Below are 56361 nucleotides of genomic sequence, written 5' to 3'. Positions count from 1 at the left end.
GTGCGATTGCAATGACGGCGTGGCCAGCAGGTGTTCCCATCGAGGGCAATGCCTGCATTGTCGAGCTGCGACTGGCGCCCCCGGGGCGAGTGCTGGAGGCCAATGTTCTGGAGCCCTGCACGTTGAGCGAGGAGCAGCGCGAGATGATGCTGGGCGAGATCAGGCGCACGGACTTCACGATCGAGGGGAAGATGCGGTTCTTCAACAGGCATACCCTCATCGGCTTGCGCAGGTAATGAGCATTTCGCTGTTTCTCGAAGTCGAAGCCGGTGCAGATCTGGCTGCCGTGCTGCACGCTCTGGATTCGATCCAGGCCGAGTACTCCGACGGTACTGACGGTCTGCGTGGATATCTTCCAGCATCCAACACCGGCTTCGGGATCGTCGACCCGCCGGAAGCTGTCGTAGCGGAAGGGATTAGGCCTCGTGGCAGGTGGGCCTGCTGGGTTCGTTCCATTTCCGCGCGTGCAGGTTTGAAAGCGCCTGGGAGGAAATCTGCCACTTCATCAAGCGTTACGCCGCGGCGTGCGGGTTCCGGTTTGTGCTCTCTTTCCAGTTCGAGAGCATCTATGCGGCAAGGCTCGGGAAGGATCTGATCTTCCCGGGGCCAGCTGCCCCGTAATGCGGCGCAACGGGATGGCAGGTCCCTGTCTGATCCCATTCTCGATACCCGTGGCGATATACCTTATGGATACAGCGCCTTCGTGGGTTGTCTGATTTCACACCTGTCTGCACAGTTCCAGAGTTTTAGATCGATATAATAATATCGACCCATAAAGTTTCCCCTGCCTGCGCCGCCATCGATCGTACGGCCATGATCAAGGGAATTGAGATGCTCGCCTTACGCAACCTCCGTGTGGGATCCCGGCTGGGGGCCGGGTTCGGTTTGCTGCTGCTGTTCATCGTGGCCATCGTCGGCCTGGCGCTGTACGGAAACCATCTGAAGTCTGCCCAGTTCTCGAAAGTGGTGGACGTAAATATGGTGAAGATGCGGCTGTTGAACGAGATGCTGGATACCAACAACGCGGTGCTGATGCATCGCCGGCTGATGGTGATCAAGCGCGGTGAGGATTTCGACAAGGATTATCAGAAGGCGCAGGAGCTGTCGCAGACCTACGACGGCATCTGGGCCAAGTACATCAAGATTCCACGCGATGCCACCGGTGATGCCCTGGTGGCGAAGATCGACGCGGCACGCAAGGCCACCGACGCCTCCACCCAGCATCTGCACGAGCGCATGAAGGCCGGTGATTTCGACGGTGCGGCCAAGGAACTGCTCGCCGAGCACGGACTGGCTACCGCATGGAATGAGGCGATCTCGGCCCTGCTGCGGCACCAGGAGACACTGACCGCGCGCAGCCGCGAGGAATATCGTTCAACGGAATCCTGGACCGGCACGTTGTCGATCGTGTTCGGGGTGCTGAGCCTGATACTGGGCTCGCTGGCCGCGTGGGCCATCACCCGCAGCCTGACCCGCCCGCTGGAAGGTGCGGTGAAGCTGGCCGACGGCATCGCCAACGGGCGGCTGGACAACAGCATCGACGCGTCCGGCAACGATGAGGTGACGCAGCTGCTCAGGTCGATGCAGCGCATGCAGGCGCAGTTGCAGTCGGTGATGGCGGCGCAGGGCGAGCTGGCCCGCCAGCACGATGCCGGCAGCCTCAGCTATCGCATGGACGAGGCTGCCTTCCCCGGCGACTACGGGCGCATGGTGCACGAGACGAATGCGCTGGTCGGCTCGCACGTGCAGGTGCAGAACCGGCTGATCGAAGTGATGAAGCATTACGCCCAGGGCGACCTGTCGGTGGACATGGATCCGCTGCCGGGCGAGAAGGCGGCGATCACCCAGGCAATGGACGAGACCAAGACCAGCCTGTCGGCGATCAACGGCGAGATCCGCCGGCTGGCGACGGCCGCGGCGGCGGGCGACTTCAGCCTGCGCGGCGATGAAGATCGCTTCGCCTATGATTTCCGCGACATGGTGGCAGGGCTCAATCGCCTGATGCAGACCACCGACGAGAACCTGGTGCAGGTGTCGACGCTGCTGCAGGCGATCTCGCGCGGGGACCTGACCGTGCGCATGCAGGGTGACTTCCACGGCGTGTTCGCCCGCATGCGCGATGACTGCAATGCCACCGTCGATCAGCTCAAGCAGATTGTCGGCCGCATCCAGTCCAGCGCGTCCAGCATCAACCTGGCGGCAGGCGAGATTGCCTCGGGCAACACCGATCTGTCGCGGCGTACCGAACAGCAGGCGGCAAATCTGGAAGAGACCGCAGCATCGATGGAGGAACTGACCTCCACCGTGAAGCAGAACGCCGAGCATGCACGCCAGGCGAACCAGCTCGCCATCGGCGCGCACGGTGTCGCGTCGCAGGGCGGCGAGGTGGTCGGCCAGGTGGTCACCACGATGTCGGCCATCGAAGCCTCGTCGAAGAAGATCGCCGAGATCATCAGTGTCATCGACGGCATCGCCTTCCAGACCAACATCCTGGCCTTGAACGCGGCGGTGGAAGCCGCGCGTGCCGGCGAGCAGGGCAGGGGCTTTGCGGTGGTGGCCAGTGAGGTGCGCACGCTGGCACAGCGCTCGGCCGGTGCGGCCAAGGAGATCAAGAGCCTGATCGAGGATTCGGTCGGCAAGGTCGCCGATGGATCGGCGCTGGTCCGCCAGGCAGGTACCACGATGGGCGAGATCGTGGCGTCGGTGCAGCGCGTGACCGACATCATGGCTGATATCTCCGCCGCATCGCAGGAGCAGAGCTCGGGCATCGAGCAGGTGAACCAGGCGGTGGTGCAGATGGATGAGACCACGCAGCAGAATGCGGCGCTGGTGGAAGAGGCCAGTGCAGCGGCACGCTCGATGGAAGAGCAGGCCAACCTGCTGGCTGAGGCGGTTTCGGTGTTCCGCACGGGTGCGGCGACGGCAGCGGCGGTGGTACGCCCCGCATTGGCAGCGGTAGCTGCGACGGTCACCCCGGTACGCCGGCCCGCTGCGCTTTCACCCCGCATCGAACCGACACTGGCGGCCAATGCCGGTGGTTGGGAAGAGTTCTAGAACGTGGCACGCCGGTAGGGAGACGGCGCCCATCACGATGGCTGATCGTGATGGGCGCGGATTTTCTTCCTGAACGCGCGATGGCCGATGAGGTGGCGGACACGCCCATTTCACTTCCGGTTGCCAACTGCGGGTGGACACTGGCGCCATTCCGGAACTCAGGAGATGGCCATGAAGACCTCGACCCGACTGCTTGTGCTCGGCACCCTGCTGGCGGCTTCGTCCGTTGCAGGGGCGCAGACCTACGGGCCGCGCGACGAAGGGCGGAAGTTCAATGACGGCAGCCGTGTGGTCTGCAAGAACGTGGAAGTGCAGCGCAACTCGCGCGATCCGAACCGCATCGCCGGTACGGCCACCGGCGCGGTGATCGGTGGCCTGCTGGGCAACCAGGTGGGCGGCGGCAATGGCAAGAAGCTCGCTACCGTGGCCGGTGCTGTGGCCGGTGGTGCGGCCGGTCGCCAGATCCAGGGCAACAGCCAGCAGAAGAATGGCGACCGCGTGGTCGAGCGCCGCTGCGAACGCGTCTATCGCTGATCGATCGCCGACAGCCCCAGTTTTCCCCTTCCACATCGCAGTACTCGAACGCCGGCCCCGCGCCGGCGTTCTTCGTTGCAGGAAAAGGGGACGGAGGGGATTAAGTCGCAATCTCCCAAACCGGCCGGTTACGACTTAATCCCCTCCGTCCCCTTTTTTGCGAGGAGGCGCCAGGTGGCGAGGCTGCCGTAGAGCAGCAGCAGGACGGTGAGGGTGATCAGTTCGTGGCCGATGTCGGCCAGGCGGGCGTCCATCTGGTTCAGGCGCACCATCAGGTTGATGCCCGAGGTGGTCGGCAGCAGCTGTGCCAGCCAGACCAGCGGTTGCGGCGTCATCACCGCCGGCCACGACAGGTTGGCCAGGAAAAACAGCGGGATCGAGGTGGCGATGATGTACTGGAACGCGCGTTCGCGGGTACGGAAGAAGCTGCCGATGAACAGGCCGAACGCCACCGTCGCGGCGATGAACAAGATGCCGCCCAGCAGCTGGCCCAGCGGGTTGCCTCCCCGTGGATAGTCCTGCACCCAGGCGGTGAACCCGGCATACCAGAACAAACCGAACAGGCCGATCAGGCCGAAGCCCATCGCCATGCCGGCCAGGGTCGGGAGGTCGAAGCGCAGGCGCCGGCCGAGCGCAAGGCGGCGGCCGCCGAGCAGGACGCCAATGCCCATCAGCAGTGTCTGGTGCACGATCAGCTCCGCCACGCCCGGCACGATGGCGCTGCCATAGCCTTCCTGGGTGTTGTACAGCGGGCGCTGTACCAGGGTGACCGGCGGTGCCTGTGGCGCGCCCATGAAGGCGGCCTGGCCGACCACGGCGTCGCGCCCGAATGCGCCCAGTGCATCGGCCACGCTGCCCAGCACCCAGCTGGCACGGCCCAGGTAGGCGCCGTTGCCAAGCAATACCAGCTTGGCCGGATGGCCGCGCAGGATGTCGCGTTCCAGGTTGGCCGGGATCACGACGATGCCTTCGGCGTGGCCGGCTTCGAGCTGCTGGCGTGCGCTGTCGACGTCCGCCGGTTGCCCGACCACGCGCGCAACGCGCAGTGCGTCGATCTTGCGCAGCAGCTCGCGGCTGGTCGCGCTATGGTCTTCGTCCACCACCAGCACCGGCAGGTTGCCGGCCACCTGGTGCCGGTAGGCGGCTGGATAGAAGAACGAATACAGGATCACCGCACCGACCATCACCACGATCGCGTAGCGGTCGCACAGCACCGCCATCAGGGTCTGCCGCAGGCTGCGCCAGAGCATGCTCATGCGTCAGCCCCTGCGGATTGTGCGGCGGCAGGCGTGCGTGCAAAGGCGATCAGGCGCAGGCCGCCGATGCCACCGGCCACCACCGTCATCAACAGCAGCGTAGCCAGCGGCCATGCCGAAACCTGCAGCGGCGAGCCGATGAACTGCTGCTGGGTCTGCAGCTTGATGTAGGCGCTCAATGGCAGCAGCTGGTGCCAGACGCGGGTAAACAACGGCCCGTCCAGCACCGGGAAGGTGGCACTGGAAAACGCCAGTGCGGTGCCGATGCTCAGACCCACCGCGGACAGCGCGGTACCCATGTCGCGGGTGACGCCGACGAAAAACAACGCGTAGGCGGCCGTGGCCAGGTAGAACAGGGGCTGTGCGAGCAGCAGCAGGAGCACGCTGCCGGCCACACCATCGCCGCGCAGCCAGGCCAGGTAGCCGATGCCGAGCGCGCCATACAGCGAGAACAGCAGGAGGTACGGCGCGACCTTGCCGGCAATCGCCGACCACGGCGTGCGAGCCAGCCAGGCGGGCAGGGTGCCATCGCGGATCTCGCGGCCGAGGCTGCCGGCCACCGCAAGTGCCAGCACCAGCGACAGCACTGCGGGGAAGATCAGTGGCAGCAGGAACAGCTCGTAGCTGCGCGCCGGGTTGTACAGGATGTCCGACTGCACCGCGATCGGTGCCGCGCGCAGCTTGCCCGGGCCGACCTGCAGGCCGATGCGCTCGCGCAGCAGGCGTGCGTTCCAGGCCGAGACCGCGTCGCCGATGTCGCGCGACGCCGATTGGCCGGTGGTCATGTAGGTGGCGTTGTAATAGGCGAACACTGTGCCCTGGCGCCCACGCAGCGCCTGCCGGGTGACATCGCGCGGCACCAGCACGATGGCGAACACGTCCAGGCTGCGCAGCTGCGAACGTGCCTCCTCCAGGTCCGCTGGCTGGCTGGCGACGCGTACGCCGGGACTTGCGTCGAGCATGCGCAGCAGCAGGCGGCTGTCACTGCTGTGGTCAAGGTCGACCACAGCAATCGGGATATCGCGCATCACCGACGGCGTGAACATCCATGCCATCACTACCAGCATCAGTAGTGGCAGCAGGGTGACCAGCAGCAGGTCGGCACGGTTGCTGCGCAGCGACTGCAGCTCGCGCCGCCACGAAGCGGCGAAGCCGTTGCGGTCCGGGCTCAGTGCTGGGGCCATGCGAACAGCACGCTCATGCCGGGGCGGAAGCCCTCGATGCGGCGTACCGGGCGCACCCGCACCTCGAAGCTGCGGACGTCATAGCCGGACGACTGGCGGGTGGTACGCCAGGTTGCGTAGTCGCCGGCCGGATTGATGAAGTAGACCTCGAACTCACCATCTAGGCCCAGCGCCGGCACGCTGCCCTGCAGTTTGCTGCCGACCTTCAGGCCCTGCATCTGCGATTCGCGCAGGTTCATCGCCACCCACATGCGGTCGATGTCGACCAGGGTGAACACCGGATAGCCGGCCGGCACCAGCTCGCCCGGATCGGCCATGCGCTTGTTGATCTCGCCCGCCACCGGCGCGCGTCCTTCCACTTCTGCTCGCGCGGCGTTGACCTCGGCCACCGCGCCCTGCGCCTGTTGTACCTGGCCCTGGGCTGCGCGCTTGTCCTGCTCGCGGGCGCCGGCCAATGCCATGTCGTACTGCGCGCGGGCGGCGCGGGCCAGTTCGCGCGAACTGGTGGCCTGGGCATGCGCTTCATCGCGCTTCTGCCGGGTCATCACCCCTTCGTTGAACAGGTTCTGCACGCGCTGGTAGGTCGCTTCGGCCAGCGTCGCGCCGGCTTCGGCCCGCTTCCAGTTCGCTTCGGCGGCACGGATGTCTTCGCTGCGCGCGCCTTCATCGGCCTTGTCGGCCACCGCCTGCGCAGCGGCCAATGCGCCGTGCGCCTGCTGTTCCTTGGCGGCCACTTCGGGACTGTCGAGCAGGAACAGCACCTGCCCGGGCTGCACGCGATCGCCCTCGCGCACCTTCAGCTCGGCCACGCGCGCGGTGATCTTGGCGGCCACGTTGATCGTGTCCGCATCGGCCATGCCCTGGATCTGGTCGGCCGGGCTGCGCCAGGCCAGCCACAGGCCGAGCACCACCGCGACCAGCAGGACCACCAGCAGGATCGGTCCCAGCCGTCGCTTGCCGGGGGGCGTCGTCGCATCGTCGTGCAGCACATCACTCATGGTCGATCACCTCGTCCGCACGCCGCCGGAATTCTTCGAAACGGTCCATCTGTCCACTGATCTCCAGCAACTGTGCCAGCGCAATGTCGTATTGGTAGGCGGCCTGTGCGCGCTCGACACGGGCGCCGCCCAGGCCGAGCCGCGCATCGATCACATCCAGCGAGGTGGCCTGGCCTTCGCGGAATGCCAGCTCCTGCAGGCGCAGGTTTTCCTGTGCCTGGGCGATGCTGCTGTCGAGCAGCACGAACTGCTGGCGCGCGGTCTCAAGTTCGTTCCAGGCCTTGCGCACGCCCAGTGCGACCTGGTTCTCGGCCTCGCGCAGGCCCGCTTCGGCCTGGTCCTGCTGCGCACGCGCGGCGCTGATCTGCGCCGGCCGCGAGTTCGGCGACAGGAAGGTGTACTTCAGGCCGATGCCGAACGCCCAGTCCGGGTCGGTCAGCATCTCGTCGCGGCGACGGAAGTCGTACTGGCCGAAGGCGAAGATCTGCGGCTTCAGCTTGGCCTGCTGCACGCGCACGCCCTGTTCGGCCTGCGCCACCATCGCGCGCAAGCGCGCGATCTGCGGCTGGCGCGCCTGCGCCGTGCGCTCGAAGCTGGCCACCGGTTCCATCGGCACGCGCTGCACGAACAGCGGCGACACCGGCTGCACCTCGCCACCGCTGCGCAGCAGCGTGGCCAGCGCGGCCTTCAGCGTAGCCAGATCGTTCACCGTCTTCTGGTATTCGCGCTCGGCCTTGTCGCGGGCCACGGTGGCCTGCAGGCGCTGGGCGCGGGTGGCGAAGCCCTCGCGCTCCAGCTTTTCTGCATCGGACAGGTGGCGGTTGAGGCCGTCGCGTACGTCGCGGCGCACGTCCACCGCCTGCTCGGCCAGGCGCTGGCCGAAGTAGGCCTGGGCCAGCTGCACGGTCAATGATTGGCGCTGTGCCTCGCGCTCGGCGTTGGCCTGCTCATGGGCGGCGCTGGCCGCACGTTGCGCGGCCGGGATCACGCCGCCGGTGTACAGCGGCAGCACCGCGGTCACTACCGGGCGGGTACGCCAGTCGCGCTCGGTGAACGACAACGGCGAATCGATTCCGAAGGCTTCAGCCACGGGCGCCAGCGAACCCAGTGGCAGGGTCAGGGTCTTCTGGAACTGCAGGCGGCGCACTTCGCCGGTGATCTCCGGCAGGCGCAGCAGGCGCGTGGCGTCCTGCAGGTCCTGCTTGTTGCGCGCCGCTGCATCTGCGGCGGCTAGTGCATCGGAGACCTGCTCCAGGCGTTGGCGTGCCTGTTCCCAGTCCAATGCGGGGGCGTCGTTGCTGTTCTGCGCGGACGCAGCGGTTGGCAGGCAGGTCGCCAGCACCAGCGCCAGCGCGGCCTTCGCGCGGTGCATCCTTGTACGTCGGCCGATCACGCCCATGCCGTCCCAGTGGTAAAGAAGTGCGCAAACGGTAGTGCGCGCGGCGTGAAGCCCGAGTCTGCGGTCATCGGATTGTCCTCAACGAAGGGTGCCGCTGGCCGCAGTGCGCAGCGCCTGGGTGATGTGCTGCAGCGTGCTTGAGCGCACGGCGGCATGTTGCCAGTACAGCGGCACATCCAGCCAGCGGCGGGGTTCCAGTACCACCACGCGGCCGGCGCGCACGGCGGGCGCGACCAGGGTTTCCGGGGCCATGCCCCAACCGAGTCCGCACGCGGCAGCTTCGACGAAACCGGTGGAAGAGGGCAGGTAGTGTAGCGGCGGCTGCAGTCGCGCGCGGGTCAGGCGCCGCACGAAGCGCCATTGCAGTTCATCCTTGCGGTTGAACACCAGCATCGGTGCGCGCGCCAGGGCCGCGGCCTGCATGCCATCGTTGAAGTACTGGCGGGCGAAGCCGGGCGAAGCGATCGCGTGGTAGCGCATGGCGCCGAGCGGGTGCACGTTGCAGCCCTTCACCGGCTGGCTTTCGGCGGTGACTGCGCCGAGCACGCTGCCATCGCGCAGCAGCTGCAGGGTGTGGTCCTGGTCGTCCATGCGCAGGTCGAACAGGTAGCCATGGCGCTGGTGCAGGTCGGCGATGGCGGGCACGAACCAGGTATCAAGCGAGTCGTCGTTGACCGCCAGGGGGATGGGCGTACGCGCAGCGTCGTTGCCACGCTCGGGTAGCAGCTCGGCCAGCGCCTCGGCTTCCAGCGCCTGCATCGGGCGTACCCGGCGCAGCAGCGCTTCACCGGCGGCGGTCGGTCGGCAGGGGGCCTGGCGCACCACCAGGACCTGCCCGAGCCTGTCCTCCAGGGCCTTGATCCGTTGCGACAGTGCCGACGGGCTGATCGACAGGCGGCGTGCCGCAGCCTCGAAGCTGCCTTCCTCCAGTACGGCAGCGAACGCGGCCAGTTGCGGGTGTACCAGGTCCATGTCGGCGCCCCTTCAGTTTTTCTGCACAGGATAAAGAAAAACCAGATTGTCTTAACCGACCGTTGGCCGCACCCTGCGCATCCCTTCGCTGCCTGGCTTGTCCTGATGTGGATCGCCGCTGCCGCCGCCGGCCTGTTCGCAGGTGCCGGCCTGATCATCGCCATCGGTGCGCAGAACGCCTTCGTGCTGCGCCAGGGCCTGCAGCAGCGCCATGTGGGGAAGGTGGTGCTGGCCTGCGCCGGCGCGGACATCGTGCTGATCCTGGCGGGCGTGGGCGGCATGGGCGCGCTGGTGCTGCAGTGGCCGCTGCTGCTGCAGGGGCTGCGCTTCGGTGGCGCGGCCTTCCTGCTCTGGTATGGCCTGCAGGCGGGGCTGCGCGCATGGCGCGGTGGCAGTGCGCTGGCCGCCGCCGAGGCGCAGGGCGGCAGCGGACGGCAGGTGCTGCTGACCTGCCTGGCCTTCACCCTGCTCAACCCGCACGTCTATCTGGATACGGTGGTGTTGCTGGGCAGCCTGTCCACGCGCTACCCCGGTGACCTGCGCTGGGCGTTCGCCGCCGGTGCGTGCGCCGCCAGCGTGGCCTGGTTCTGCACGCTGGGCTATGGCGCGCGCCTGGTGCAGCCGGTGTTCCGCAGGCCGGACGCCTGGCGGGTGCTGGATGGGGGCGTCGCGATCTTCATGTTCTGCCTGGCAACGCTGCTTCTGTTGCGTCCGCTCTAGGCCGCATCCACCGCGCACAATGGCGTTTCGCCGGGGCGCAGGGTCAATACGCGCACGCCGCTGCGGGTAACCGCCACGGTGTGCTCGAACTGGGCAGACAGCTTGCCGTCGCGGGTGTAGACCGGCCATTGGTCCGGCCGCTGGCGGATGGCCGGCCTGCCCTGGTTGAGCATCGGCTCGATGGTGAACACCATGCCTTCTTCCAGCACCAGGCCGGTGTTTGGATGGCCGTAGTGCAGGATCTGCGGTTCCTCGTGCATTTCCTGGCCGATGCCATGGCCGCAGTATTCCTTCACCACGCTGTAGCCGTGGCTGCGCGCGTAGCGGGCGATGGCGTGGCCGATGTCGCCCAGGCGCGCGCCGGGGCGCACCGCGGCGATGCCTTCCCACATCGCCTGGCAGGCGGCCTGCACCAGCCTGCGCGCGGCGTAGTCGACCTCGCCCACCAGGTAGGTGGTGCTGGAGTCGGCGATGTAGCCGTTCTTCTCCAGGGTGATGTCGAGGTTGACGATCTGGCCGTTGCGCAGCACGTCGGTGGTGCTGGGTACGCCGTGGCAGATCACGTTGTCGATCGAGGCGTTGAGCACGTACGGGAAGCCGTACTGGCCCTTGCTGGCCGGCCGCGCCTGCAGCTCGTCAACGATCATGCGTTCGACGAAATCGTTGATCTCCATCGTGCTGCGGCCCTGCAGCGGCAGCCGGTCGAGCGCGGCGAACACCTGCGCCAGCAGGCGGCCCGATTCGGCCATCAGCGCGATCTCGTCGGGGCGCTTGATGATCGCCATCTGCTCAGACCTGTCCCGGTGCCAGCAGCGGCGGCTGCACGCCGGCTGCGCGCAGTTCGCTGGCGACGATGTCCTGGAAGCTCAGCGTGGGGTTCATCTCGCATAGCATGCCGACCCGGATCCAGAAGTTGGCCTGGGCGTTGATCGAACGGCTGGAGACAGTGCAGGCACGGCGCAGCTGGTCGTGCAGGGTGTCATCGATGTTGACGATGCCCATCGGCGGTCCTGGAGTGGGAATATACGAAGCGTATATGTTTCGTATATCCGCCTCAAGCCCGCGTTGTTCAGTCCAGGTGGGTGGCAAAGCGCAGGCGGTTGCCGTCGGGGTCGCGCAGCAGCATTTCGCGGCTGCCCCAGTCGGTGTCATGCGGTGGCTGCTCGATCGGCACGTTGGCGGCGCTGAAGGCGCGGTACAGGCTGTCGACGTCGTCGACGATGAAGTACACCGCGCCGCCGACCTCGCAGTCACCGCTGTGCTCGGTGAGGAAGATCGTCTGGCCATCGCGGGTGAGCTGGGCGAACAGCGGCAAACCGGCTTCGAAGCGGTGTTCCCAGTCGACCACGAAACCCAGCCCCTGCACGTAGAACGGCAGGGTGGTATCGGCATGGCGCATGCGCAGTTGCGGGATGACGGTCTGGGGCATGGCGAGGGCTCCGGGGCGGGAACCCAGTGTAGTGCCGGCCGCTGGCCGGCATTCCCGTGAGCCCGGGAACAATGAGGTTGCCGGCCAGCGGCCGGCACTACCGAAGCCATGCCGGCCAGCGCCGGCACGACCGACGCGGTCAGCAGGCCGTCGGTAGGGCGGCCATCGCGGCCAGCAGCTCGCGGTTGACCTGTTGGTGCCGTGCCTGCCAGACCGGCAGGTCCTCGGCGCTGATGTCGGGCTGGCCATCCAGCGACGACAGCCAGCGCTTGAAGCGGCTCTGGTAGTTGGCCAGCGAAACTTCGCCGGTGATGTCACTGCCGACCAGGCCACCGGCGCGCAGTGCTTCGATCACCACCAGTGCGTGTTCCAGCTGGAAGCGGCCCTGGTCCCAGTTGCTTCGCGCAACGTCCTCGGCGAATACATCCTTGTCGATCGACAGGTAGGTCGGCTGTGGGGATGCGGCCTGCTCGGCGGCGAACGCGGCGACCAGTGCTTCCGGGTGCTCGAAGCGTCGGAACGCACGGCCCATGCCGAGGCGGTGGCCCCAGCCCACGTCCACGTCCATGCACCAGTACGTCAGGCGTCCACCCATCAGCGGTCGCCAGTGGTTCTCCCAGGCATGACCGAGGCCGATATCGCTGGAAGTGATGCCGAGCACATGGATGTGCGAGATCTGCGGCAGCTTGCTGGCGGCGTTCACCCACGAGCCGCAGTGCATGCCGAGCGGGAACCGCATGTTGTCCGGATGGTTGTCCAGCACCACCAGCTGGAACGGGGCCTGCCCGCGCATGCGGCGCAGCAGTGGCAGGCTGAGGTGGTGGAAGTCGCCACTGCCGAGCATGACGGTTCCGAGCTGGGCCGGCAGTGGTGCCAGCACGTCAGCGGCGAAACGGTCCAGGGTGGCATTGCTGCAGGCAAAGCGCAGCGGGTCATGCCACTGCGGCAGGGCCAGGGTCTGTGCCTGTGGCAGCGGCAGCACGCCACCGTCCAGGTCCAGGATCAGCGGGGAACGCAACGGCATCGTTCAACCGCCTCCATCAGGTTCGCCCTGCAGGTGCGGGGCCAGCTTGCGCAGGGCGGCGCGCAGCAGCGGGGAGCGTGCGTGGATCGCGTGCCGGGTGGAGGTGAAGCGCGCACCCAGTTCGGCCTTGATGCGCGAGTCGGTCCAGCCGGCCACGTAGTGGCTCAGGCCGTGCTGCAGCGCGTACTCGAGGTTGTGCATCCAGCTGACCGCGTACAGGTTGTGCTCGCGCGACTGCGGATAGGCCAGGCCGATGTACTTGTCCACCAGCTTGCCGGCATGCACGTAGCACAGGTTCCAGCCGATCAACCGGCCCTGGTGGCGGTACAGGAACATCCGTCCCTGGCCCTGGCTGTCGGCCAGCAGGTACTGGAAATAGGGCAGGTCGAGCTGGTCGAAATGCACCGCGCTCTGCGCGTATACGCCCAGGTACAGCGCGTACAGTTCGGCCTGCAGTTGCGGGTCGGCCAGGGCCGGGTTGCCGGTGGCGATGCAGTCGATCTGCAGGTCATCGCGCGAACGCAACTTGCGACGGATGTTCTTGCGGCGCGAGGATGACAGGCGGCCGAGATAGTCGTCGAGCGAATCGAAATCGATCGCCACCCAGGCCAGCGGCATGCCTTCCAGTTCGACGAAGCCGCGTGCCAGCAGCGCCTGCAGGAAGGCGCCGCTGTGTGCGTTGGCCGCGTCGTCCAGCAGCGGTGAATCGACTGCCAGGTCCTTCACCACCAGCAGCCGGGTATCGCGGATCGCGTGACGCGTCACGTCCTCGGCCAGCGCCTCCGGGGCAACGTGTGCCGGCAGCGGGGTGTACTCGGTGCTGGTGGCACCGACGAAGCGCGTCTTCCAGGTGATCCACGGCCGCCACAGGCGCGACAGCGGCAGGCCGAGCAGCCTGCCGCGCAGTTCGTCATCCATCGTGGTGGTCAGGTCCAGCGGCGCACGGAAGGTCGGCAGGCCGCTGGGAAGGCGGCCTGCCTCGAATCCGAGCGGGGGGTGGGCGAGGAAGCCCTCCAGCAGCGCGGTCGGTTCCAGCGCGGTGCTGGATGCGCGTGACGTCATCTCCATCGGCACGGGAACCGGCAGCGCATCGACCTCAGCCCTTGGCCTTGGTCAGCGCCTGGTCGAGCAGGGTGATCGCCAGGTCGATTTCTTCGTAGCTGATGTCCAGCGACGGCGCGAAGGTGATCACGTTCTTGTACCAGCCACCCACGTCGAGCACGAGGCCCATGCGCTTGCCGTCGTGCAGCAGGTCACCGGCCAGGCCGATGTCGACCATGCGGTCCAGCAGCTCCTTGTTCGGGGTATAGCCGTCGGCCTGGCAGATTTCCGCACGCAGCGCCAGGCCCAGGCCGTCGACGTCGCCGATTTCCGGGTGGCGCTTCTGCAGGCCGCGCAGGCCGTCGAGGAAGTACGCGCCCTTTTCCGGCACGGTGCGCTCGTAATCCATTTCCTTGCCCAGCTTCAGCACTTCCAGGCCCAGGCGGGTGCCCAGTGGGTTGGAGTTGAAGGTGGAGTGGGTGGAGCCCGGCGGGAACACGGTCGGGTTGATCAGCTCTTCGCGCGCCCACAGGCCCGACAGCGGGTTCAGGCCGTTGGTCAGCGCCTTGCCGAACACCAGCACGTCCGGGGTCACGCCGAAGTGCTCGATCGACCACAGCTTGCCGGTGCGCCAGAAGCCCATCTGGATTTCATCGACGACCATCAGGATGCCGTACTTGTCCAGCACGCGCTTGAGGCCGGTGAAGAAGTTGCGCGGCGGGATGACGTAGCCACCGGTGCCCTGGATCGGCTCGACGTAGAACGCGGCGTACTCGGCCTGGCCGACCTTGGGATCCCACACGCCGTTGTACTCGCTTTCGAACAGGCGCTCGAACTGCCACACGCAGTGGTCGGAGTACTCGTCCGGAGTCATGCCCTTCGGGCGACGGAAGGGGTACGGGAACGGGATGAACATCGCGCGCTCGCCGAAGTGGCCGTAGCGGCGGCGGTAGCGGTAGCTGGAGGTGATCGAAGACGCACCCAGGGTGCGGCCGTGGTAGCCGCCTTCGAAGGCGAACATCAGGCTCTTGCCGCCGCGCGCGTTGCGCACGATCTTCAGCGAGTCTTCAATGGCCTGCGCACCGCCGACGTTGAAGTGCACGCGGCCGTCGAGGCCGAACTTCTCGTGCATGTCCACGGCAATGGTCTTGGCCAGCTGCACGCGGGTCGGGTGCAGGTACTGGCTGGCGACCTGAGGCAGGGTGTCGATCTGGTCCTTCAGTGCATCGTTCAGGCGCTTGTTGCTGTAGCCGAAGTTGCACGCCGAGTACCACATCTGCAGGTCGAGGTAGGGCACGCCCGCGCCGTCGAACATGTAGCTGCCTTCGCCGCGCTGGAAGATCTTCGGCGGATCGACGTAGTGGACGGTGTCGCCGAAGGAGCTGTAGCGGGCTTCGTCGGCCAGCAGCTGCGCATCGGAGGCAGCGGCGTCGGCGTTCTTGTCAAAAATATTCATGCAGTTCGGTTCCGTGAAGGACGTTCGAAAGGGGTAACAGGGGAGCGCGCCTGGAAGGGAGTGCTCAGGCGGTGGCAAGCAGCAGGGGCAGTGCGGCGGGCTGCGGGCTGGCGTCGAGGCGACGTGGCTGCAGCAGGCTGCCATCGAGCAAGCGCGGCAGCAGTGCGATTGCATCGTGGAAGGTGTCGATGGCGGCATGCTCGATGCCGGCATTCGTGCAATGGGTAATCAGGCGGCGCTTGGCGAACACGAAGTCGGCGTCTTCGGACACGCAGAAATCCGAGCTGCCGTCGCCGATCATCAGCACGCGCGGTGCTTCCTTGGCGCGCGCCTGCGCGGCGCAGGCGCATTTGCAGGTGCCACTGCGGCAGCCTTGGGCCTGGTAGGGCGATTCCAGTTCCCAGTGGTCATCGCACCAGCGCAGGTGGTTGGCCACCACCGGCAGCTGCGCCAGGCCGTGGTTGGCGAGGATGCGATGGATCGCATAGTCCAGGCCGTCGCTGACGATGCGCAGTGGCAGGCCCAGCTGCTCGGTGCGAGCGACGAAGGCGACGAAACCTGGATCGATCTGCACCTGGTCCAGATGGGCATCAAGCGTGGCCGGATCCAGTTCCAGCAGCCGCACCTGGCCCTGCATGCATTCACGCGAGCCGATCTTTCCCGCCTTCCACTGGTCTTCCAGTTCCTGCCAGCCCGGCTGGCCGTACTTTTCCAGCAGCGAGTCGATGACATCTTCGAGGCTGATGGTGCCGTCGAAGTCACACAGGATGCTCCAGTGCATGGGCAGGTCCGTCGATGAGAAAGGCGTCCGGCACATTGCCGGGGCAGGCTCAATGTAGGCAGGCCGCCTTTCTCGTTCCTTTCCTGTTGAAAGGCGCTTTTGACGGGCTGGGAAAGCGTTCAGGAAAGTACACGGATGAATGCGCGGAGCGCAGGCCACGCATGCACGTGCGGGTCAGGCGCGGGCCAGGACCTGCAGTATTTCGCCCGTTTCCTCACGGGTCTGCCAGGCGCTGTTGCCAAGGGTGAGCATGCGTGCGGCGAAGTCACGTGCATTGGGCACGTCCTCATGCGGCACGATGCCACGCAGGTAGGCGTAGTCGGGCAGGGCATGGATGAACATGCGGCTGGCACCGAGGCCGCGCGGCCACAGGTCGTCCAGCGCGGCATCGCGCGCGCGCTGGCTGGGCAGCAGCAGCATCAGCATCGGCCAGGTGCCGCCGGTGCCGGCCAGGCCATCGACCACCTCCACCGCTGGCAGTTGTGCCAGCTGCACGCGCAACTGCAGTGCGCGCAGGCGCCCGGCCTGCAGGAACGCCGGCAATCGCCGCGCGGCATGGGCACCGATGTTCTGTCGCCATCGACTGACCCGGTGCTGCGGTATGTCCAGCGGGAAAATGTCACCGACCGCGTCTTCCAGATCGCCACGCTGCAGTGCGCTGCGCAGCGGATTGCCGTACACCAGCGACAGCAGCGAGGGGCGATAGCAGGCGGCAAGGCCAAGCAGCTGCACACTGCGAAGCAGCTCCCAGCGCAGGTTGAAGCGCACCTGTTCGGCGGCATGCTCGGCCAGTTCGGCGCGCAGTTCGTCATCGCGGCTGACCAGCAGGCCGCCTTCGTGCAGGCTCAGCCCCTTGCCGGCGGCCAGGCTGAAGAATCCGATGTCGCCACGCAGGCCGACACTGCTGTTGCCCACCCGTGCGCCCAGCGCCTGTGCGGCATCTTCGATGACCCAGGCGCCGGCGCTGCTGGCGATGTCGCAGGCCCGTTCGACATCGGCGATGCGACCGCCGAGGTGGGTTGGCAGGATGGCCAACGTACGCGCATCGGCCAACCGTTCGAGCTGGCCGGGATCGAAGTCGAAGTGGCCGCGCCGGGTATCGCACAGCTGCACGCGCAGGCCGAGGCTGTGCACCGCGATCGGCACCAGCGGGCAGGTGTAGGCCGGCATGATCACCGTGTCGCGCCTGGGTGCGCGCTTGCGCAAGGTGCGCAGGGCGATCAGCAGCGCGTGCGTGCCGGAACAGGTCAGCTGCAGCGGCGGCGTGCCCAGCTGGTTGGCCAGGATCCCGCGCAGGTCACCACCACCGGGAAGGAAGTCGCTGGCCTGCATCGGCAGGCCGGCGGTCGGTGGCAGTTCGCGCGCGAACAGGCTCATCGCAGCCCGCTCACGAGGTGCTTTCGGCGGGGCTGTGCGGGTCGTCCGCTTCCGCGCGGCCGAGGCAGACGATGCCGGCCACGATCAGGACCGCACCTACCAGGTGGTGCAGGGTCAGTGGCTCGTTCAACAGCCACGCCGACAGCAGCAGCACGCTGATCACTTCCAGGTGCGAGGCAGCGAATGCGGGGCCGATCGGCGCATGCCGCAGCAGGCTCATCCAGGTGAAGAACGCACCCACGTAGCCCAGGATGGCGCCGTACACCCATGGTTGCGACAGCACGCGCAGCAGCCAGGCGGTGTTGGCCTCGACCGGCAGAGCCGCCTCACCGGCGTACTTGAAGCACAGCTGGGCCAGGGTGTCGAAGGCCATCAGCAGCGGAAAACCGATCACATACAGGCGCCTCATGAGCCGGCCCCCACCACCGCCACGCCGGCTGTGACCAGCAGCATCCCGGTCACCCGCAATGGCGTGAGCTTCTCGCGGAACAGGATGCGGCCGGCGATCATCAGCGCCACGATGTTGATCGAGCCCAGCAGCACGCCCTTGGACAGCGGAACCAGTGACAGGAAGGCGATCCAGGCGACGAACTCAAGCACGTAACAGGCGATGCCGATCCACAGCCAGGGGCGGCTGAGCATGTGCTTCCAGCGCTGCAGTCCCTCGCCCTCCTGCGGGTCGCTGGCGGCGGCCTTGAAGGCGAGCTGGCCACCGGTATCGAGCACGACATTGGCCAGCCACAGCAGCGTGGCAAGTGCCCCCATCTCAGGCCACCGCCTTGAGGACGCCGCTGCGTTCACCGATCCCGGTGAAGAAGCGCGCGCTGCGGCGGATCACCTCGCGGCGTTCGCGGTCGATCGTGATCATGTGGTAGCTGTCCTCCAGCACCACCAGTTCCTTCGGGCCACTGACCCGCGACATCACCAGTTCGGCATTGCCCATGCTGGCCACGTCGTCTTCGCGGGCGTGCATCACCAGGCACGGGGCGGTGACCTGGTGCAGGTGGCGGCGGGTCCAGTTGCTCAGCGCACGCATCTCGGCCAGCGCGTGCCAGGGATTGCCCGGAAGGCCTGCCGCCGCGCTGTCGCCGGACAGCATGGCGGCGCTGACCTGCGCACGCAGGCGCTCGTCGCGCAGGCCGTACGGCGGTTCTTCCATGAACATGCGGTCGCGGCCGATGTTGAAGCGCTTGAACCACGGCAGCAGGAACGAGAGGCGGGCGACAGCGGGTATGTTCCAGCCGTCGTAGCGGAACGTGGCGCCATACACGCCGACGCCGGACACCCAGTCCGGTCGTCGAGCAGCAAGTGCCAGCGACAGCACCGCGCCCATCGACAGGCCACCGACGAACAGCTGGTCGACCTTGCCGCGCAGGCTTGCCGCCGCATCTTCCACGCCCTGGTACCACTGTTCCCAGGTGGTCGCCAGCAGGTCATCCACGGTGCCACAATGGCCGGGCAGCTGCACGCCGTGTACGGTGAAGCCGGCGTTGTTCAGCCCTTTGCCCAGCATGCGCATTTCCGCCGGGGTACCGGTCAGGCCGTGAACCAGCAGCACGCCCTGCGGGCCACCGGGGAGGAAGAAGTCGTGCGAGTCGGTCACCTGGCGGCTCCGGGACGGCAGTGGGGAGGGTCAGGATCGCAACCGCGATTTTCGCCAGCCTTTCAGCGCCCCGGTCCGGGTCAGGGGGCCTTCAGCAGCGGCAGTGTGATGGCGACCTTGAGTCCGCCGCCGGGGCGGTTGAGGAAGGTCAGGCGCCCGCCGAAGTGCTCCACCGCCTCGTGGGCGATGGCCAGGCCCAGGCCGGTGCCGCTGGCGGTGGTGCCGGGGGCGCGGAAGAAGCGCTCACCCAGCCGCGGCATCACGTCCTCGGGTACGCCGGGCCCGTTGTCCTCCACGTACAGTTCGACGTCATTGTCATCCAGCGCGTGCACGCCGACGGTAACGGTCGCATCGCGGCCGGCATAGCGCAGCGCATTGTCGATCAGGTTATCCAGTGCTTCCTGCAGCTGGGCACCGTTGCCGAGCACGCGCAGCGGCTGGGGGCTGCCGCGGTAACCCAGATCGATGCCGTCGCGGATCGCTTCAGGCACGCGTGTACCGACCCACTGCGGCACCCGTTCGCACAGGTCCAGTGCCTCCACCGTCTCCGGCACGGTCTGGGCCCGGCTCAGCGCCAGCAGCTGGGTGCTGACCCGCGCGGTGCGCTGGTTGAGCCGGCGGATGTGCTGCAGTGCCTCGCGCACCGTGTCCGGGTCGCCATGCGCCAGTGCCTGGTCCACGTGCAGGGCCATGCCGGCCAACGGCGAGCGCAGCTGGTGCGCGGCGTCGGCGATGAAACGGTTCTGCAGGGTGATCATTTCCGCCTGGCGCGCGAACAGATCGTCGATGGTGCTGATCAGCGGCTGGATCTCTTCGGGCACGTCGGCATCGGAGATCGGTGCCAGTTCGCCGCGGCGCTGCGCCAGGCGGGTCCTCAGCGGGGTCAGGATGCGCAGGCCATGGGTCACGCCGAACCAGACCAGCGCGGCGGTGCCCAGCGCCAGCATGGTCATCAGCGGGATGATGATCATCAGGATTTCGCGCGCGCGCTGGCGTCGTTCGGCCATGCTTTCGGCCACCGTCACCGCCAGCTGGTCCTGCGGATCGTTCATCGCCCGCGTGCAGACGGTGGCCATGCGCACCGGCTGGCCGTTGAGAATGCCATCGTACAGGGTGGGGTCCACGCCGGTGCATTCCTGCGAAGGCGCGTAGGCACTGAAATCCGCATTGCCGCTGAGTGTCCCCTGGCGGCTGCTGTCCACGTTGAAATAGCGATGGCCGTCGGGCTCGTACTCGATCAGGAAGCGCGCCTGCGGAGACAGGTCGCTGGTCACCGGCATGGTGCTCAGCATCTGTGCGAACGAGTGCGTGTCGTCGATCAGGTTGCGGTCGTGGATGCGGTTGGAATAGTCCAGCGCAACGTAATAGGCCAGGATCGTATTGAAGGTGAGCAGGCCAAGCATCGGCAACGCCAGGAAGGCGAGCAGGCGCCGTCGCAGGCTGGGGGGGCCGCTGATCACGGGGCGCTGCCGTCCTGCGCGTCTTCCAGCATGTAGCCCAGCCCGCGCACGGTGCGGATGCCCATGCCGCCCGGCTGCAGCTTGCGGCGCAGGCGGTGCAGGGCGATGTCCAGGCCGTTGTCGGTCAGGTCCTGGCCCCAGTCGCACAGCGCTTCCACCAGCTGCGCGCGTGACACGATGCGCTCTGCACGCACCGCCAGCGCCGACAGCAGGCCGAACTCGCGTGCGGTCAGTTCAAGTGATTGGTCGTCGATCCATACGCGGTGCCCGGCCAGGTCCAGGCGCAAGCGGCCGATGCGCAGGTCCGGATTGCCGTTGCTGGTGACCCGCCGCAGCTGTGCACGCACGCGGGCTTCGAATTCGTCCAGTGCGAACGGCTTGACCAGGTAGTCGTCGGCACCGAGGTCGAGCACGCGCACCCGCTCGGCCAGGCCGTCACGCGCGGTCACCACCAGCACCGCCAGGCCATCGCCACGCTGGCGCAGTCGTTGCAGCACGTCGCGGCCATCCAGTTGCGGCAGCCCCAGGTCCAGCACCAGCAGCGCGTACTGGGTCGAGCCCAGTGCTGCATCGGCGTGCGCACCGTTGTCGACGTGGTCGACCACGTGCCCCTGCCGGCGCAGCGAGGCGCACAGGCCGGAGGCGATGTCCGGGTCGTCTTCAGCAATCAGAACGCGCATGCGCGGGGGCTCCTGTAACGGTCAGGCCCACCGGCTGGGCGGGGTGGGCCTCTCGGCTGCCGAAGGGTAGCCGCAAACCGGGTGAAGGTGGAGCGCGCCGGCACCTCCCGGCGCCGTCACGCTTTCCCTCCATTCAGTCCTGCAGCCCCGGCTCACCCCGCGCCAGCGGCAACCGGGAGCCATCCAGCAGGCCACGGCTGAGCTTGCCCTCCTCGATGAACAGCAGTTCGCCGTTCTCGCCGTTCTTGATGCTGCTGTCGATGGCGATCACGCGGTCGCCGTGGAAGCTGCTGACGTGTGGCATCGAGGTATGGCCGACCACGATGCGCTTGAGCTGCAGGCGGTCGAGCACGGCCTGCACACCCGCGGTGTCGAGGCGGCCATCGAAATAGCCGCGGTACCAGATCGGGCTGGTCTTGCCGTCATACAGCGGTGCGGTGGCCGGGTCGGCCTTCACTTCGGCCCTGGGCAGGCCCAGCGAGGCCTGATAGGCCGCGTTGGTGCGTGCCGGGTCCAGCGCCAGCTGCACCGCCTCGGGCGAGATGCCGCCGTGCAGGAACAGGGTATCGCCGATCTTCAGCAGCACCGGTCGGGTGCGCAGCCACTGCCCGATCACCGAGTCGGCGCCATACAGCTGCGGGTAGCTGCGGCCCAGCAGCTGGGCGCTGCGCAGGTACTTCGGGCTGACGTAGCGCAGGTCGTCATACAGCACCATGGTTTCGTGGTTGCCGAGCACGAAGTGCACGGCGCCACCGGCGGCGGCCGCCTGCTGCTGCAGGCCGTAGAGCAGCCAGAACGCCTCGGTCACCTGCGGGCCGCGGTCGAACACGTCGCCGGCGATGACCAGCGTGTCCTTGCCCAGCGCCCAGCGATCCTGCGCGTCGATCACGTGATGGGCACGCAGCAGGCGCACCAGCAGCCCATACTGGCCGTGGATGTCGGACAGCGCGACGATGCGCGGTGTGGCCGGCAGCACCGAGACCGAGGCTGCATTCGGCGCAGCCACATGCACGGTGTGTTCGTAGCCGCAGCGCGGTGCGATATCGGTCCCTGTTGCCCCGGAGGCAAGCGTGCGCGATTCGACCTTGTCGGCACAGATCCACTTGGCCTGCACCCGGTCGCCCTGGCGGAACACATAGGGGCCATCGGCCTGCACGTGGTCGGCGGGCGCGGCCACCTCGCGCGCCTGCGTGGTTCCGGCGCTGCAGGCCAGCAACGGCAGCAGCAGGGCGGTCATCAGGGAAGGGCGAAAGCGCGACATCGTCGGTGTCCGGCGGCGGAAACATCCGATGCTAACCGGCGCGGCCGGATCGTGGTGTGCGCGAATGGGCGGATCAGGCGTCGCGCCGGTCGTCCTTGAGCTTGCGCACACGGGTGGCGGCGGCCTGCAGCGGCTGACCGTCGCGACCGCGCGGCTGCATGTACGGCAGCGGGCGCCGCGTGCTGGACTCGATCAACTGCGAATGGGCTTCACCGGCGTTGAAGCGATGGCGTTCTCCCCACTGGCGCAGCGCGACCAGCAGCGGGAACAGTTCCTGGCCGGCGTGGGTGAGCACGTATTCCTGGTAGGCCGAGCCGTCGGAGGCCGGTTGCAGTTGCAGGATGCCGGCCTCGACCAGCCTGCGCAGGCGGTCGCTGAGGATGTTGCGCGCCGCGCCGAGGCTGCGCTGGAAATCACCGAAGCGGGTGATGCCGTCGAACGCGTCGCGGATCACCAGCAATGCCCAGCGGTCACCGAGCAGGTCGGCACTGCGGGCTACAGGACAGGGACTGTCGGCGTGCATGCTGGATACCTCCGAATGTGGTTGCAGTTTAAAACCAATGGCGATAGCCTGCATCTGGTTTCAAATTGCAACTACAAGATGAGTGCCGCATCTCTTCCCCGCCCGCTGCTGGTCCTGCTTGCGGTTGCCGCCGGCGCCAGCGTTGCCAATGTTTACTACGCGCAACCGCTGCTGGATCAGCTTGCACGCGCCTTTGCACTGGACCGGGCCGTGGCCGGCGCGGTGCTGGCTGCCACCCAGGCCGGCAGCGTGCTGGCGTTGCTTGGCCTGCTGCCGCTGGCGGACCGCGGTGACCGGCGACGCCTGCTGCGGCTGCAGCTGATCGCACTGGTGCTGGCCCTGTTGTGGCTGGCGGCGTCGCGCACGGCGAGCTGGCTGTTGTCTGGCATGCTGCTGGCCGGATTGCTGGGCACGGCGCTGACCCAGGGCCTGATCGCCTACACCGCCACGCTGGCACCGCCCGAGCAGCGCGGTCGCATGGTTGGCGTGGTGCAGGGCGGAGTGTTCATCGGCCTGCTGCTGGCGCGCGTGGTGTCGGGTACGGTGGCGGCGGCCTTTGGCTGGCAGATGGTCTACCTGCTGTCCGCGGTGGTGATGGCGGCATTGGCGGCGCTGCTGTGGCAGCGCTTGCCCGCAGTACCGGTGCCGTCGGTCCCGCCGCAGTGGCGCGACCTGCTGGGCTCGATGCTGGGCATGCTGCGCCGGGATCGAACGCTGCGCGAGCGTGGTCCGCTGGCATTGCTGCTGTTTGCCGGACTCAACGTGTTCTGGGCGGCGGCTCCCTTGCCGCTGTCGGCCCCGCCGCTGCAGTGGTCCACTGCGGCCATCGGTGCGCTCGGCCTGGCCGGGGTGGCAGGTGCATTGATGGCGTCGCGGGTCGGGCACTGGATGGACCGCGGTTTTGCCGATCGGGTCAGTCTTGGCGCGCTGCTGTTGATGCTGGTCGCGTGGTGGCCGCTGCTGGGCCTGCCGCAGTCGCTGTCGTTGCTGCTGCTGGGCGTGATCGTGCTCGATCTGGGTGGGCAGGCGCTGCATGTCTCGAACCAGGCGCTGCTGCTGCGCGCGCCGGGCGAGCAGCATGGACGCCTGGTGGCGCTTTACATGCTCTTCTATGCGGTGGGTAGTGGTGCCGGTGCGGCTGCCGGGCCCTGGATGCAGGCCCGGCACGGCTGGCCTGCCGTGTGCCTGCTGGGTGCAGGCATCGCGTTGCTGGCGCTGCTGTGGTGGGCGGGGTGGCGAGTGGTGGCGTTCAATGCATCGGCTGGCGCGCGGACCGGTAAAGTCGACTGTCGGTAGAGTCGCCTGTCAGTCGACTGCTCTTCGCCCCGCGTGCGAAAAATCCCGCGCTGCGCGCGATAGTCGACCAGCGGTCGACTCTACCTGTCCTGTCGTCATCGCTGCAGTGCGCGCCGCCCCGGGGCTTCCTCAAGGTCCCCGCTGGCCACCACCACGCGGTTGCGGCCGCTGCGCTTGGCCTCGTACATCGCCGCGTCGGCACGTGCCATCAACCGTTCGTAGTCCGGGTGGCCATCATGGCCGGCCACGCCGATGCTGGCAGTCAGCGACAGAACCTGGCCGTTGGCCAGTGCCACTGGCGACTGCGCGATCTGCCGGCGCAGGCTCTCGGCGATCACCGAGGCCTGTGACTCACTGGCGGCAACCAGCACCACCACGAACTCCTCGCCGCCGTAGCGGAACAGGTAGTCGCTGCCGCGGGTCAGCTGGCCGAGCAGGCCGGCGACGTGCTGCAACGCGCGGTCGCCGGCATCGTGGCCGTGGCCGTCGTTGATCGCCTTGAAGTGATCCAGGTCGAGCAGCAGCAGCGAGAACGGCGTGCGGTTGCGCGTGGCCAGCTCGATCTCCCTGCGCAGCACGGTAGGCAGGAAGCGGCGGTTGAGCAGGTTGGTCAGGGCATCGCTGCCGGCATCCAGTTCACCGATGCGTTCGAACAACAGCGTCATCAGGGTACGGATGGCGGCCAGGTCCTCGCGAATGGCCGGCAGCACCGCCAGTCGTTGCGCCGGGGTGTCATGGTTTGCCCGCTGCAGGTTGCCGTCGATGCGGGCCATCAGCTGGCCGACCTGCTGGGTTTCGCTGCTCTCGCCGAAGCTGGGGATGCCCTTGTGGGTGAACCACAGGCCGAATTCCGAGGTCGCCAGGCTGGCGCTTTCGCCGGCCTGCACGTGGCCGGCGAGTGCGTAGAGCAGGGCGTTCTCCCAGTCCAGCAGCAGTGCACGCTGGCGCTCGCGTTCGGTACCGACATTCTGCACCAGCGAGAACAGCCGGTAGGCAGCATCGGCACGGGTGGAGCGCTCACGTGCATGGGTGTAGGCCAAGGTCATGCCTTCCATGGCGATGTCCATGATCGCGCTGAGGCAGTCGATGGCGGCGAACGCGGTGGCGCTGTCGGGCGCGTCGTCGCGCAGGCGCACGAACAGTTCGTGCTTGAGCACGCGCGCGCCGCGGGTGACCAGATCGACCGGAATGCCGACCCGGGCATGCACATCGCCGATCACCCGCTGCGAGGCTACGGTGCCGGCAATACCGTCGGCATCGGTGGTCAGCAGCTGCACCAGCCAGCGCTGCATGGCCGGCTGCAGGCGCTGCTTGACCTGGTCATGGGACAGGAAGCGGCGTGCACGCGCGTCCTGCAGCAGTACTTCGTAGAAGCGTTGGGCCAGCGCCGGCGGGGCATCGGCGGCGGCATCGCGCAGCAGCGCGGTGGCGGCCGGCCCGGCCTGCTGCAGGCAGTGCTGCCAGGCCTCGGCCAGCGGCTGGCTGGCATCGTCCAGTTGAGGTGGTTCCACGTCGATCTCTGACTGCGCACGCCAAACCACGGGTATCGGCCGTGGTGGCGTGCGGTTGATGGCGGGTAAGCCGGCCAGTTTAAGCGCGATGCAGGGTTGCACGGTGCGCAAAGCACATCGGCGCCACTGCGGCAATGAGTGAACGCATTTGAGAATCACTCGCATTGATGGGAGAATGCGCGCACGGATCGGGCCGCAGGCGACTGCAGCGACGCTCCGCCTCCCCCTCGTCGTTGCCTCAAGCCCTTTGCCAGAGGCCCCGTTGCCCTGCCAGAAGGTCCAGATCATGTCTCCTGCCGTTGTCCTTTCGCCGCGCCCGCTGGCGCTTGCCGTTGCCGCCCTGCTGGCGGGCAGCGCCCTGACCGCCCAGGCTGAAACCGACGCCACCGATATCGACACGGTGCATGTCACCGCCTCGCAGATTGCCCGCCAGGCGTTGGGTACCTCGACCATCACCGCCGAGGACATCGCCCGGCGCCCGCCGGCCAACGACATCGCCGAACTGCTGCGGACCATGCCGGGCGTCAACCTCACCGGCAACAGCGCCTCGGGCCAGTACGGCAACAACCGCCAGATCGACCTGCGCGGCATGGGCCCGGAAAACACCCTGATCCTGGTCGACGGCAAGCGCATCGGTGCGCGTGATGCCGTGCGCATGGGCCGCAGCGGTGAGCGCAATACCCGCGGTGACACCAACTGGGTGCCAGCGGAAATGATCGAGCGCATCGAAGTGCTGCGCGGACCGGCGGCGGCACGCTATGGCTCCGGTGCTTCCGGTGGCGTGGTCAACATCATCACCAAGCGCCCGACCGGCGACCTTGCCGGTGCGGTCGACCTGTACGGGCTGGTGCCTGAACACAGCGCCGAAGGTGGCAGCGAGCGCGTCGGCCTGCAGCTGAGTGGGCCGATGACCGACACGCTGTCGTTCCGCCTGTACGGCAACCTCAACAAGACCGACGCCGATTCACTCGATCTCAACCGTCAGTACGCCACCCAGCCGAACGCAGTGCCACCGGCTGGCCGCGAGGGCGTCAAGAACCGCGACGTCAACGCGCTGCTGCGCTGGGACGTGACCGCCAACCAGGTGGTCGAGTTCGAGGCGGGCACCAGCCGCCAGGGCAACATCTACGCCGGCGACCGTGCGGTCAGCACCACCGGCACCTCGACCGGCGTTGATCTGGCGGCGCTGGCCGACGGCAAGGCGGAGACCAACCGCATGTACCGCAACACCGGCGCGATCAGCCATCGTGGTCGCTGGGGCGATGTCACCTCGCGGGTGACGGCCGCGGTGGAAGCGGTGAACAACTCGCGCATCAACGAAGGCCTGGCCGGTGGCCCGGAAGGCAGCTTCAACGGCACCGACTGGTCGACCTCGCGCCTGCGCAACTACCAGCTGGACGGTGAAGTCAGCTTCCCGACCACGCTGGGTGGTGCCGAGAACATCTGGACGCTGGGCTTTGAACACCTGGACAGCCGCCTGACCGACCCGTACTCGATGAGCCAGTCCAGCAGCAGCGGCGGTGGCATCCCGGGGCTGTCGGCTGATCGTGCGCGCGGCAAGGCCGATGCGCAGACCACGGCGGTGTTCGTGGAAGACAACATCTACCTGGGCGAGCGCTGGATCGTTACCCCGGGCCTGCGCTTCGACCACCACAGCCAGTTCGGCAACAACACCAGCCCCAGCCTCAACGCGCAGTTCCGTATCAGCAGCGACTGGGTGGTGAAGGGCGGCATTGCCCGCGCGTTCAAGGCGCCGAACCTGTACCAGTCGAATCCGGACTATCTCTACTACACCCGCGGCAACGGCTGCCCGAATGCGCTGCCGAGCCTGGGCGCCGGTTGCTACATGCGCGGCAACGCAGACCTGAAGGCGGAAACCAGCCTGAACAAGGAACTGGGCATCGAGTGGGCACCGCAGAGCGGCTTGCAGGCGTCGTTGACCTACTTCCACAACGATTACAAGGACAAGATCCAGGCCGGCTACACCCAGATCGGGCTGACCGCCGACACCAAGGGCCGCATCTTCCGCTGGGAGAACGCGCCGAAGGCGATCGTGCAGGGGCTGGAAGGCAACCTGGTCATTCCGCTGCTGGGCGAGCAGGGCAACCGCCTGAAGTGGAGCAACAACTTCACCTACATGGTGGAAAACGAGAACAAGACCACGCACCAGCCGTTGTCGGTGATCCCGAAGTACACGATCAACACCATGCTGGACTGGCAGGCCACCGACAGGCTGTCCGTGCTGCTGACCGGCACCTTCTACGGCAAGCAGGAACCGGCCACGACCAACATCAACAACGACCCCCGCTGCACCGGCAGCTGCGATGCATCGATCGCGCTGCAGGATCGTGGCGCGTACAACATCTGGGGCGTGAGCGCGCGCTACAAGGTGACCGAGACGGTCAGCTTCGGCTTCGGCGTGAACAACCTGGCCGACAAGCGCCTGTTCCGCGAGGCCAACAGCAGCGATGCCGGCGCGGCGACCTACAACGAACCGGGCCGCGCCTACTGGGCCAGCCTGCGCTTCGGCTTCTGACGGCAGGCCGGCGAGGGCTCGTGTGACCTGCAATGTTATAAACATCGTAATAGTCTCCTCCGCCGGCACCGCGTAGCCTGCACCGCATCGCAAAGGAGCTGTTGCCATGGGCCACGACCACGATCACCTGCCGTCCCAGATCCGCCACGAGAAGCCCTTGTGGTGGGCACTCGGCCTGACCACCACCTTCCTCGTCGTCGAAGTGGTGGGCGCGTTCTGGACCAACAGCCTGGCGCTGTTGTCCGACGCCGCGCACATGGCCACCGACGCGCTGGCGCTGATGATCGCGCTGGTTGCGGTACGGCTGAGCCGGCGCCCGCCGGATGCGCGCCGCACCTACGGCTATGCACGGCTGGAAGCGTTGGGCGCGATGATCAACGGTGCCATGCTGTTCGTGGTCGCCGCCTACATCCTGTGGGAGGCGATCGGCCGCTTCCGCCAGCCGCAGGAGATCGCCTCCTCCGGCATGCTGGTGATCGCGGCTGCGGGCCTGGTCATCAACCTGATCTCGATGCGCCTGCTGCAGGCGGGCAGTGGTGAGAGCCTCAACGTGAAGGGCGCCTACCTGGAAGTATGGGCCGACATGCTCGGCTCGGTGGCAGTGATTGCGGGCGCATTGTTGATCAAGTGGACCGGATGGAAGCCGATCGACCCGATCCTGGCGGTACTGATCGGTTTGTGGGTACTGCCGCGCACCTACGTGCTGATGCGTGAGGCGATCAACGTGCTGCTGGAAGGTGTGCCCAAGGGCATGGACGTGGCCAGGGTGCGCGACAGCCTGTCCGGCCACGCCGCAGTCCTGGATGTGCATGACCTGCACGTGTGGGCGCTGGCTTCGAGCACCCCGGCGCTGACCGCGCACATCGTGATGCGCGACGGCACCGACGCCGATGCGTTGCGCCGCGAGCTGGGCGGTCGCCTGCATGATGACTTCGGTATCGAGCACGTGACGCTGCAGATCGAGGCGGACCACTGCGGCGAAGCCTGTGGCGAACCGGCGCCGGCCAACGGCGGCGGACACAAGGGCCATGAGGGCCACGACCACGGCGAGGACGCGCAGGGCCATCGTGGCCACGTGCATCGTTGATCGACGATTGACGCGCGCGCCGGGAGATGGCCGGCGCAGCTATTCGTCCCGCCGCGAGGCCAGCCGATCCGCCAGCCGGGTTGGCTCCGGCAACCGGTAGCCGCGCAGGGTGCGCAGCACCCAGCCCAGCGCGGTATCGGCACTGATCCGATGGCCACCGGCCACGAACAGCGGCTTGCAGCGCACCTTGCTGCGCAGCACCCAGCCCAGTTGCTCGTCGCCATCCAGCAGCGGTGTATGCGCACCAGCTTCGGCGTCCGGTTCGACGAACCTTCCCACCAGTTTCGATTTCGCCACGCCGATGCTCGGCAGGTCGGTGACCACGCCCAGATGCGCGGCCACGCCCAGCCGGCGCGGATGGCTGATGCCGTGGCCATCGACGAACACCAGGTCCGGCACGCGTGGCAGCAGCGCCAGCGCGGCCAGCAGCGCCGGCAGCTCGCGGAAGCTGAGCAGGCCGGGGATATAGGGCATCGCCGTGGGCATGCGCGCGATCTCCTGCGCCACGGGCTGCAGCGTCTTTGCGTCCAGCAATACCGCCGCAGCGCGGGTGATGGCACCGCTGTCCTCGAAGCCGACATCCAGCCCGGCCAGCCAGCGCACCTTGCGTGGCAGGCGGTCCTGGCGTTCCACGCGGCCGGCCAGTTGCAGCTGTTGCGCGCGGGCGGCGGTGACGCTGCCTTCCCAGCGCCCGGGGTCGATCACCGTATTCATGGGTCACAGCATCGCACGGGCGGCGCCACGGCCCGGTGAGCGGCGGCCGGGCTACAATGGCGGCCTGCCTTTCCTCGCGTTGGAGACCCTGCAGTGACCCGTAAACTCGTACTGTTGCGCCATGGCCAGAGCCAGTGGAACCTGGACAACCGCTTCACCGGCTGGGTCGATGTCGACCTGACCGAGCAGGGGCGTCGCGAAGCGGCCGCCGCCGGCCGCCTGATGCGCGAGGAAGGCCTGCAGTTCGACGTTGCGCACACCTCCGTGCTCAAGCGCGCCATCCACACCCTGCAGGGTGCGCTGGCCGAGCTGGAGCAGGACTGGCTGCCGGTGAACAAGTCCTGGCGCCTCAACGAGCGCCACTACGGCGGCCTGCAGGGGCTGGACAAGGCCGAGACCGCGGCCAAGCACGGCGAAGAGCAGGTCAAGGTCTGGCGTCGTTCGTACGACATCCCGCCGCCGCCGATGGACCTGGAAGATCCGGGCCACCCGATCCATGACCGCCGCTACGCCGGCCTGGACCGCAACGCGCTGCCGGGCACCGAGTCGCTGGCCACCACCCTGGATCGCGTGCTGCCGTACTGGCACGACGCCATCGCACCGCAGCTGAAGGACGGCAAGACCGTGCTGGTCACCGCCCACGGCAACTCGCTGCGTGCGTTGTACAAGTACCTCAACAACGTCTCGCGCGAGGAAATCCTCGAGCTGAACATCCCGACCGGCATCCCGCTGCTGTTCGAACTGAACGATGACCTGACCGTGCAGTCGTTCCGCTACCTGGGCGACCCGGAAGCGGCGCGCAAGGCCGCCGAAGCCGTAGCCAACCAGGGCAAGGCGAAGTAAGAAGCAGAAGGCCGGCGCAAGCCGGCCTTCGCTTTTGTAGAGTCGAGCCCACGCTCGGCTGACGCTGTCGCAACCCGGTAGAGCCACTTCATTGGGGCTGCATGTGCCAGCTACGAAGGACCCGGCAGGCGCACCTTCGGCGACTGCAACGCAGCAATGTCGATGACGTGGTCCTGGCATATCACCTGGTAATGCGTGAATGGGCCCGGGTAACGGGTATCAGCGAAGGTGGCACGGCCCAGATATTCAAGGAATTTCGAACGGCTGTAGCGGCGGAACAGGTTGCCGCTCCAGGCTTCGGCGTCGTCCCAGCTCTGGTAGGACTCGTTGTGCACGGCGTAGCTGATGTAGTGGTCCCAGATCAGTTCAAACCGCTGCGAGTGGGGCACCACCTCTATCGCACGCACATCATCGATTGAACGTCCATGACCGAGCTCCACGCGGGAGGGCTTTCCGACCACCCGGCCCTCCTCGACGACCAGGCGCAGACGATTCGCTTCCGGCTCGCCAATCTCAGTAAGAAACAGAAACTCACAGGTGTCGAGGGCCAGCAGCAGCGCAGTTTCGTCCATGGTCATGAGGTCCAGTGATCGCAGAGGCCAGAGCATACCGGCGCGCGGCGGGAGCTGCGCCGTGGACTCTGTGACCTTTGGCCGGTCCCCAACCTCGCGCCCCCGGCTACCCTGTGAAATTACCCGCAGGAGAGCCTCATGAACGTCCGCAACCTGGTCCCGCTGGGCCTGACCATCGCCATCGCTGCCTCGCTGGCCGCCTGTGGCAAGAACGAAACCGCGCCGGCGGCCAGTGCCGACGCCAAGCCGGCCTTCGACCTGTCGCAGATCAAGACGCCGCTGATCTCGCTCAACAGCGCCGACCTGGATCCGGCCATTTCGGCCTGTACCGACCTCAATGGCTTCGTCAACAGCAAGTGGCTGAAGGCCAACCCGGTGCCGGGAGACCAGACCACCTGGGGCAGCTTCGAGATCCTGCGCGAGCGCTCGCTGGAAGTGCAGCACGCGCTGGTGCAGCAGGCCGCCGCCAGCCAGGCCAAGGCCGGTTCGGTGGAAGCCAAGATCGGTGATATCTGGAAGACCGGCAACGACGAGGCCAAGATCGAAGCCGCCGGCCTGGCGCCGCTGCAGCCGCAGCTGGACAAGATCACCGCGCTGAACGACACCGCCGCCATCACCCAGTACCTGCGCGACAGCCAGGCCGAGGGCAAGGGCGTGCTGTTCTCGCTGTTCGCCAATGCCGACTACAAGGATTCGGCCAACGTCATCGCCTACGTTGGCCAGGGCGGCCTCGGCCTGCCGGAGAAGGGCTACTACTTCGATGATGCGCAGGCCAAGATCCGCGACGCCTACGTGGCCTACATCGCGCAGGTGCTGACCCTGTCCGGCGTGGACGCGGCGCAGGCCGCCGAGCAGGCCAAGGCCGTGATGGCCTTCGAAACCCGCCTGGCCAAGGCCTCGATGTCACGCATCGAAATGCGTGACCCGGCCAAGCGCTACAACCCGCTCAGTGCCGCCGACGCGGACAAGCTGACCCCGAACTTCAGCTGGACCGCGCTGTTCGACACCCTGAAGGTACCGGCCGCGCAGAAGTTCTCGCTGGCGCAGCCGGGCTTCTTCGGTGAAATGGACAAGATGCTGGCCGATGTGCCCGCCAGCACCTGGCAGGCCTACCTGCGCTTCCACACCATCGACGATGCCGCGCCATACCTGAGCAGCCAGTTCGAGAAGGCCAACTTCGATTTCTACGGCACGACCCTGCGTGGCCAGAAGGAAATGCAGCCGCGCTGGAAGCGCGTGCTGGAGTCGGTCAACGGCGGCATGGGCGAAGCCCTGGGCCAGCTGTACGTCGACGCCGTGTTCCCGGCCGAGTCGAAGGTCGCCATGCAGCACCTGGTGGAAAACCTGTCGCAGGCGCTGAAGGCGCGCCTGGAGCAGCTGCCGTGGATGGGCGAAGAAACCAGGAAGAAGGCGCTGGAAAAGTGGGCCAGCTTCACCCCGAAGATCGGTTACCCGGACAAGTGGCGTGACTGGGCGGGCCTGCAGACCAACGGCGACAGCTACCTGGGCAACATGCAGGCGGCGCGCGCGTTCAACTACCGCTACATGCTGGACAAGATCGGCAAGCCGGTGGACAAGACCGAGTGGGGCATGACCCCGCAGACCGTCAATGCGTACTACAACGCCACCAAGAACGAGATCGTATTCCCGGCGGCGATCCTGCAGGCGCCGTTCTTCGACGCCAAGGCCGATCCGGCGCTGAACTACGGCGGCATCGGTGCAGTCATCGGCCACGAGATGATGCACGGTTACGACGACTCGGGCAGCCAGTTCGCCGCCAACGGCAACTTCGACAACTGGTGGACGGACGCCGACCGCAAGGCCTTCACCGAGCGTACCGACCAGCTGGTCGCCCAGTTCGACGGCTACGAGTCGGTGCCGGGCGTGTTCGTGAAGGGCAAGCTGACCCTGGGCGAGAACATCGGCGACCTGGGCGGCCTGACCGTGGCCTATGACGCGCTGCAGATGGCGCTGAAGGAAGACCCGAAGGCGAACGTCGAGGTTGACGGCCACGGCCAGGACCAGCGCTTCTTCATGAACTGGGCCACCGTGTGGCGTCGCAACTTCACCGATGGCGAGCTGCGCGTGCGCCTGAACACCGATCCGCACGCGCCGGCCAATTTCCGTGCCAACGGTGCGCCGTCGAACATGCCCTCGTTCGCTGCTGCATTCCAGTGCAAGGCGGGTGATGCGATGGTGCGCGCCGACGACAAGCGCGTGGTGATCTGGTAATCGATCACCCGTGATGCGTGGAGCGAAAGGCCCGGCGAACGCCGGGCCTTTTGTCTTCCAGGCCGGCAGCGCAGCGCCGGCTGGTAGAGTCGACTGTTAGTCGACTATCGCGCGCAGCGCGGGATTTTCGCGATCTGGACGAAGAGCAGTCGACTAACAGTCGACTCTACCGGCGGGTCGTTTCACCGTCGGGAAGATCTCAGGCCAGCGCCGGTTCCCGCTCCAGCATGCGATGGAAGCGTTGCAGCACGTACGGATCCACCAGCCCGCCGGCCTGCTCGTCGATGATCCGCAATGCGGCCTCATGCTCCATCGCATTGCGATACGGGCGCACGCTGGTCATCGCATCGTAGGCATCGGCGATGGTGACGATGCGCGCACCCAGCGGGATGGATTCGCCGCGCAGCCCATCGGGGTAGCCGCTGCCATCGAAGGCCTCGTGATGGGCGCGGATCAGCCGCGCCACCGGCAAGGCGTCGCTGCGGCCGGTGGCCAGGAAGATGTGTTCGCCGCGTACCGGATGCTCGCGCATGATCGCGCGCTCCTTATCGGTATGCCGGCGGGGTGCCAGCAGCACATCATCGGGTATGCCGATCTTGCCGATGTCATGGAAGCGCGCGGCCAGGCCGATCTGCGCACGGGCCTCGTCATCAAGATCGCAGTGCGTGGCCAGACACTGCGCGAGCAGGCCAACGCGGTCGCAGTGGTGGCGGGTGTAGGCGTCGCGCATCTGCAGCGACATCGCGAGGGCATCGATCAGGCAGGCCTGCGCGTGCAGCAGGTCGGGGGCGGGTACGGCGTCAGGGAACATGGTCATCCGCCCGCACCGGGTGGGGGCCGGTGCGGGGTGTTCGGGGGGTGATCAACCCGGGGCGAGGGTGGTCAGAAGGGCGCGGGCCGCGTTGAAGCGGTCTTCCGGCAACGGCAGCGGGTGCTTGATGCGCAGCTTGTCGGGCCCTTCCATGGCATAGAGGTTCGGTTGTTTCTGGATCAGCTGGATCACCGCCATCGGATCGATGTTCGGCTTGGACTCGAACACGATGCGGCCGCCGTTCTCGCCCAGGTCGAGCTTGCGGATGCCCAGCGTATTGGCTTTCAGCTTCAGCTCGGCGATGGCGAACAGGTGCTTGGCTGCATCCGGCAGCAGGCCGAAGCGGTCGATCATCTCCACCTGCAGCTCGCGCAGCGCATCGCTGTCGCGCGCGCTGGAAATACGCTTGTACAGGGTGAGGCGGGTGTGCACGTCCGGCAGGTAGTCTTCCGGGATCAGCGCCGGCACATGCAGCTCGACCTCGGCGCCGCGCACTTCCTCACCGGCATCCAGGTCGGGCAGCTTGCCCTGCTTGATGCTGCGTACCGCGCGTTCCAGCAGCTCGGTATACAGGCTGAAGCCGACCTCGGCCATCTGCCCGCTCTGGTCCTCGCCAAGCAGTTCACCGGCGCCGCGGATTTCCAGATCGTGGGTGGCCAGGGTGAAGCCGGCGCCCAGCTCGTCCATCGAGGCGATCGCTTCCAGGCGCTTCTCGGCGTCGGGGGTGATCGCGCGACGGTCGGGGGTGATCAGGTAGGCGTAGGCACGGTGGTGCGAACGGCCGACGCGGCCACGCAGCTGGTGCAGCTGGGCCAGGCCGAAACGGTCGGCACGGTTGATGATGATGGTGTTGGCGTTGGGGATGTCGATGCCCGATTCGATGATCGTGGTCGACAGCAGCACGTTGAAACGCTGCTTCTGGAAATCCAGCATCACCTTTTCCAGTTCGCGCTCGGGCATCTGCCCGTGGGCGATGCCGATGCGTGCCTCCGGCACCAGCTCGGACAGCTCGCGCTGCATGCGGCCGATGCTCTCCACATCGTTGTGCAGGAAGTACAGCTGGCCACCGCGCGCGAGCTCGCGCTGGAAGGCTTCGCGCAGCAGCGCGTTGTCCCACTGGGTGATGAAGGTCTGCACCGCCAGCCGGTTCGGCGGCGGCGTGGCGATGATCGACAGGTCGCGCAGGCCGGCCATGGCCATGTTGAGCGTGCGCGGGATCGGCGTGGCGGTCAGCGTCAGCAGGTGTACGTTGGCGCGCAGCGCCTTCAGCGCCTCCTTCTGGCGCACGCCGAATCGCTGCTCCTCGTCGACGATGACCATGCCCAGGTCCTTGAACTTCACGTCAGGCTGCAGCAGGCGATGGGTGCCGACGATGACGTCGATGGTGCCAGCGGCCACCTTCTCCAGTTCGGCCTTGATTTCCTTGCTGGTCTTGAAGCGCGACAGCACTTCGACCTTCAGCGGGTAATCGGCGAAACGGTCGCGGAAGTTGCGGTAATGCTGCTCGGCCAGCAGCGTGGTCGGCACCAGCACCGCCACCTGCTTGCCGGCACTGGCCGCAGCAAATGCAGCGCGCACCGCCACCTCGGTCTTGCCGAAGCCGACGTCGCCGCAGACCACGCGGTCCATCGGCTGGCTGCTGGCCAGGTCGCGCAGGGTGGCATCGATCGCAGCCAGCTGGTCGGGGGTTTCCTCGAACGGGAAACCGGCGGCGAACGGCTCGTACATCGCGCGGTCGACCTGCAGTGCCAGGCCGGCACGCGCCTGGCGGCGGGCCTGGATTTCCAGCAGTTCGGCGGCGACATCGCGCACCTTCTCGGCGGCCTTGCGCTTGGCCTTGCTCCACTGCTCGCCACCGAGCGAATGCAGCGGTGCGGTTTCCGCCGAAGCACCGGAGTAGCGGCTGATCAGGTGCAGCTGGGCGACCGGTACATACAGGCGGTCGCCCTTGGCATATTCGATGTCGAGGAACTCGCCGGGCATGCCGCCGACGTCCATCGCGATCAGGCCACGGTAGCGGCCGACGCCATGGTCCTCGTGCACGATCGGCGCACCCTCGGTCAGCTCGCCGAGGTCGCGGATGATCGCCTCCGGCTCGCGGCCGGCACGGCGCGTGCGGCGGGTGCTGCCGGCGCGCTCGGGGAACAGCTGGCGCTCGGTCAGCACCGCGATGCGCGGGTCGTCCAGCGCGAAGCCATCTTCCAGCGGCGCCACCGCGATCGCGAAGCGCGCATCGCTAGCGAGGAAGCTGGGCAGGTCGGCCACCACCGGCGGCTTCAGCTCGGCGGCCTGCAGCACTTCCAGCAGTGCCTCGCGGCGGCCGGGCGAATCGGCGGCGATCAGTACCCGGCCCGGATAATGGCCGAGGAAGGATTTCAGCGCATCCCCGGCGGGGGCTTCGCGTGCGGCCACCGGCAGCGGGGGCAGCGGCTGGTCGCCCAGCGCGTGCGCGTCGGCGATGCGTGCGTGGTCGGCGGCCCATACCTCGATGCGCGGGGCATCGTTCAGGCGCTCGCGCAGCAGCTCCGGCGACAGGTACAGCGCCGACGGCGGCAGCAGCGGCCGTTCCACATCGTGGCGGCGCTGCTCATAACGCTCGCCGGTCTGCGCCCAGAACGCCTCGGCGGCTTCGCCGGCACCGGCACAGACCACCGGCAGGCTGCCGCTGGGCAGGTAGTCGAACAGGGTTGCGGTGCGCTCGAAGAACAGCGGCAGGTAGTACTCGACGCCGGCCGGGGCCAGCCCGGATTTCAGGTCCTGGTACAGCGCGCTGCGCCGGGTATCGACATCGAAGCGCTCGCGCAGCGTGGACAGCACGCGGGCGATGCTGGCCTCGTCCGTGGGCACTTCGCGGCCCGGCAGCATGTGCACGGCCTCGACCTTGTCCAGCGAACGCTGGCTTTCCGGATCGAAGGCACGGATCGAATCGATGTCCTCGTCCAGCAGTTCCACCCGCAGCGGCTCGTCGGCGCCCATCGGGAACACGTCGAGCAGGCCACCGCGCACGGCGAAGTCACCCGGGTCCATCACCTGCGGCACGTTGCGGTAGCCGGCGCTTTCCAGGCGGCGCTTCTCGGCTTCCAGATCCAGGCGCTGGCCGACCTTCAGGTCGAAGCTGCCACCAATGACGTAGCTGCGCGGGGCCAGCTGCTGCAGCAGGGTCTGCACCGGCACGATCACCAGGCCACGCTTCAGCGTGGGCAGGCGGTGCAGGGCAGCCAGACGCTGCGAGATGATGTCCGGATGCGGGCTGAAGCGGTCGTAGGGCAGGGTTTCCCAGTCCGGGAAGGCGACCACCGGCAGGGCCGGGTCACCGCCGAGCAGGGTCTGAAGATCGGCTTCAAGCTGGTTTGCGCCGTGGTTGTCACGGGCGATCACCAGCAGCGGAGCGTCGTGCACGCGCGATGCCTGGGCCAGGTACCAGGCCAGTGCGGTGGGCGAGGCGGGGGCGCGCCACCAGGCGCGGAGCTGGCCGGCGCGCGGCAGCGGCGGGGCGGGGTATGAGGTACGCGACATGGACCCCGGATTTTAGCAGAAGCCCGATCCGGTCCCGGTGCATCGTGCCGGCCCGTTGCCGGCAGCCTCATCTGCCGTTGGGGCAGCGGAATGCCGGCCAGCGGCCGGCACTATCGGGAGACGTGGCCGGGCAGGGCCCGGCGCATCCGTCAGTTGTCCAGCTCCAGCACCATCCGGACCAGGCCTTCGGCTCCGGTCGGGTGCGGCACCGGCTTGAAGCCCAGCGACGCGGCCAGCTGCTTCATCGGTTCGTTCTCGGCGGCAACGTCGCCGTACAGGCGGTCCAGGTACTTGCCACGGCCCCACTTCACCAGCTTGCGCATCAGCTGCCGTCCCAGGCCTTGGCCGATCAGGAAGCGGCTGATCAGGATCGCGTACTCGGCTTCACGGGTGCCGGGGATGATCGAGGCCCGGGCGACCGCGCCGACCACCGCTTCGCCCGCGGGCAGGGACTCGGCTGCGACCAGGGTGATCTCGGTCTTGGGGTTGGGGTGGGTCAGACGCTGGGTGGTTTCCGGCGACAGCTCGGTCACCGCCTGCAGGAAACGATCACGGATTTCTTCCGGCCCGAAAAGGCTGAATGCCGCTTGCAGCGGTGCGCCATCTTCCGGGCGGATGGGGCGGATCAGCAGCTCGTGGCCGCTGGGAGCCTTGAAGATCTCATGCCAGGGCGGCATGCGGTTGCGAGTGGCCATACCGGGTGATTCCTTGGTGGTCCATCGATTGTGGCATCACCGGGGCTGCGTTCCGTGAACGAAAGGCTCACGGCGGTACAGCCTCGTGAAGGCCGTTATTCGGGGGCTTTGAGCCAGTCCAGGCGGGTGCTGGCCCCGGGTTCGCCCAGGTGCTGGCGCAGCGCCGGCAGGGCCGGACCGACCACGCGGTCGAACTGCCACGGCGGGTTGAGCAGCAGCATGCCGCTGCCGTTGAGGCGCAGCGGCGAGTCGTCCGGGCGCACGAGGAACTCGATCGTCATCGCCGATTTCACCGGCAGGGCGGTGGCCTTGCGCAGGAAGTGCAGGATGGTGCGGCGCTGCTTGATCGGGAACCAGACCGCACAGGTGGCCTGCGGCCAGCGTGCCAGGGTTTCGGCCAGGGCGGCCAGCACCGCCTGGTACTCGGCATCCTGGGCTTCGTAGGGCGGGTCGATCAGCACCAGGCCGCGGCCGATCTTGCTGCCGTTGAACTTCGGCGGCAGCAGCGAACGCAGCAGGGCATAGCCATCGCCCGCCCGAACGTCGACGCGGCTGTCATGGGCGAACAGGGCCTTCAGCGTGGCCGTTTCGGCTCCCTGCAGCTCACAGACCGCCATGCGGTCCTGGGGGCGCATGGCCTGCGCGCTCAGCAGCGGCGAGCCCGGATAATTGGTCAGTGCGCCCACCGGATTGTCGGCCTGCACCGCCTTCAGGTAGCGCTCGACTACCTCCGGCAGCCTGGGCTGGGCCATCAGCCGCATGATCCCGGATTCGGCCTCCAGGGTCTTGCGGCTCTCTTCGCTGGCCAGCAGGTAACGGCCAGCACCGCCGTGGGTGTCGAGCACGAAGAACGGGCTGTCCTTGCGCTTGAAGCTGTCGATCAGGGCCAGCTGCACGATGTGTTTGAGCACGTCGGCGTGGTTGCCGGCATGGAAGGCGTGGCGATAGTTCATGGGCCGCAGTGTACGGGGCGGCGGCCGCAGCGGCTATGCTGCGCGCCATGACAGCTCCTGTTGCCCATGTCCTGGTGGTCGAGGACGAAGCCGCCATCGCCGAAACCGTGCTCTATGCGCTGCGCAGCGAGGGCTATGCCGCCAGCCACTGCCTGCTCGGTGGCGAGGCGCTGCAACGGCTGCAGGCAGGGGATATCGACGTGGTGGTGCTGGACGTGGGCCTGCCCGACCTGGGCGGCTTCGAGGTGTGCCGCCGGCTGCGCGCGCAGCCCGGGCCGGCGGCGCAGCTGCCGGTGATCTTCCTGACCGCCCGCAACGATGAAGTGGACCGCGTGCTCGGCCTGGAACTGGGCGCCGACGATTACATGACCAAGCCGTTCTCGCCGCGTGAGCTGGTGGCGCGGGTGCGTGCGCGCCTGCGTCGCGCCGCACCGGTCGCGGCAGCCCCCGGCGCCGATACGGGCTGGCAGGAACATGGTGCCTTCGCCATCGACCGTGAAGGCCGGCGCATCCGCTTCCGCGGCCACGCGCTGGACCTGACCCGCTACGAGTACGCGTTGCTGGAAGCGTTGCTGCAGCGGCCGGGTGCCATCCTCAGTCGTGCCCAGTTGATGGATCGCGGCTGGGACAGCAGCGCCGATAGTGCCGACCGTACCGTCGACACCCATGTAAAGACGTTGCGCGCCAAGCTGCGCGCAGCCGGTGCCAGCGACGACCCGATCCGCACCCACCGTGGCCTCGGCTACGCGCTGGAGGTCTAGCCGATGCGCCTGGTCCTGAAGCTGTTCCTCGGCTTCTTCCTGATCACCGGCATCGCCGCGTTCTTCGTGATGCGCGTGTTCGTCAACGAAGTGAAGCCGGGTGTGCGCCAGGCGATGGAATCGACCCTGGTCGATGCCGCCAACGTGCTGGCCGAGATGGCGGCGGCCGATGTCAAGGACGGCACCATCCGCAGCGGCAGCTTCACCCGCAACCTCGCCAAGGCGCGGCAGCGTGACCTGAAAGCGATGGTCTGGCGCTTTCCCAAGCGCTCACTGGACTACCGGGTGACCATCACCGATGCCAAGGGCATCGTCATCTACGACTCGCTGGGCCGCGACCTGGGGCGTGACAATTCGCGCTGGAACGATGTCTACCGCACCCTGCGTGGCGAGTACGGCGCCCGCTCCAGCCCGGAAGTGCCAGGCGAAGAAGGCGATACGGTGATGCATGTGGCGGCGCCGGTATACGACCCGGCCGATGGCCGCACCCTGATCGGCGTGCTCAGCCTGGCCCAGCCCAATCGCAGCATCGATCCGTTCATTGCGGCCAGCCAGCGCGCCATCATCGAGCGCGGCGCCTGGCTGATCGGATTGTCGGCGCTGGTCGGCGTGCTGGTGACGATGTGGCTCACCACGGGCCTTGGCCAGCTCAGCCGCTATGCACGGGCGGTCAGCGCCGGCGAACCGGTGCCACCGCCGCGGCGGCGCCGCGACGAGATCGGCGACCTGGGCCAGGCACTGGAAACAATGCGCCGCAAGCTGGAGGGCAAGGCCTACGTCGAGCAGTACGTGCAGTCGCTGACGCATGAAATGAAAAGCCCGTTGGCGGCGATCCGCGGTGCCGCCGAGCTGCTGCAGGAGCCGCTGCCGGAGGCCGACCGCGTGCATTTCGCACGCAGCATCGTCGATCAGCAGGAGCGGCTGACCGAGACGATCGACAAGCTGCTGGCGCTGGCCGAAGTGGAACAGCACGGCTGGCTGCAGACCCGCGATCCGATCGCGCTGCCAACCTTGCTGGCCGATGCGGCGGCGGCGGCGCAGGTGCGTGCGCAGGCGGCCGGCGTGCAGGTTCGCATCGGCAGCGTGCCCGACATGCGCGTGCAGGGTGATGCCTATCTGCTGCGGCAGGCGTTGCACAACCTGATCGACAACGCCATTGCCTTCTCACCGCCCGGCGCGGACATCGCGCTGCAGGCCGAGGTGGACGGGCAGGGCGTGCGCCTGCAGGTGGCGGATCGCGGTGCCGGCATTCCCGACTACGCGCGCGAACGGGTGTTCGAACGCTTCTATTCGCTGGCCCGCCCCGGCAGCGGCCGGCGCAGTTCCGGCCTGGGCCTGCCGTTCGTGCAGGAAGTGGCTCGCCTGCATGACGGACGCGCCAGCCTCGACGCCCGCGATGGCGGTGGCACGGTGGCCAGCCTGTGGCTGCCGTTGGGTGCAGCGGGCCAGCGCCCGCGCCGCTGACTTCACACTCGCTTCAAATTCGCCACAAACCCCGCTCACCGCAGCGGTCCATCCTGCAGCCCTCTCCAACGAGGATGGACCATGAAATCCCTGAAGATGCTGCTGCGGTTCGCCATTGTCGGCGGGCTGATCCTGTTGTTGCTGGTGCCGCTGATGATGATCCGCGGGGTGATCATCGAACGCAGCCAGTACCGCGACGAGGCCTTTGCGCGGGTGGCCGACAGCCGTGCCGGCACGCAGCAGCTGGTGGGCCCGGTGCGGGTGGTGCCGTGGGTGGAACGCAAGCAGGTTGAACTGGTTGACCCGCTGGGCGTCAAGAAGACCGAGGTGCAGGTCACCGAGGGACACTGGCTGCAGATGCCGGCGTCGCTGGAGGTGGGCGGTGAGATGCTGCCGAGCCAGCGCGAAGTCGGCCTGTTCAAGGTGCCGGTGTACAGCTGGAACGGCCAGATGAAGGCGAGCTTCGCCGCTGACGACTATCCCGTGAAGGCGGGGCGCACGTATGGCCAGCCGTATGTGGCGGTGGGCGTTTCCGATGTGCGCGGCCTGGTCGGTACACCGAACCTGCGCGTGGATGGCAAGCAGCTGCGCCTGCTGCCGGGCGTCGGCGTGGCCAGCGAAGTCGGCCGTGGCCTGCATGCGCCGGTGGCCGGTTTCGCTACGGATCAGGGCGGCACGCTGGCGGCCAGCACCGTTGAACTGGAGCTGCGCCTGGATGGAAGCCGCATGCTGTCGGTGGTGCCGGTGGGCGATGACACCCACATCGCGCTGCGTTCGAGCTGGCCGCATCCGTCGTTCAGCGGTGCGTTCCTGCCCAACGAGCGGCGCGTTGATGCACAGGGATTCGACGCGCGCTGGGCGGTGTCCTCGCTGGCCTCCGACGCACAGCGGCAGCTGCGCAATGAAGGTTCGGTCGACTCGCAGGCGGTGACGGTGTCGCTGGTCGATCCGGTCGATACCTACACCCAGGCCGACCGTGCGTCCAAGTACGGGGTGCTGTTCGTGCTGCTGACCTTCGTCGGCTTCATCCTGTTCGAGCTGATCAAGTCGCTGCGCATCCACCCGCTGCAGTACCTCATGGTCGGCCTGGCGCTGGCGATCTTCTTCCTGCTGCTGATCAGCCTGTCCGAGCACATCGCGTTCTGGAAGGCCTACCTGGTTTCGGCGGTGGCCTGTATCGGCCTGCAGGCGGTGTATCTGGCCAACGTGCTGGGCCATTGGAGGCGCGGCCTCGGCTTCGCGGCCCTGCTGACCGTGCTGTACGGCGCGCTGTATGGCCTGCTGGTGTCGGAGAACAACGCACTGCTGATGGGGTCGCTGCTGCTGTTCGTGATCCTGGCGCTGGCGATGTGGGTGACCCGCCGGGTCGACTGGTACGCGCTCGGCGCGGACCTGAAGTAAGGAGCATGCCATGGGCTGGCGCCAGGGATTGCGGCAACGGGCACGGCAGGGCATTCCGGCCCTGCTGGAAGTGGATGCGCTGCTGCAGGCACATGGCGTGCTGGCGGCCCTGCCGGGGGCGCGGATCGCCCCCGGTCTGGTCCGCTTCCAGCTGGCGGCGGTGACCTGCGAAGGATTGCAGGGGCAGGGATTGCGTTGGCTGCAGGGTGCGCGGCAGGGACGCGGCGCGGTGGCCGGGCGGGTGCCGCGCTATCGGCCATGGAAGGCCGGCGCGGAGGCATTGGCCGAGATCGGCATCGGCGGCCTTCCGGATGACTGGCCGGCACACGCGGCGGTGTACGGCTGCAGCAGCGTCGACCGGCGGCACTGGTTGCTGTTGCTGCCGGAGCGGGCGCAGTTGTGGTTGGGATGGAGCGGGTGATTCGGCTGTTCATCCACGCATGGCGTGGATCTACTGGCGAGAACCCAACACCTTGGTGGGTGCGAACCTCGGTTCGCACGCTTCCGCGCCGCCCATGACCGATGGGACGGTATCGCCGCGCCCCGGCTGGCTAGACTCGATGGGTTGATGATCGAGCCGAAGGGCAGGGGTGCGATGTGTTGAAGTGGGGCGTGCTGGCCGTAGCGCTGGCGATGAGTGGCAATGCAGCGGCGCAGCAGCGCGAAACGGTGGACCTGGACATGGTCAGCCGCATCCGCCAGGAGGCGTTCCACCGTTCGCAGGTGATGGACACCTTCAGCTATCTCACCGAGCGCATCGGCCCGCGCCTGAGCAATTCGCCGGCGATGGGCCGCGCCAATGCGTGGACCCGCGGCAAGTTCAACGAATGGAAGCTGGACAACGTCCACGACGAAGCCTTCGATGACTTCGGCCGCGGCTGGGAATTCACCTCGGCGAGCGTGGAAATGCTGGGTGACCGCGTGCAGCCGCTGCATGCGCTGCCCAAAGCCTGGACCCCCGGTACGAAGGGCCCGGTCGAAGGCGAGCTGGTGCAGGTCGACATCAAGAAGCCCGAAGACATCGAGAAGTACCGCGGCAAGCTGCGCGGCAAGATCCTCCTGCTGGGCGAGGCACGCGAATACAAGCGGGGCACCGAGCCCGATTCGCACCGCCACGACGCGACCTCGCTCGAGGGCCTGCAGGAGTTCACCCTGCCCAAGGACAAGGACGCTACCGCCGAGCGCGCCAAGCGGGTCAAGGAGTACCAGGAACGCCAGCAGCTGGCGGCCAAGGTCAATGCGTTTTTCGTCGAAGAGGGCGCGCTGGCCTCGATCAGCATCAGCAGCTGGGACAACGGCATCATCCGCGTTGCCGGCGGCGGTTCGCGCAAGGCCGGTGAGCCGGTGGGCATCCCGGAACTGGCGATGATCAGCGAACACTTCAATCCGCTGGTGCGCGCGCTTCAGGCCAAGCAGACGGTGCGCCTGCGCGTGGATGTAGCGGCGCGCTTCACCGACGAGGCCGACCAGCCCGGCTACAACACGCTGGCCGAGATCCGCGGCAGCAGCAAGCCCGATGAAGTGGTGATGATCGGTGCGCACCTGGATTCGTGGCACAGCGGCACCGGTGCGGCCGACAACGCGGCCGGCGTGGCGGTGATGATGGAGGCGATGCGCATCCTCAAGGCCACCGGCGCCAAGCCCAAGCGCACCATCCGCGTGGCGCTGTGGAGCGGCGAGGAGCAGGGCCTGATCGGCTCGCAGGCTTACGTCGCCAAGCATTTCGGTCGCTTCCCCGAACCCACTGACGCGGCGCAGAAGGCGCTGCCGGCGTCGCTGCGCGAGCCGACCGGTGCACTGCAGAAGACCCGCGATTACAGCAAGTTCCAGGTTTACTTCAACATGGACAACGGCTCGGGCCGCTTCCGTGGCATCTACGCGCAGGAAAACCTGGCGGCGATGCCGATCTTCGAAGCCTGGCTGGCGCCGTTCCATGACGTGGGCGCCACCACCGTGGCCACCCGCAACACCGGCAGTACCGACCACATCAGCTTCGATCGCATCGGCCTGCCGGGCTTCCAGTTCATCCAGGACCGGCTGGACTACTTCACCAACGTCCACCACAGCCACCTGGACACCTGGGATCACGCCGAACCGGAAGACCTGAAGCAGGCCGCGGCCATCGTCGCTTCGTTCGCCTACAACGCCGCAATGCGCGAGCCGTCCTTCCCGCGAAAGGCAGAACCGTAAAAGGGGACGGAGGGAATTAAGTCGTATCTCCCCTCCGCTTCCCGGTTGCAGCACCCCAGGGCTGGGCGATCGCGACTTAATCCCCTCCGTCCCCTTTTTCCGTCGGGGGCGGTGGGCTGGTAAAATCGGGGGATTCCCGTTCCTCGAGCCGTCCATGACCTGCCGCACCCGCTTCGCCCCCAGTCCCACTGGCTACCTGCACATCGGTGGTGCCCGCACCGCGCTGTACTGCTGGCTGGAGGCCCGTCACCGCGGCGGTGAGTTCGTGCTGCGCATCGAGGACACCGACCGCGAACGCAGCACCCAGGGCGCAATCGACGCCATCCTGGAGGCGATGGAGTGGCTGGGCCTGGACTACGACGAAGGCCCGATCTACCAGACCGACCGCGTCGCCCGTTACCAGGAAGTGGCCGAGCAGCTGATCGCCGAGGGCAAGGCGTACTACGCCTACGAGACCCGCGAGGAGCTGGATGCCATGCGCGAGGCCGCCATGGCCAGGCAGGAAAAGCCGCGCTACAACGGCGCTGCGCGCGATCTGGGCCTGCCCTACCGGGACGACCCGAACCGCGTCATCCGCTTCAAGAACCCGCTGGAAGGCACGGTGGTGTTCGATGACCTGATCAAGGGCCGCATCGAGATCGCCAACAGCGAGCTGGATGACATGGTCATCTTCCGCCCGGACGGCTACCCCACCTACAACTTCGCGGTGGTGGTGGACGACTGGGACATGGGCATCACCGAGGTCATCCGCGGCGACGACCACATCAACAACACCCCGCGCCAGATCAACCTGTATGAAGGCATCGGCGCGCCGGTGCCCAGGTTCGGCCACATGCCGATGATCCTGGACGAGCAGGGCGCCAAGCTGTCCAAGCGCACCGGTGCGGCTGACGTGATGCAGTACAAGGACGCCGGCTACCTGCCCGATGCGCTGCTGAGCTACCTGGCCCGCCTGGGCTGGTCGCATGGTGACCAGGAGCTGTTCAGCCGCCAGGAACTGATCGACCTGTTCGACGTGAAGGATTGCAATTCCAAGGCCTCGCGCCTGGACATGGCCAAGCTGGGCTGGGTCAACCAGCACTTCCTGAAGACCGAGGACGTGGCCGCGATCGTGCCGCACCTGGTCTACCAGCTGCAGAAGCTGGGGCTGGACGTGGCCGCCGGCCCGGCTCCGGAGGATGTGGTGATCGCCCTGCGTGAACGCGTGCAGACCCTGAAGGAAATGGCCGAGAAGGCCGTGGTCTGGTACCAGCCGCTGACCGAGTACGATGAAGCGGCGGTGGCCAAGCACTTCAAGGCCGGTGCCGAGGTGGCGCTGGGCAAGGCCCGCGAGCTGCTGGCCGCGCTGCCGGAATGGACCGCCGAGTCGGTGGGGGTGGCCCTGCATGACGCGGCCGCAGCGCTGGAGATCGGCATGGGCAAGGTCGCCCAGCCGCTGCGCGTGGCCATCACCGGCACCCAGGTCAGCCCTGACATTTCCCATACCGTGTACCTGGCCGGTCGCGAACAGGCCTTGAAACGCATTGATGTGGCCATCACCAAGGTAGCAACGGCCTGAGGCATCCTTGCCAGGCCCGAACCGGAGAACACGCATGCCCGCCAAGACCGCCACTGCCTGTACCGCCCCGCACCACCACGTCCACGACGCATCGGATTTCGTGGCGGTGGTCGAGCGTGTCTCGCGCGAACGCGGGCTGCGCCTGACCCCGATCCGCGCCAACGTGCTGAAGCTGATCGCCGAGGCCGGCAAGCCGGTCAAGGCCTACGAGCTGCTGGAATGGGTGCGCAACGGCAAGGGCGTGGGCGCTGATGCCCCGCCCACCGTGTACCGCGCGCTGGACTTCCTGATGGCCAATGGCTTTGTGCACAAGCTGGAGTCGGTGAATGCCTTCGTGGCCTGCCACCATCCCAGCAGCGCCGCCCATTCGGTGCCGTTCCTGATCTGCAACAGCTGCCACAGCGCAGTGGAGCTGGAAGACCGCGAGATCGTCAGCCAGCTGGAGAAGCGGGCCAAGGAACTGGGCTTCCAGCCGCAGGCACAGACGCTGGAAGTGCACGGTCTCTGCGCGCGCTGCGCGGGCTGAGCAATGGGTCCTGGGGTCAGATCCCTTTTGCCTTGGCAAAAGGGATCTGACCCCCGTTTCATGACAAACGCTAGTCCTTCGGTTTGCCTGCGGTATCCACCCGCACGATCACCGACATGCCAGGCCGCAGCTGCGCGGCCAGCTTCTGTCCTTCATCGATCGATATCCGCACCGGCAGCCGCTGCACCACCTTGGTGAAGTTGCCGCTGGCATTGTCCGGGCGCAACACGCTGAACTCCGATCCGGTGGCGGGCGCGATCTCCTGCACGCGGCCGCGCAGCACCTGGCCCTGGAACGCGTCCACCGAGAACGTGGCCGGCTGGCCGATCGCCATTCCCCAGGTCTGGCCTTCCTTGTAGTTGGCCACCACCCACAGCGTGTCAGGTACCAGGAACAGCAGCTGCGAACCGGCGGCGACATACTGGCCCACGCGCACGCTGGCTTCACTGATCTGGCCGTCGCGCGGTGCGTGGATCACCGTATTGGCCAGGTCGATGCGGGCCAGTTCCAGCTGCGCCTGTGCGCTTTCCACCTGGGCCTCCAGGCTCTTGCGCGCGACCTGGGTCGACACCAGTGTTTCCTCGGCGATTCGGATCTGCGCCTGCGACTGCTGCACGCTGGCCTGCGCCGAGGCTTGGCTGGTGCGGAACTTGTCGCGGTCATTGATCGACACCAACTGCTGCGCGGCCAGTTCCTCGTAGCGCTTCAGCTCGTTGCGCGCGCGCTGCAGTTCGGCCTGGCCAGCCGAGAGCGTGGCGCGCGCCGAGGCGATCTGCGCACGGTTCTGCGCCTGCGACTGGTCGGAGTTGGCCAGCGCCGCGCGCGCACTGTCCAGCGTCGCTTGCGCCTGGGCGACGCGTTGGGCATAGATGCGGTCATCGATGTGCAGCAGCGGCTCGCCCTGCCTTACGTGCTGGAAATCCTTCACCAGCACTTCAGTCACATAGCCGTTGACCTGTGGCGCCATCACGGTGATCTGGCCGCGCACATAGGCGTTGTCGGTCACCATCACGCTACTGGTGAACGGCCACAGGTGCCAGGCGCGCAGGATCAGTGCAATGCCCAGCAGGGCCACCACCACCATCACCACCACGCTGCGCGCGCTGGGCTTGAGATACTTCGGCGCGACTGCCGGTTCAACGGGCGTGGGCGCAGGTGCCGCGTCGGTCGGCGGTGGTGGGGTCACGTTGTCGGCGTCGTCGGATCGGGGCGGGACGGGGGGCATGGTCGAGAACTCAGCGGGGCGCGGCTGGCGTGGCCGCGGTGGAAAGGGCGGGGTGGCGCTTGCGCCATTGCTTGAGCACGGCGGTGCGCAGCGACAGCAGCAGCAACCAGCACAGGAAGCCGATCGCCAGCCAACCGCTCAGGGTGAACACATCATTGAAGCCTCGCACATTGGCTTCGCGGCGCGTGGTCTGCGCCAGCTGCGCGCTGCCCTGCGCGCTGCGCAGCACCGGGTCGGTGATCTGTGCGCTGTACAGCTGCTGCTGGAGGCGCAGGCGTTGCGCCACCACAGGATCGGCTGGATCGAGCTGGCTGGTCAGCGCGCTGGAGTACAGTTGCTCGCGATGCAGCTGGAAGGTCCCCAGCACCGCCGAACCTGCCAGGCCGCCCAGCGTCTGCGTGATCGACAGCGTCACCAGGAAGGTGATCATGTGGTCCACACCCTGTTTCAACGCAGCGGAAATGCCGAGCATGATCAGCGGGCCCATGAACATGCCGGCGCCGACCGAGGCCAGGAACTGGCTGGCGTAGAAATCGTGCGGCCGATCCATGCTGGTGCGGTGCTGGTCGAAGAAGGCGGCAGCGCCCAGCAGCAGGATCGCCATCAGCAGCTGCGGGATCAGCCGTTTGGGCCCGAAAGTCAGTGCAGTGCCGGCGATACCGGTGATCACGCCGGCAAGAATCACCACGAACAGCGGCCGCAACTGATCAGGGCCCATGCCGAGCGTGCGCATCAGGTTGACCACGCCGTAGGACTGCTCGGTGGTCAGGAAGCGGATCAGGAACGCGCCGACGATGAAATGCAGTACGGGCAGGCTGGCCAGCCAGCGTGTCTGCAGCAGCGGATTGCGCCGGTAGTGTTCGATGATGAAGGCGGTGGTGGACAGCACGATCGAGGCGATCAGCGCCCAGCCCAGCCACGGCGTGTTGAGCCACCAACGGGTGTAGCCCTGCGCCAGTACGATCACCAGCAGCGCAACCGCCGGCGCCAGCAACGCGAAGGTAAGGAAATCCAGCGGCTCGAAGGCCTTCACCTGGATGCCGGGCGGCAGCTTCAACACCACCACGGCGGCGAATGCGCACAACGCAAGGCCGGCCTCGAACGAATACAGCTGGTGCCACTGGCCGGTATCCACCAAGCCTGGTGAAACGATCCAGGCGATCGGCACCGCCAGCTGCGAAAGGCCGACGCCGACCACCAGCAGGTTGCCGGTAAAGCGGCGGGGCAGGGCCTGCAGCATGTACAGCGTGCCCAAGGTCGAACAGGCCGCGCCGGCGAAGCCGCTGGCGGCACGGGTCAGCATCGTGGTCTCGAAGCTGCCGACGAACAGGTGCAGCACCGCCAGCGCCGCGTACAGGCCCAGCCCGATTTCGGCGAACAGGCGGATGCCGTACTGCTGGCGGAATTTGAAGGCCAGCAGGTTGGCGGTGACATTGACCATTGCATAGGCCGCCACCAGCCAGCTGCCCTGGGTCGGGGTCAGCGCCAGCTGGCCCTGCAGGAACGGCAGGTTGGCAGTGACCAGCGCATTGCCCAGCCCGCCGGTGATCGCCACCAGCAGCGATACCAGCGCATAAGCCACACGCCGGTACGGTGGGTGCCAGGGCATTGACGCCGAGCCGGGCATGGTCGGCTTCTCGTGCTCCTCCCAATCCGGAACCGGCTTCAGATACGGCTGGACCATCAGCGGGCCTCGCTGGTTGCTCCCTGCAGACCCCCGCGCAGCAGTTGCAGGGCGCGCCCGGCGAGGTGGGCGCGCTCGTCGCGGGTCTTGCCGCGCAGGGCTGCGCCCAGCATGCCCGAGATCAGTGAAATATCCGTCTTCTCCAGATCGGCACGGCACAGCCCGGCGGCCTTGGCGCGGGCGATCGGCTCCTCCAGCAGGTCGCGCACGGTCTCGCGCGCCGCGCGCATGGCCGGCACGTCCGAATCGACCGCGCGCCAGTAATCGGCCAGCGCCGGCGAATCGATGATGCGCTGGGCCATGCCCTCGAACACCTCGAACAGGGCGTCGTCGCGGTCGCCGAGCTGTTCGACCTGGCGCCGGATGCGGTCGACCGTACGCTGCAGCAGCGCCTGGATCAGCGCAGTGCGGTCGGGGAAGTTGCGGTACAGGGTGGCGCGGCCCACCTGGGCGCGTTCGACCACCAGGTCCAGTGGGGCAGTGACACCGTGTTGGCCGAACACATGATCGGCGGCGTCGAGGATGAGGGCACGGCGGGCGGCAGCATCGGCACGTTGGGCAGTCATGGAATTATTTTCGGACAAAAGTGTCCGATTGGCGAGACATTGGGTGACGGGATTGTCCGCTTGTTGTGGTACGCACATCTTTGTGACGGGTGTGTGAGCGAGGACGCTGCGACCTCGCTCACACACAAAGGAACGGGGAGCCAGACGGCCCCCGGAACAGTAGATCCACGCCATGCGTGGATGAATAAGCCTGGAGCCGGAAGGGATGCGGTTAACCGCGGGCTGATCCGCTCATCCAGCCTTCTTCCTGCTCTTGATGAAATCAATGAACCCCTTCTTATGGCCCTCAAAGGCACGTCTGCCGTACTTACGGTGCTGCGGTTCGAACAGCGCGTAGGCTGCATCAAGGTTTCCCGATTCGAACTCAATCGTTGCGAGGAGCTCGTCCATGTACTCGCTTGAGGCTTCTCCTTGTCCATAAATGTCTCTGGCGACCATCGCCCACGCTCTGGCCTTCTCAAACTGGGCGGTATCGCGAAAGAAAACTGCTATTCCATACGATGAACTCTGGGCGTGGTCATAGGATGACTTGGGCTCCGGAATCATGTCCCAGCTTTCAAGGAAGCGATGCTCCGCCTCCGCGATGTCACCGGCCAGCCAAGCGGTTCTCCCGCATTTGGCGATTGCAAGGAGGCGTTCTTCCAGTTCGGCATCGAGACTCAGGGCCATGCAAGTGTTCCCGCTCAGTTTTTCTATTGGATTGGCACCGGGCTGAGTCTAGCCGCGTAGCAGATGGTGACGCGTCGGGAGTGCGCCGCTTTCACCAGTTCATGCCATATACGAAAAAAAAGGGGGCCTTTCGGCCCCCTCAGGTAATGTTCCGACGGCGTAGGCCGATCAGAAGAACGCGCGGATGCCGAATGCGACGCCACGGCCCGGCAGCGGCGAGTAGTCGCGCAGCAGAGAGGTATGCGGGCGCACTTCGCGGTTGGTCAGGTTGCTGCCATCCAGGAACACCTCGTAGCTGTTGCTGGCGTTGCGGTCCCAACGATAGGCCAGGTGCGCATCGACCAGGGTGTAGCCATCGCTCGGCTCCTCGTTCTGCGCCACGTCCTTCTGGCGGCTGTAACGCACCGCACCGACCGAGGCGCGCCAGCCGTCCTTCGACCAGCGCAGGTCGGCACCGACGCGGGCCGGGGCGATGCGCGGCAGGTAGCCGGTGTTGGCCAGCTCCACCGTGTAGTTGTGGTTGTGGTCGCCATGCGGAACGGCAATGTCGAGGTTGCGGCTGCCGCTGCCATCCAGCTTGGCCTTCACGTAGTCACCGAACAGGCGCAGGTCCCAGTCACCGGCGCCGCCCTCGAACAGGTGCACCAGGGCCTCGGCCTCGGCACCGCGGAATACCGCGTCCTGCTGGGTCCACGCACGAACCGGCAGGCCCTCGGTAACGCCGGTGTCGGCCAGGTAGATGAAGTCCTTGAACTTGGTCTGGTAGACCGAGGCGGAGAAGTCCAGGCGCTCGCTGTGGGTGTGGATGCCCAGCTCCACGCGCTGGCCGCGCTCGGTCTTCAGGTTGCCGTCGCCGATCTCCAGCGAACGGGTAGCAATGTGCGCGCCGGCGGCGTACAGCTCTTCGTTGGTCGGTGCACGCTCGGAGCTGTCCACGCCGATGCGCAGGTCGACCGCGTCGTTGAGCTTCCAGATGCCGGCAGCCGAGAGGTTGGTGGCGCCGAAGGTGCGGCGCCGGTAGTCACCGGTCGGGTCCAGCTTGACTTGGTCGTGGCGGCCGCCCAGTTCCAGCTTGAACGGGCCGAACTGCTTTTCCTGCAGTACAAACAGGCCGATGTTCTTCGTACCGGTATCCGGTACGAACGCTTCTTCACCCTTGGCGCCGAAATCACTGTTGCCGAACTGCAGGCCGAAGGCGCCGTCCCAGCCACCGATCTGCTGCTGCACCGCTTCCAGGCGCGCTTCGATGCCACGGTTGGTGAAGCGGGTGGAGGGCGTGCCAGCCTCCAGCTCCACGTGCTCGTAGTCGGTGTAGGCCACGCGTGCGTTGATGTTCTTCAGGAACGAGACCGGGTTGTAGATGCCGGCCTTGGTCTCGAAGCGGTTCTGCACCATGTCGATGCGCACGTCATGCTCGTCGCCGCCTTCCTCTTCATCGCCGTGGTCGTGGCCGTGGTCATGGCCGTGATCGTCGCCGTCGGCGTGCACGTGTGCGCCGTTGGGAATGCCGTAGTTGGTGCGGTAGGTGCTGGCCGACACGCCGAAGTAGCCGCCTTCGCCCAGCCAGGTGGCGCCGACGCCGCCGGCGCGGGTGCGGATGGAGCTGTTGTCGAGGCGGCCGCGACGCGGCTCTTCGCCTTCCTCGCCCGCGTGGTCGTGGTCGTGGTCGTCGTGGTGGTCTTCCAGGCTGTCGATCACCGCATAGCCGGGAATGCGGTAGTCGTCGCCATTGCGCACCAGGCCGTCCACATGAAGCACGACATTGCCGCTGACGCCATCGAGGCGGAACATGCCGCTGCGCTCGTTGTTCACCGAATTGCCACGCAGCTCGGCGCGGCCGCTGAGCGGGCGCTCGGGCAGCTCGCGCGCGATGCGGCCGTCGACCACATTGACCGCACCACCGATGGCACCGCTGCCGAACAGCAGCGTGGCCGGCCCCTTCAGCACTTCGATCTGGTCAGCCAGGAACGGCTCGATGCTGGTGGCATGGTCCGCACTGACGGTGGATGCATCCATGTTGCCCATGCCGTTGGACAGCACCGCAACGCGTGGGCCTTCCTGGCCGCGGATGATCGGGCGCCCGACGCCGGGCCCGAAGAAGGTGCTCTGCACGCCGGGCAGCTTGGCCACGGTATCGCCGAGGGTGCCGGCCTTCTGTTCGTCCAGGCGCTCACCGGCCAGCACCTCCACCGGGCGCGCAAGGGATTCGGCATCGCCCTGCAGCGGCGACGCGGTGACTTGCACCGAGGACAGCTCGGTCAGGTGGCGGTCACGATGGGCGGTGTCCTGACCGGCTGCAAAGGCGACGGACGGCAGCAGGGCGGCGAGGGCCAGGGCCAGGGAATGCGGCTTGAGCCGTGCGGTGTGGGCGGGCATGGATGGGTCCTTTGTTACACTGTATCAATCGCGGGGCGCACGAATCCCGTCGATGGGACAGGGGGAGGGAAAGCGTGCGGGTCGGGAAGGGATGTTATATTATTCCATAACGATTCGCCGACCCTGCTGGAAGTCATGTCCTTGTCCTCACGCCTGCGCCACCTGCTCGATCGTTTCGGTGCCACCGGTTCGATGCTGTGCGCGGTGCATTGCGCAGTCATCCCGGTGCTGCTGGCGGCAGCGCCCTCGCTGGGCCTGTCGTTCTGGCTGAGCGACGGCGTTGAACAGGCGCTGGTGCTGTTCGTGACCCTGCTTGGGCTGTTCAGCCTGGTCTGGGGTTACCGCCGCCATGGCGCGCTGCGTGCGCTGGGCTTCCTGATCCCCGGCCTGGTCGCGCTGTGGGCCGGCGTGCTGTACGAGCCGCTGCATCACAACGCCGTGCCGCATGCGGTGGTGATGACCATCGGTGGCCTGCTGGTGGGCGTTGCCCATCTGGTCAACCTGCGCCTGAACCACGGCCACGTACACGACGCCAGCTGCGCGCACTAGGCGCTCCATGATAGGATTTTCGATCGTGCGCGGGGGCGCCCAGCAAGGCGGCCCCGCCGAACCCGTGTCAGTACGGGGTAACCAGATTTCACACTTGAGGAGTTGAAGACATGGGTAAGGGTGACCGCAAGACCGCCAAGGGCAAGCGCTACAACGCCAGCTACGGCAACGCCCGTTCGCATACCGCGAGCAAGGTCGCCGTAGGCGCCGCCGCCCCGGTTGCCAAGAAGACCGTGGCCAAGGCTCCGGCGAAGAAGGCCGTGGCGAAGAAGGCCGTCGCCAAGGCCTGATCCGGCCGCGCGACTGGTCCAAGGAAGAACGCGGCGCCTGGCGCCGCGTTTTTTTATGCATGATTTTGCAGAGCCGAGCCCATGCCCGGCTGGCGCAATGCAGCCGGGCGTGGGCCCGGCTCTACAACCGGATCAGCGCAGGGTCTTCTTCAGCGTTTCCGGGTTGCCGTCGTTCGGCGCGGCTGGTACCTGCAGAAGGTGTGCCAGCAGTGGATAGACATCGACATTGTCGAAGCCATCGATCACCAGGCCCTGGCGGAACGACGGGCCACTGGCCACGAACACCGCGCGCATGGACGGCAGCGCGTTGTCGTAGCCGTGCGAGCCGCGGTCCTGCTGTTCGCGCTTGGCGATCTTTTCCTGATGCAGGGCATCCCAGCCTTCATCCATCATGCAGACAATGGCGGGAATGCGCGGATGGGTGCCGTAGTGCAGGCGCGCCGGCAGTTTTTCTTTCTTCCAGCATTCGTAGTGCGCGTGGCGGCCGAGCAGAGCGCGTTCGGCGGCGGCTTCATGGCCGACCACCGGTGCGAAGCCGACCGACTGGCCCTGGCTGACATTGCGCGCAATCGCCGGGTCGACCATCGATTCGGTGGCGATCACCTGGCCAGCGGGGACACTGGCCATGCCATGGTCGGAGACCACGATCACATTGGTGGTTGCGGCCAGCCCACGTTGCTGGAGTCCGTCGAGCACCTGGCCGACGATCTGGTCGGCGCGCACGATGGCGTCGGCGTACTGCTTCGACTCGGGGCCGTAGCTGTGACCTGCCTTGTCCACGTGTTCCATGTACAGCGTGGTCAGGCGGGGGGCATCGGCGTCGGTCTGTGACAGCCAATCGAGCACGATGCCGGCGCGCTGTTCCAGCGGCTCCTTGCCGTCGTAGATGCGCCACTGGCTGGGGCGTACGCCACGGATCTCCGATTCACTGCCTGGCCATGACGTGGTGGCCGAACGCACGCCAGCATTCTCGGCGCCGACCCAGATCGGTTCGCCGCCCCACCAGCCACTGGTGGTAACCGCTTCGCGATTGCTCAGCTCGAACCGGCCCAGTGCTTCATCGTCCATGCTGTTGTTGACGATGCCGTGGTGGTCCGGGCGCAGGCCGGTAACGAGGGTGTAGTGATTCGGGAAGGTCAGCGACGGATAGGACGGGGTCATCCAGCGTGCGCGCACGCCGCCATCGATCAGGCGTTGCAGGTTCGGGGTCAGGCTGCGGTCCAGCGCATCGGCGCGCAGGCCGTCGATGGAGATCAGCAGCAGCTTCGGCGGTGCCGCCGCAGCGATGGAAGTGGGAACGGAGGCGGAGGGGGGGGGCGCGGTAGTGCAGGCAGCCAGGGGCAGCAGCAGCGCCAGCGCACAGGTCAGGCGTACGGAAGTCATCCGCGCATGATAAGCCGGCGCAATGACGCGCCCAAGACACGGCGCGCGCCCTTCAACAAGAAGGGGGCTTTTCTCCAGACAGATTCCAGATGCCTGCATCCACGCATGGCGTGGATCTACCGTGTCGACCAAGGTCGACACCTACCAGCCGCCGCGGGAATCTGTCGAAGGTGGGGCGGTGTGGGTGGGCAGGACCGTTGG

General features: G+C 67.1%; 51 protein-coding genes (1 of these 51 only partly in view). 18 read left to right on the top strand and 33 right to left on the bottom strand.

The window, feature by feature from the left end:
- The 3 genes from HMPREF3114_RS05085 to HMPREF3114_RS05070 form a co-directional block, all read left to right on the top strand.
- On the top strand, positions 1 to 236 hold the 3' end of the coding sequence (locus HMPREF3114_RS05085; RefSeq protein WP_229766012.1) for a hypothetical protein. The gene continues 472 nt to the left of window position 1, outside the view; the window shows 236 of its 708 coding nt (coding positions 473–708); its start codon lies beyond the left edge, outside the window; its stop codon occupies positions 234 to 236.
- Positions 237 to 831: 595 nt separating this feature from the next.
- A complete protein-coding gene (locus tag HMPREF3114_RS05075) occupies positions 832 to 3054 on the top strand; it encodes a methyl-accepting chemotaxis protein (RefSeq protein ID WP_070489261.1) in 2223 nt (740 codons plus the stop codon).
- A 165-nt stretch (positions 3055 to 3219) separates the two neighbouring features.
- A complete protein-coding gene (locus HMPREF3114_RS05070) occupies positions 3220 to 3588 on the top strand; it encodes a glycine zipper 2TM domain-containing protein (protein ID WP_005415760.1) in 369 nt (122 codons plus the stop codon).
- Positions 3589 to 3716: 128 nt separating this feature from the next.
- Here the strand turns inward: HMPREF3114_RS05070 and HMPREF3114_RS05065 are convergent, their stop codons facing one another.
- From HMPREF3114_RS05065 to HMPREF3114_RS05045, 5 genes are all read right to left on the bottom strand, one after another.
- The gene (locus HMPREF3114_RS05065) at positions 3717 to 4844 is read right to left on the bottom strand and encodes an ABC transporter permease (protein ID WP_053498152.1); all 1128 of its coding nucleotides are present in this window, start codon (positions 4842 to 4844) and stop codon (positions 3717 to 3719) included.
- Positions 4841 to 6028 carry an ABC transporter permease gene (locus HMPREF3114_RS05060; protein ID WP_053498154.1) on the bottom strand — a complete coding sequence of 396 codons (1188 nt, stop codon included), beginning with the start codon at positions 6026 to 6028 and terminating at the stop codon, positions 4841 to 4843. Before HMPREF3114_RS05060 ends, HMPREF3114_RS05065 begins: the two co-directional genes overlap by 4 nt.
- Complete coding sequence (locus tag HMPREF3114_RS05055) at positions 6013 to 7026, bottom strand: HlyD family secretion protein (protein WP_005415763.1); 1014 nt, start codon at positions 7024 to 7026, stop codon at positions 6013 to 6015. Before HMPREF3114_RS05055 ends, HMPREF3114_RS05060 begins: the two co-directional genes overlap by 16 nt.
- A complete protein-coding gene (locus HMPREF3114_RS05050) occupies positions 7019 to 8425 on the bottom strand; it encodes a TolC family protein (RefSeq protein ID WP_070489259.1) in 1407 nt (468 codons plus the stop codon). The genes HMPREF3114_RS05055 and HMPREF3114_RS05050 overlap by 8 nt, the downstream gene beginning before the upstream one ends.
- A 78-nt stretch (positions 8426 to 8503) precedes the next feature.
- Positions 8504 to 9397, bottom strand: coding sequence for a LysR family transcriptional regulator ArgP (locus tag HMPREF3114_RS05045; protein WP_053498160.1), 894 nt, complete (start codon positions 9395 to 9397; stop codon positions 8504 to 8506).
- Positions 9398 to 9502: 105 nt separating this feature from the next.
- Here HMPREF3114_RS05045 and HMPREF3114_RS05040 point away from each other — a divergent pair, with 105 nt between their 5' ends.
- Positions 9503 to 10117 (top strand): LysE/ArgO family amino acid transporter, encoded by a 615-nt coding sequence (locus HMPREF3114_RS05040; RefSeq protein ID WP_053498162.1) that lies wholly within the window; start codon positions 9503 to 9505, stop codon positions 10115 to 10117.
- Here the strand turns inward: HMPREF3114_RS05040 and map are convergent.
- The 15 genes from map to HMPREF3114_RS04965 form a co-directional block, all read right to left on the bottom strand.
- Positions 10114 to 10896 (bottom strand): type I methionyl aminopeptidase, encoded by a 783-nt coding sequence (gene map, locus HMPREF3114_RS05035; RefSeq protein ID WP_176746370.1) that lies wholly within the window; start codon positions 10894 to 10896, stop codon positions 10114 to 10116. The two genes, HMPREF3114_RS05040 and map, sit on opposite strands and share 4 nt — an antisense overlap.
- A gap of 10 nt (positions 10897 to 10906) precedes the next feature.
- Positions 10907 to 11119: a ParD-like family protein gene (locus HMPREF3114_RS05030; RefSeq protein ID WP_005415768.1), complete on the bottom strand. Its 213-nt coding sequence runs from the start codon at positions 11117 to 11119 to the stop codon at positions 10907 to 10909.
- A 67-nt stretch (positions 11120 to 11186) separates the two neighbouring features.
- Positions 11187 to 11546, bottom strand: a complete 360-nt coding sequence (locus tag HMPREF3114_RS05025) for a bleomycin resistance protein (protein ID WP_053498166.1) — start codon at positions 11544 to 11546, stop codon at positions 11187 to 11189.
- A 139-nt stretch (positions 11547 to 11685) separates the two neighbouring features.
- Entirely contained in the window at positions 11686 to 12570 is an 885-nt protein-coding gene (locus HMPREF3114_RS05020) for a hypothetical protein (RefSeq protein WP_070489257.1), read from the bottom strand.
- A gap of 3 nt (positions 12571 to 12573) precedes the next feature.
- Complete coding sequence (locus HMPREF3114_RS05015) at positions 12574 to 13638, bottom strand: GNAT family N-acetyltransferase (protein WP_070489255.1); 1065 nt, start codon at positions 13636 to 13638, stop codon at positions 12574 to 12576.
- 28 nt (positions 13639 to 13666) lie between these two features.
- On the bottom strand, positions 13667 to 15067 hold the full coding sequence (locus HMPREF3114_RS05010; RefSeq protein ID WP_005408663.1) for an aspartate aminotransferase family protein: 1401 nt from the start codon (positions 15065 to 15067) through the stop codon (positions 13667 to 13669).
- Positions 15068 to 15131: 64 nt separating this feature from the next.
- Positions 15132 to 15848 carry an MtnX-like HAD-IB family phosphatase gene (locus tag HMPREF3114_RS05005; RefSeq protein WP_070489254.1) on the bottom strand — a complete coding sequence of 239 codons (717 nt, stop codon included), beginning with the start codon at positions 15846 to 15848 and terminating at the stop codon, positions 15132 to 15134.
- Positions 15849 to 16022: 174 nt separating this feature from the next.
- On the bottom strand, positions 16023 to 17225 hold the full coding sequence (locus HMPREF3114_RS05000) for a DegT/DnrJ/EryC1/StrS family aminotransferase (RefSeq protein ID WP_070489252.1): 1203 nt from the start codon (positions 17223 to 17225) through the stop codon (positions 16023 to 16025).
- Positions 17226 to 17235: 10 nt separating this feature from the next.
- Positions 17236 to 17634 carry a DMT family transporter gene (locus tag HMPREF3114_RS04995; RefSeq protein WP_069139135.1) on the bottom strand — a complete coding sequence of 133 codons (399 nt, stop codon included), beginning with the start codon at positions 17632 to 17634 and terminating at the stop codon, positions 17236 to 17238.
- Complete coding sequence (locus HMPREF3114_RS04990; RefSeq protein WP_021202495.1) at positions 17631 to 17990, bottom strand: EamA family transporter; 360 nt, start codon at positions 17988 to 17990, stop codon at positions 17631 to 17633. Before HMPREF3114_RS04990 ends, HMPREF3114_RS04995 begins: the two co-directional genes overlap by 4 nt.
- 1 nt (position 17991) lies before the next feature.
- Positions 17992 to 18828, bottom strand: coding sequence for an alpha/beta hydrolase (locus HMPREF3114_RS04985; protein WP_005415777.1), 837 nt, complete (start codon positions 18826 to 18828; stop codon positions 17992 to 17994).
- 80 nt (positions 18829 to 18908) lie between these two features.
- On the bottom strand, positions 18909 to 20288 hold the full coding sequence (locus HMPREF3114_RS04980) for a sensor histidine kinase (protein WP_065186713.1): 1380 nt from the start codon (positions 20286 to 20288) through the stop codon (positions 18909 to 18911).
- Positions 20285 to 20968 carry a response regulator gene (locus tag HMPREF3114_RS04975; RefSeq protein ID WP_005415779.1) on the bottom strand — a complete coding sequence of 228 codons (684 nt, stop codon included), beginning with the start codon at positions 20966 to 20968 and terminating at the stop codon, positions 20285 to 20287. Before HMPREF3114_RS04975 ends, HMPREF3114_RS04980 begins: the two co-directional genes overlap by 4 nt.
- 133 nt (positions 20969 to 21101) lie before the next feature.
- Complete coding sequence (locus HMPREF3114_RS04970) at positions 21102 to 22229, bottom strand: metallophosphoesterase (RefSeq protein ID WP_070489250.1); 1128 nt, start codon at positions 22227 to 22229, stop codon at positions 21102 to 21104.
- 73 nt (positions 22230 to 22302) lie between these two features.
- Positions 22303 to 22752: a winged helix-turn-helix transcriptional regulator gene (locus HMPREF3114_RS04965; protein WP_070489248.1), complete on the bottom strand. Its 450-nt coding sequence runs from the start codon at positions 22750 to 22752 to the stop codon at positions 22303 to 22305.
- A 78-nt stretch (positions 22753 to 22830) separates the two neighbouring features.
- Between HMPREF3114_RS04965 and HMPREF3114_RS04960 the strand changes: the two genes are divergently transcribed.
- The gene (locus HMPREF3114_RS04960; RefSeq protein ID WP_070489306.1) at positions 22831 to 24048 is read left to right on the top strand and encodes an MFS transporter; all 1218 of its coding nucleotides are present in this window, start codon (positions 22831 to 22833) and stop codon (positions 24046 to 24048) included.
- A 95-nt stretch (positions 24049 to 24143) separates the two neighbouring features.
- Here the strand turns inward: HMPREF3114_RS04960 and HMPREF3114_RS04955 are convergent, their stop codons facing one another.
- A complete protein-coding gene (locus tag HMPREF3114_RS04955; protein WP_070489304.1) occupies positions 24144 to 25559 on the bottom strand; it encodes a GGDEF domain-containing protein in 1416 nt (471 codons plus the stop codon).
- Positions 25560 to 25845: 286 nt separating this feature from the next.
- Between HMPREF3114_RS04955 and HMPREF3114_RS04950 the strand changes: the two genes are divergently transcribed.
- Together HMPREF3114_RS04950 and HMPREF3114_RS04945 are read left to right on the top strand one after the other, a co-directional pair.
- Positions 25846 to 28095: a TonB-dependent siderophore receptor gene (locus tag HMPREF3114_RS04950; RefSeq protein ID WP_070489302.1), complete on the top strand. Its 2250-nt coding sequence runs from the start codon at positions 25846 to 25848 to the stop codon at positions 28093 to 28095.
- Between the two features lie 106 nt (positions 28096 to 28201).
- Positions 28202 to 29182 carry a cation diffusion facilitator family transporter gene (locus HMPREF3114_RS04945; RefSeq protein WP_070489247.1) on the top strand — a complete coding sequence of 327 codons (981 nt, stop codon included), beginning with the start codon at positions 28202 to 28204 and terminating at the stop codon, positions 29180 to 29182.
- A 39-nt stretch (positions 29183 to 29221) separates the two neighbouring features.
- Here the strand turns inward: HMPREF3114_RS04945 and nfi are convergent, their stop codons facing one another.
- Entirely contained in the window at positions 29222 to 29896 is a 675-nt protein-coding gene (gene nfi, locus HMPREF3114_RS04940; RefSeq protein WP_070489245.1) for a deoxyribonuclease V, read from the bottom strand.
- 93 nt (positions 29897 to 29989) lie between these two features.
- Between nfi and gpmA the strand changes: the two genes are divergently transcribed.
- A complete protein-coding gene (gene gpmA / locus HMPREF3114_RS04935) occupies positions 29990 to 30739 on the top strand; it encodes a 2,3-diphosphoglycerate-dependent phosphoglycerate mutase (RefSeq protein WP_014036448.1) in 750 nt (249 codons plus the stop codon).
- Between the two features lie 110 nt (positions 30740 to 30849).
- On the opposite strand, the gene HMPREF3114_RS04930 is transcribed toward gpmA, so the two are convergent.
- A complete protein-coding gene (locus HMPREF3114_RS04930) occupies positions 30850 to 31311 on the bottom strand; it encodes a hypothetical protein (RefSeq protein ID WP_229766039.1) in 462 nt (153 codons plus the stop codon).
- A 138-nt stretch (positions 31312 to 31449) separates the two neighbouring features.
- Between HMPREF3114_RS04930 and HMPREF3114_RS04925 the strand changes: the two genes are divergently transcribed.
- Entirely contained in the window at positions 31450 to 33543 is a 2094-nt protein-coding gene (locus HMPREF3114_RS04925) for a M13 family metallopeptidase (protein WP_070489243.1), read from the top strand.
- Positions 33544 to 33742: 199 nt separating this feature from the next.
- Here HMPREF3114_RS04925 and HMPREF3114_RS04920 read toward each other — a convergent pair whose 3' ends face one another.
- The 4 genes from HMPREF3114_RS04920 to rlmJ form a co-directional block, all read right to left on the bottom strand.
- Positions 33743 to 34360, bottom strand: coding sequence for an HD-GYP domain-containing protein (locus HMPREF3114_RS04920; protein WP_070489242.1), 618 nt, complete (start codon positions 34358 to 34360; stop codon positions 33743 to 33745).
- Positions 34361 to 34405: 45 nt separating this feature from the next.
- Positions 34406 to 37870, bottom strand: a complete 3465-nt coding sequence (gene mfd, locus HMPREF3114_RS04915) for a transcription-repair coupling factor (protein ID WP_070489240.1) — start codon at positions 37868 to 37870, stop codon at positions 34406 to 34408.
- A 149-nt stretch (positions 37871 to 38019) separates the two neighbouring features.
- Positions 38020 to 38565 (bottom strand): GNAT family N-acetyltransferase, encoded by a 546-nt coding sequence (locus HMPREF3114_RS04910; protein WP_004150340.1) that lies wholly within the window; start codon positions 38563 to 38565, stop codon positions 38020 to 38022.
- A gap of 95 nt (positions 38566 to 38660) precedes the next feature.
- On the bottom strand, positions 38661 to 39518 hold the full coding sequence (rlmJ, locus tag HMPREF3114_RS04905; RefSeq protein WP_070489238.1) for a 23S rRNA (adenine(2030)-N(6))-methyltransferase RlmJ: 858 nt from the start codon (positions 39516 to 39518) through the stop codon (positions 38661 to 38663).
- A 35-nt stretch (positions 39519 to 39553) separates the two neighbouring features.
- Between rlmJ and creB the strand changes: the two genes are divergently transcribed.
- The 7 genes from creB to HMPREF3114_RS04870 all read left to right on the top strand — a co-directional run bounded on the left by creB (position 39554) and on the right by HMPREF3114_RS04870 (position 47418).
- Positions 39554 to 40279, top strand: a complete 726-nt coding sequence (gene creB, locus HMPREF3114_RS04900; protein ID WP_080375099.1) for a two-component system response regulator CreB — start codon at positions 39554 to 39556, stop codon at positions 40277 to 40279.
- Between the two features lie 3 nt (positions 40280 to 40282).
- On the top strand, positions 40283 to 41743 hold the full coding sequence (gene creC, locus HMPREF3114_RS04895) for a two-component system sensor histidine kinase CreC (protein WP_065177469.1): 1461 nt from the start codon (positions 40283 to 40285) through the stop codon (positions 41741 to 41743).
- A gap of 81 nt (positions 41744 to 41824) precedes the next feature.
- Positions 41825 to 43144 (top strand): cell envelope integrity protein CreD, encoded by a 1320-nt coding sequence (gene creD, locus HMPREF3114_RS04890; protein WP_070489236.1) that lies wholly within the window; start codon positions 41825 to 41827, stop codon positions 43142 to 43144.
- 10 nt (positions 43145 to 43154) lie between these two features.
- Positions 43155 to 43565, top strand: a complete 411-nt coding sequence (locus tag HMPREF3114_RS04885; protein WP_005415796.1) for a hypothetical protein — start codon at positions 43155 to 43157, stop codon at positions 43563 to 43565.
- A 176-nt stretch (positions 43566 to 43741) separates the two neighbouring features.
- Complete coding sequence (locus HMPREF3114_RS04880) at positions 43742 to 45334, top strand: M20/M25/M40 family metallo-hydrolase (RefSeq protein WP_053499320.1); 1593 nt, start codon at positions 43742 to 43744, stop codon at positions 45332 to 45334.
- 154 nt (positions 45335 to 45488) lie between these two features.
- Positions 45489 to 46892 (top strand): glutamate--tRNA ligase, encoded by a 1404-nt coding sequence (gene gltX, locus HMPREF3114_RS04875; RefSeq protein ID WP_005415798.1) that lies wholly within the window; start codon positions 45489 to 45491, stop codon positions 46890 to 46892.
- A gap of 34 nt (positions 46893 to 46926) precedes the next feature.
- A complete protein-coding gene (locus HMPREF3114_RS04870) occupies positions 46927 to 47418 on the top strand; it encodes a Fur family transcriptional regulator (protein WP_005415799.1) in 492 nt (163 codons plus the stop codon).
- A 70-nt stretch (positions 47419 to 47488) separates the two neighbouring features.
- Here HMPREF3114_RS04870 and HMPREF3114_RS04865 read toward each other — a convergent pair whose 3' ends face one another.
- From HMPREF3114_RS04865 to HMPREF3114_RS04845, 5 genes are all read right to left on the bottom strand, one after another.
- Positions 47489 to 48643 (bottom strand): HlyD family secretion protein, encoded by a 1155-nt coding sequence (locus HMPREF3114_RS04865; RefSeq protein ID WP_053499321.1) that lies wholly within the window; start codon positions 48641 to 48643, stop codon positions 47489 to 47491.
- A 10-nt stretch (positions 48644 to 48653) separates the two neighbouring features.
- Positions 48654 to 50327 carry an MFS transporter gene (locus HMPREF3114_RS04860; protein ID WP_005415801.1) on the bottom strand — a complete coding sequence of 558 codons (1674 nt, stop codon included), beginning with the start codon at positions 50325 to 50327 and terminating at the stop codon, positions 48654 to 48656.
- Positions 50327 to 50893 (bottom strand): TetR/AcrR family transcriptional regulator, encoded by a 567-nt coding sequence (locus tag HMPREF3114_RS04855; protein WP_005415802.1) that lies wholly within the window; start codon positions 50891 to 50893, stop codon positions 50327 to 50329. The genes HMPREF3114_RS04860 and HMPREF3114_RS04855 overlap by 1 nt, the downstream gene beginning before the upstream one ends.
- Positions 50894 to 51124: 231 nt before the next feature.
- Complete coding sequence (locus tag HMPREF3114_RS04850) at positions 51125 to 51562, bottom strand: hypothetical protein (protein WP_070489234.1); 438 nt, start codon at positions 51560 to 51562, stop codon at positions 51125 to 51127.
- A gap of 168 nt (positions 51563 to 51730) precedes the next feature.
- Complete coding sequence (locus tag HMPREF3114_RS04845) at positions 51731 to 53938, bottom strand: TonB-dependent receptor (protein ID WP_070489233.1); 2208 nt, start codon at positions 53936 to 53938, stop codon at positions 51731 to 51733.
- Positions 53939 to 54073: 135 nt separating this feature from the next.
- On the opposite strand from HMPREF3114_RS04845, the gene HMPREF3114_RS04840 reads away from it, so the two are divergent.
- Both HMPREF3114_RS04840 and HMPREF3114_RS04835 read left to right on the top strand, forming a co-directional pair.
- Positions 54074 to 54487, top strand: coding sequence for a MerC domain-containing protein (locus HMPREF3114_RS04840; RefSeq protein WP_005415804.1), 414 nt, complete (start codon positions 54074 to 54076; stop codon positions 54485 to 54487).
- A 110-nt stretch (positions 54488 to 54597) separates the two neighbouring features.
- On the top strand, positions 54598 to 54777 hold the full coding sequence (locus HMPREF3114_RS04835) for a 30S ribosomal protein THX (RefSeq protein WP_004150462.1): 180 nt from the start codon (positions 54598 to 54600) through the stop codon (positions 54775 to 54777).
- Positions 54778 to 54909: 132 nt separating this feature from the next.
- Here the strand turns inward: HMPREF3114_RS04835 and HMPREF3114_RS04830 are convergent, their stop codons facing one another.
- Entirely contained in the window at positions 54910 to 56160 is a 1251-nt protein-coding gene (locus tag HMPREF3114_RS04830; protein WP_053499326.1) for an alkaline phosphatase family protein, read from the bottom strand.
- Positions 56161 to 56361 lie beyond the last annotated feature (201 nt).

Origin of the sequence: Stenotrophomonas sp. HMSC10F07 (assembly GCF_001807895.1) — a bacterium.
Lineage (GTDB): Bacteria > Pseudomonadota > Gammaproteobacteria > Xanthomonadales > Xanthomonadaceae > Stenotrophomonas > Stenotrophomonas sepilia.
This window is presented reverse-complemented; position numbering and strand designations above follow the sequence as displayed.

Excerpts from the sequence above, each read along its gene's own strand:
- HMPREF3114_RS04835 (WP_004150462.1), top strand. The coding sequence starts at position 54,598 with ATGGGTAAGGGTGACCGCAAGACCGCCAAGGGCAAGCGCTACAACGCC.
- HMPREF3114_RS04850 (WP_070489234.1), bottom strand. The coding sequence starts at position 51,562 with ATGGCCCTGAGTCTCGATGCCGAACTGGAAGAACGCCTCCTTGCAATC.
- HMPREF3114_RS04855 (WP_005415802.1), bottom strand. The coding sequence starts at position 50,893 with ATGACTGCCCAACGTGCCGATGCTGCCGCCCGCCGTGCCCTCATCCTC.
- HMPREF3114_RS04960 (WP_070489306.1), top strand. The coding sequence starts at position 22,831 with ATGAGTGCCGCATCTCTTCCCCGCCCGCTGCTGGTCCTGCTTGCGGTT.
- HMPREF3114_RS05025 (WP_053498166.1), bottom strand. The coding sequence starts at position 11,546 with ATGCCCCAGACCGTCATCCCGCAACTGCGCATGCGCCATGCCGATACC.
- HMPREF3114_RS05060 (WP_053498154.1), bottom strand. The coding sequence starts at position 6,028 with ATGGCCCCAGCACTGAGCCCGGACCGCAACGGCTTCGCCGCTTCGTGG.
- HMPREF3114_RS04950 (WP_070489302.1), top strand. The coding sequence starts at position 25,846 with ATGTCTCCTGCCGTTGTCCTTTCGCCGCGCCCGCTGGCGCTTGCCGTT.
- creB (WP_080375099.1), top strand. The coding sequence starts at position 39,554 with ATGCTGCGCGCCATGACAGCTCCTGTTGCCCATGTCCTGGTGGTCGAG.
- nfi (WP_070489245.1), bottom strand. The coding sequence starts at position 29,896 with ATGAATACGGTGATCGACCCCGGGCGCTGGGAAGGCAGCGTCACCGCC.
- HMPREF3114_RS05050 (WP_070489259.1), bottom strand. The coding sequence starts at position 8,425 with ATGGGCGTGATCGGCCGACGTACAAGGATGCACCGCGCGAAGGCCGCG.
- HMPREF3114_RS04865 (WP_053499321.1), bottom strand. The coding sequence starts at position 48,643 with ATGCCCCCCGTCCCGCCCCGATCCGACGACGCCGACAACGTGACCCCA.
- HMPREF3114_RS05045 (WP_053498160.1), bottom strand. The coding sequence starts at position 9,397 with ATGGACCTGGTACACCCGCAACTGGCCGCGTTCGCTGCCGTACTGGAG.
- HMPREF3114_RS04990 (WP_021202495.1), bottom strand. The coding sequence starts at position 17,990 with ATGGGGGCACTTGCCACGCTGCTGTGGCTGGCCAATGTCGTGCTCGAT.
- HMPREF3114_RS04995 (WP_069139135.1), bottom strand. The coding sequence starts at position 17,634 with ATGAGGCGCCTGTATGTGATCGGTTTTCCGCTGCTGATGGCCTTCGAC.
- HMPREF3114_RS04970 (WP_070489250.1), bottom strand. The coding sequence starts at position 22,229 with ATGTCGCGCTTTCGCCCTTCCCTGATGACCGCCCTGCTGCTGCCGTTG.
- creC (WP_065177469.1), top strand. The coding sequence starts at position 40,283 with ATGCGCCTGGTCCTGAAGCTGTTCCTCGGCTTCTTCCTGATCACCGGC.
- HMPREF3114_RS04860 (WP_005415801.1), bottom strand. The coding sequence starts at position 50,327 with ATGGTCCAGCCGTATCTGAAGCCGGTTCCGGATTGGGAGGAGCACGAG.
- HMPREF3114_RS04910 (WP_004150340.1), bottom strand. The coding sequence starts at position 38,565 with ATGGCCACTCGCAACCGCATGCCGCCCTGGCATGAGATCTTCAAGGCT.
- HMPREF3114_RS05040 (WP_053498162.1), top strand. The coding sequence starts at position 9,503 with ATGTGGATCGCCGCTGCCGCCGCCGGCCTGTTCGCAGGTGCCGGCCTG.
- HMPREF3114_RS04885 (WP_005415796.1), top strand. The coding sequence starts at position 43,155 with ATGGGCTGGCGCCAGGGATTGCGGCAACGGGCACGGCAGGGCATTCCG.
- HMPREF3114_RS05015 (WP_070489255.1), bottom strand. The coding sequence starts at position 13,638 with ATGGAGATGACGTCACGCGCATCCAGCACCGCGCTGGAACCGACCGCG.
- mfd (WP_070489240.1), bottom strand. The coding sequence starts at position 37,870 with ATGTCGCGTACCTCATACCCCGCCCCGCCGCTGCCGCGCGCCGGCCAG.
- HMPREF3114_RS04975 (WP_005415779.1), bottom strand. The coding sequence starts at position 20,968 with ATGCGCGTTCTGATTGCTGAAGACGACCCGGACATCGCCTCCGGCCTG.
- creD (WP_070489236.1), top strand. The coding sequence starts at position 41,825 with ATGAAATCCCTGAAGATGCTGCTGCGGTTCGCCATTGTCGGCGGGCTG.
- HMPREF3114_RS04870 (WP_005415799.1), top strand. The coding sequence starts at position 46,927 with ATGCCCGCCAAGACCGCCACTGCCTGTACCGCCCCGCACCACCACGTC.
- HMPREF3114_RS04920 (WP_070489242.1), bottom strand. The coding sequence starts at position 34,360 with ATGACCATGTTCCCTGACGCCGTACCCGCCCCCGACCTGCTGCACGCG.
- gltX (WP_005415798.1), top strand. The coding sequence starts at position 45,489 with ATGACCTGCCGCACCCGCTTCGCCCCCAGTCCCACTGGCTACCTGCAC.
- HMPREF3114_RS04845 (WP_070489233.1), bottom strand. The coding sequence starts at position 53,938 with ATGCCCGCCCACACCGCACGGCTCAAGCCGCATTCCCTGGCCCTGGCC.
- HMPREF3114_RS05070 (WP_005415760.1), top strand. The coding sequence starts at position 3,220 with ATGGCCATGAAGACCTCGACCCGACTGCTTGTGCTCGGCACCCTGCTG.
- HMPREF3114_RS05010 (WP_005408663.1), bottom strand. The coding sequence starts at position 15,067 with ATGAATATTTTTGACAAGAACGCCGACGCCGCTGCCTCCGATGCGCAG.
- HMPREF3114_RS04830 (WP_053499326.1), bottom strand. The coding sequence starts at position 56,160 with ATGACTTCCGTACGCCTGACCTGTGCGCTGGCGCTGCTGCTGCCCCTG.
- HMPREF3114_RS04840 (WP_005415804.1), top strand. The coding sequence starts at position 54,074 with ATGTCCTTGTCCTCACGCCTGCGCCACCTGCTCGATCGTTTCGGTGCC.
- HMPREF3114_RS04965 (WP_070489248.1), bottom strand. The coding sequence starts at position 22,752 with ATGCACGCCGACAGTCCCTGTCCTGTAGCCCGCAGTGCCGACCTGCTC.
- HMPREF3114_RS04930 (WP_229766039.1), bottom strand. The coding sequence starts at position 31,311 with ATGGACGAAACTGCGCTGCTGCTGGCCCTCGACACCTGTGAGTTTCTG.
- HMPREF3114_RS04925 (WP_070489243.1), top strand. The coding sequence starts at position 31,450 with ATGAACGTCCGCAACCTGGTCCCGCTGGGCCTGACCATCGCCATCGCT.
- HMPREF3114_RS05075 (WP_070489261.1), top strand. The coding sequence starts at position 832 with ATGCTCGCCTTACGCAACCTCCGTGTGGGATCCCGGCTGGGGGCCGGG.
- rlmJ (WP_070489238.1), bottom strand. The coding sequence starts at position 39,518 with ATGAACTATCGCCACGCCTTCCATGCCGGCAACCACGCCGACGTGCTC.
- HMPREF3114_RS05030 (WP_005415768.1), bottom strand. The coding sequence starts at position 11,119 with ATGGGCATCGTCAACATCGATGACACCCTGCACGACCAGCTGCGCCGT.
- HMPREF3114_RS05065 (WP_053498152.1), bottom strand. The coding sequence starts at position 4,844 with ATGAGCATGCTCTGGCGCAGCCTGCGGCAGACCCTGATGGCGGTGCTG.
- HMPREF3114_RS05005 (WP_070489254.1), bottom strand. The coding sequence starts at position 15,848 with ATGCACTGGAGCATCCTGTGTGACTTCGACGGCACCATCAGCCTCGAA.
- HMPREF3114_RS05000 (WP_070489252.1), bottom strand. The coding sequence starts at position 17,225 with ATGAGCCTGTTCGCGCGCGAACTGCCACCGACCGCCGGCCTGCCGATG.
- HMPREF3114_RS05055 (WP_005415763.1), bottom strand. The coding sequence starts at position 7,026 with ATGAGTGATGTGCTGCACGACGATGCGACGACGCCCCCCGGCAAGCGA.
- HMPREF3114_RS04945 (WP_070489247.1), top strand. The coding sequence starts at position 28,202 with ATGGGCCACGACCACGATCACCTGCCGTCCCAGATCCGCCACGAGAAG.
- HMPREF3114_RS05020 (WP_070489257.1), bottom strand. The coding sequence starts at position 12,570 with ATGCCGTTGCGTTCCCCGCTGATCCTGGACCTGGACGGTGGCGTGCTG.